Source organism: Pandoraea commovens (assembly GCF_902459615.1).
Taxonomy (GTDB): domain Bacteria; phylum Pseudomonadota; class Gammaproteobacteria; order Burkholderiales; family Burkholderiaceae; genus Pandoraea; species Pandoraea commovens.
Genome location: NZ_CABPSA010000004.1, coordinates 167278 through 224047 on the forward strand (window position 1 = coordinate 167278; position 56770 = coordinate 224047).

Below are 56770 nucleotides of genomic sequence, written 5' to 3' on the forward strand. Positions count from 1 at the left end.
GACCGCTTTCGCTGCTGATGATCGACGTCGACTATTTCAAACGCTACAACGACGCCTACGGTCACCCGGTGGGCGACGAGTGCCTTGAGCATGTCGCGCTTGCGCTGATGCGGGCCACGCATCGGCCAGCCGATCTCGTCGCCCGCTACGGCGGCGAGGAGTTCGTGATCGTGCTGCCCGATACGGACGAGCGTGGCGCGCTGTTCGTGGCGACTCGGGTCACGGAGAGCGTACGTGCGTTGGCGAAGCCTTGCCCGGGACCGCAAGGACGTGTCACCGTCAGTGTCGGGTGCGCAACCAACGTACCGCAGCAGGGGAATGCCCGAGACATGCCTGACCGGCTGATCGCGCTAGCGGACGAAGCACTCTACGCAGCCAAGCGTCTTGGCCGCGATCGTGTTCAGGTTGCGCAGGGATTGCCGTCCGATGGTGAGGACGTTGGCGGCGCGGCTGCTGATGCGCCGCGTGCCAATCTGAGTGCGTGAGCTAGTGCGTGGGTAGGTGTCTGAGCCGATCGGCACAGACACCGAAGCGAGTCGCGTCAGACGCGCTCGTAAGTCACGAACGAATAGTCGAAATCGTTCGGGGCAGGGGAGTGATGCGTTTCGCGTGCCGTCTCACGCCATTGGGCGGCGGGGAGGTCCGGGAAGTGCGCATCGCCCTCGAACGCTTTGGCGATCTCCGTTACGACGACCTTGTCTGCACTGGCAAGCGATTCGGCATACAGCTGCGCACCGCCGATCAGACAAATTTCCTCCACACCGACGCACAGCCGCATGGCATCCACCAGCGAGCCAGCGACTTCGCAGCCGTCGATTTTCAGGTCGGGATTGCGGGAAACCACAATGTTGCGACGTCCGGGCAGCGGACGTCCGATCGAGTCGAACGTCTTGCGTCCCATGACGATGGGCTTGCCCAGCGTGGTGCGCTTGAAGTGTGCAAGGTCTTCCGGCAAACGCCACGGCAACTGATTGTCACGCCCGATCACGCCATTCTCGGCGCGGGCGACCACAAGCGTCAGAATCGTCATACGGCCACCGGCGCCTTGATGTGCGGATGTGCTTCGTATCCGGTGATATGGAAGTCTTCGAACTTGTAATCGAAGATCGAATCGGGCTTGCGCGCGATCTCCAGCTTAGGCAGCGGGAACGGCGCGCGCGCGAGCTGCGTCTGCACCTGTTCGAGGTGATTGTTGTACAGATGGCAGTCGCCACCGGTCCAGATGAAGTCACCCACATCCAGGCCCGTTTGCTGCGCCACCATGTGCGTCAACAATGCGTAGCTGGCGATGTTGAACGGCACCCCGAGGAAGATGTCCGCACTACGCTGATAAAGCTGGCAGGACAACTTGCCATCGGCGACGTAGAACTGGAAGAACGCATGGCACGGAGGCAGCGCCATACGCGGAATCTCGCCGACGTTCCATGCGGACACGATCAGGCGGCGTGAGTCCGGTGTCGAGCGGATCTGGTCCACGATCTGCGTAATCTGGTCGATGTGACCGCCATCGGGTGTCGGCCACGAGCGCCATTGCGCGCCGTAGACGGGGCCGAGTTCACCCTCGGCATCCGCCCATTCGTTCCAGATGGAGACGCCGTTTTCCTGCAAATAGCGCACGTTGGTGCTGCCTTGCAGGAACCACAGCAGTTCATGCACGATCGATTTGATGTGCACTTTTTTCGTGGTGACGAGCGGGAACCCTTCCTGCAGGTCGAAGCGCATCTGATAGCCGAACACCGAGCGCGTGCCCGTGCCCGTGCGGTCGGTTTTGTCTGTGCCATGTTCGAGTACATGGCGCATGAAGTCTAGGTACTGTTTCATAGGCCCATCCGTTTTGCGGGATTTTACCAGCCTCCGAGTGACGTGGTACTTGCCTGCGGTCAGACGGCGGCCTGAGCGGCGGCGAATGCCACCGGATGCTGCACCGTCAGGCGTAGTCCGACGCGGTCGCCGACCTCATGCGTCAGTTCGCCGTCGACGCGCGCGACCACTTCGATGCCGGACGCGAGACGCAGCGTGTACAACTGATCGGCCCCGCGAAATGCACGACGTACGAGTGTGGCTTCGAACGGACTTGCGGGGTCGTGGGCAATGTCGTCTGCGCGAAGCAGGACGTCGACACTTACGGGGTAAGTATCGCGGGCGGCGTTTCGGATCAGCTTGTCGGCGAGCGTGGGCGAGACGGCGATTTCTCCGATTTCAAGCGAGATACCCCCGCCATCGACGTTGCCCCGGAACGTGCCGGGAATGAGCGCGCCGCGCCCGATAAAGTCTGCGACGACCCGATTGGCCGGGGTCCGCCAGAGTTCACGTGCCGGGGACCACTGCGCGATGGCGCCCGCGTGCATGACGCCAATGCGGTCGGCCATCGCGAAGGCTTCATGCTGATCGTGCGTGACGAGAATCGCCGTCGCGCCGCTGGCTCGAATGATCTCCCGAACCTCCACGGCCAGACGCTCGCGCAGGTCGAGGTCGAGGTTCGAGAAGGGCTCGTCGAGGAGGAGCAATGCAGGCGCGGGTGCCAAGGCGCGGGCAAGCGCCACGCGTTGTTGTTGCCCCCCGGACAGTTCATGCGGGTACTTCTTTAATGTTCCCGCCAGACCGACCCGCTCGGCCAGCATCTCGACGCGAGCCTGACGCTCCACTCGCGCCGTGCGGCTAATGCCAAAGCCGATGTTTTGCGCGACGTTCAGGTGTGGAAACAACGCGTAGTCCTGGAACACCACGCCGACGTGACGCCGCTCAGGCGGCTCACTCAACTGCGCGTTGGCGACTTCGTGGCCATCAAGCACGATCCGGCCGCCGGCCAGTGGCTCGAAACCGCACACCGCACGCAGCACCGTCGTCTTACCGCATCCCGATGGGCCCAGCAGGCAGCCGATCTCACCGCGCGCCAGGGACAGCGACAGATCACGAACCGCGATATGCGTCTGACCTGTGGTGTCGTAGCTAACGGAGATGTGGTCGAGCAGGAGATAAGGCAGTGGCATTGGTGTCGTAACGAACGTAGGTCGGGACGGGGTCGCGGGGGAATTCAGGTAAGCGAACGGCGGCTTTGCAAAAAGCGCGGGCACTTTCCGTGAGTGGCCGCGTCAGAGTCGCAGTTGCGAATGCGTATAATTTACAACGCATTTGCAACGCATTAGACCGGAGAATACCTCGCGGTTCCCTCAGGCAATACGTACTTTAAGTAGTCTGAGGCTTGAGGACGATGGCCGACGACGTAGATTTGTTTTCCATTTTCCACGCATTCACCGCTTTTCCTGACCCCAATCCCGACCTTTCCTGATGTCATCGACGCCCCAGTCACGCGCCGCCACCGATTCTGTTTCTCCCGATGTGCCTTCCGACCGGTTCCCCGGCGATTCGCAGGCATTCGCCACGACGGTCGCCAAAGGCGACGTCGAGCACGCACAGGCGGGGTCCGGCAGATCGTCGAACCCCGGCGGGCGTAGACGAGGCTGGCGCTCTGCAGGTGTTTTCGGCTGGCGGCTGGTGGCATGGATTCCCGCGCTGATCGTGCTTGTGCCCATGTTCGGCATCGTGGCGGCGCTGGGGGCGGGCGATGCCGACACCCGCGCCGTGCTTGCCCACATGCTTGGTACGGTGCTGCCGGAGTACGCGCTCAACTCACTACGCATCTCGCTGGCCGTGAGTGGCGGGGTGCTTGTGATGGGCGTCGGTACCGCGTGGCTGGTCGTTCACTACGCATTTCCCGGTCGTCGTGTGCTGGAGTGGGCGCTGATTCTGCCGCTGGCCATGCCCGCTTACGTCACGGCCTACGCGTATACCGATTTCCTTCAATTCGCCGGGCCGGTGCAAAGCGCGCTTCGTCGCGTGCTGGTCGTTGATCGCGTGACGTGGTTTCCCGAGATTCGTTCGTGGTACGGCGCGGCATGGGTCTTCGCGGGAGCGTTCTATCCGTATGTCTATCTGCTGGCGCGTACGGCGTTTGCGGAGCACAGCCAGCGCTTCTTTGAAGCGGCACGCACGCTGGGGTGCACTCCGTTGCAAGCGTTCTTTCGCGTAGCGCTGCCGCTCGCGCGTCCGGCGCTGGTGGCGGGCGTCGCGCTCGTGCTCATGGAGACGTTGGCCGACTACGGCGCAGTGGCCTACTTCGGGGTGCCGACGTTCACAACGGGCATCTACCGCGCGTGGCTGTCGATGGGCGACCGCGTCGCGGCGGCTCAACTGTCGGCATGCCTGCTATTCGCTGTTCTGCTTTTGCTGATGGCAGAAGCGCGTAGCCGTACGCGGTTGCGGTATTACGGGGCACCGGGGCGTGCGCCGACGACGTCACGCCGAACGGCACTGCGTGGGTGGCGTGGCGTACTGGCTGCCGCTGGTTGCGCCCTGCCGTTGATAGTGGGGTTTGCACTGCCCGCGATCATCATGCTGCGCCTGGCTGTCTCGGAACTGGATCAAGTGCCTTGGCCGCGCTATGGCGAGTGGGTCTATAACACCGTGCGGTTGGCGGCGGTGGCGGCGGTGGTCGCGTGCGCGTTTGCCATCGTGCTTGGCTACGCGCAGCGACTTGCGCCCGGACGTATCACACGTATTGCGGTACGCCTCGTGGGGGTGGGCTACGCGATTCCCGGGGCGGTCATCGCGCTGGGCATTCTCACCCCGGTGCTGCATCTCGACACATGGATGGGGAGCGTGCTCGGGGCAAACGGGCTGGTATTGGCCGGTACGGGCGGCGTCCTGATCTACGCATACCTCGTACGCTTCCTGCCTGCGGCGCTGCAAAGCGTCGATGCAGGATTTGCCCGTATTGCGCCCAATCTAGACGCCAGCGCGCGCAGTCTCGGCGTGGGCGGCTGGTCGATGCTGCGTCGCGTGCATTTGCCGTTGTTGCGAGGCAGCGTACTGACGGCAGCTCTGCTGGTGTTCGTCGACGTCATGAAGGAACTGCCGGCCACGCTCGCGTTGCGGCCGTTCAACATGGACACGCTCGCCGTGGTCACCAGCCATCTCGCCGCTGACGAGCGGCTCGCCGAAGCCGCTGTCCCGGCTCTGACGCTGGTGCTGGTGGGGCTGCTGCCGGTGTTGGTGCTGGCCCGGGCCATTGCACGGCGCGCCTGAGGGGCGACCGGTCTGCCGGTTTCTTCACGCAAAATGCCGCTTCGAAGACAGGGGCGGAACGATCATCCGCCCTGCGTTTTATCAAATCTAGAGACGTTTCACAGTTGCCGCCCCGATAGCGCCGCACTATAGTCAAATCATCCCGGCAACTAAGCCGGGATGATTGAGCGTCAACAAAAATGATTGCGATCGTCATTTGCAAATGTTGGCTGTTCATGGCCTTGGCGTTGGCACCACCGCCCGAGGTGGCACCGCTCAATACGGCTGACGGCGGCTGGAGTGCCGTGTTGCTGACCGGAGCGATGCGCTAGGCGGTTGTCCTGGGAGGGACCGACGTGAGGACATTTCACCGGACGCAAGACGTCCGATGGTGGCGTGCAACCTTTTGGTCCTGTGTCGGTTTTGTTGCATTGACGTCACACACCTTTGCATGCCCGATACCCGTTCCCCCAGAGACTTTGCGCACCTTATCGGGCGCTTCGGCCTTCGCCTTGATGGCATCGACGGCCTAAGTTGACGTAGGTAGACGTAGATTGGCGGACGTTGGTCGCCGGATAAGTGTTGTTTTCCGGTGTCGTCAGGGGTGGCCCCGAGTGGCATTTTTGTCACCTGCGCCGCAAAATCGCTGGCAATGCAGTGCCTTCGGGAGACCGGCATGGCGCTATGGCGGATCGATCTTGTCTCGTTGCGGCTGTTTGTCGCTGTCTGTGAAGAGAGCAGCATTGCCCGTGCAGCCGAGCGTGAGTTCATTGCGCCCTCGGCCGTCAGCAAACGGATCAACGATCTCGAATCGCTGGTCGGATCGGCGCTCCTCCAGCGCCACAAGTGGGGTGTGCGAGCGACGCCGGCGGGCGAGGCGCTACTGCATCACGCACGTAACGTACTTCGCAGTCTCGAGAAGATGCAGGGCGACCTGTCCGAGTACACAAGCGGCGTACGCGGTCACATCCGCATCTTCGCCAACGTTTCCTCGATTGTCGAAACATTACCCGATGAACTGGGTGCCTTTCTGCGCCGCCACGAAGGGGTGAAGGTCGACCTCGAAGAACATACGAGCGCGCAAGTGGTGCGCGGTGTGGCGGATGGGGCGACCGACATCGGTATCTGCTGGGACGCAGTCGACACCCGCGACGTCGAAGTTTTCCCTTATCGCCACGATCAGATCGTCACGGTCCTTCACCGGGATCATCCGCTCGCTTGCGTCGAGCAACTCGCGTTCATCGAAACCCTCGACTTCGACCAGATCGGTGTGCATCCGGATAGCGCGATGTACACCGTCTTCCGACGCCTTGCCGCTGAACAGGGCAAGACGGTCAAATTCCGAATCCACGTCTCAACGTTCGAAGCGGTGTGCCGGATGGTGAGGGCGCAGCTTGGCCTGGCGATTGCGCCGCGCGAGGCGGTCGGCATCTATTCGCAAGTGCCGGACGGAGAAGCGTTGCGTATCGTGCCGCTGACAGATCCCTGGGCAGAGCGGCGGCTGGTCGTGTGCGTGCGCAGGTACGATGCGTTGCCCGTTGCGTCGCGCATGCTGGTCGACCACCTGTGCGCACGTAACGTAACGGGAACAGCGGAGGGAACGGAGCTAGTGGACGATTGCGGAAGCGCGGAGGGTGCGGAGCGCACCTGAACCGCAGCGCGACGACGCGCCCGATGGTCGGTGCAAACCCTCATCGGACCATGTCAAAGGGGAGGTTGACGCGGCATACATCGTGAACCGCGATGTCTGGCATGCCGAAACACCTCTTGCCGTCGCCTTTAGGCCGACGGATGCTCTGGGGGCCGATAGCGATTCCGGCCGACGAGCCGGGGCGCGCCGTATCTCGCATTGTGCGGGAGGAGACACGCGATGACACATGCCGAAGCGCGCCGTGTGCGCGAAGCCGTGGGACGTCTGATTCTTGTTCTCACGCTGATGGCGCTGGGCCTCATAGCACTCAGCCTGAGCGGGGGAGCCTCCGCTGCGCCGGCCCAACCCCTCGAAAAGCCGAAGATCACCATCGCCGTAGGCGGAAAGCCCGGCCTCTACTATTTGCCCCTGACGATTGCCGAACAACTGGGCTACTTCAAGGACGAAGGCCTCGACGTCACGATCGACGACTTCGCCGGTGGTTCCAAAGCGCTGCAGGCGGTCGTTGGCGGAAGTGCGGACGTCGGCACGGGGGCGTTCGAACACACGCTGCTCATGCAGACCAAGGGACTGACTTATCAGTCGTTCGTCGTGCTGGGCGCAGCGCCGCAACTGGTCCTCGGCGTCGTCAAGACCAAGGCGGGCGAAGTGAAGTCTGTCAAGGATCTGAAGGGGATGCGTGTCGGCGTCAGCGCGCCCGGTTCAAGCACGCATATGTTGGTGAGCGTGGCTCTGACCAAAGCAGGCCTCAAACCCACCGATGTCTCTATCGTCGGCGTGGGTAGCAATGCGACGGTGATCGCGGCGGCCCGTAACGGACAGATCGATGCCGTTTCCAACGTAGACCCGATGATGACGTTGTTGCAGGAGTCCGGCGACGTGAAGGTACTCATCGACACGCGTACGCAGGCTGGCACCCGCGCAATGTTCGGAGGTCCGATGCCTGCGGCGGTGATGTACGCACCACAGAGCTTCATCCAGAAGAACCCACGTACGGTGCAGGCACTGGCCAACGCGATCGTACGTGCGGACAAATGGCTGCAACACGCAACGGCAGCGCAGTTGCTTAAAACGGTGCCGGAACCTTATCTCCTCGGCGACAAGACGCTTTATCTGAAGGCGTTCGCGAACTGTCGCGAAGCCTTTTCCCCGGACGGCATGATGCCCGCCGATGGTCCGGCGACCGCATTGAAAGCGCTGGCGTCGTTCACGCCGGAGGTCAAGCCGTCACAGATCCGGTTGGGCGATACCTGGACCAACACGTTCGCTACGCAGGCGAATCGCCAATATCCCTGAGCGCTATCCGACGAACGTGTGTTTGGACGAAATGACTTCACTTTTTCCACGCTGCCGCATGCTGCGTCGGCACGTAACTTGCGATCGAAATGGGTGAACCCATGCGGGAACATTCGAGGAGCGATCTCATGCAAGCCACCGTGCGACTGAACGGCCGTGTGCTGTGGTTGAGCGCCAGTGCCGAAGCCATGACCCGTCAATTGAGGGGGGAAACGCTGACGCGTGCCGAAGCCGGAACACTGCGCGACCAGATTTCCACCGACGAAATGACACCGGCGCGCGCTTGTCTGGCGTTCGACGAATCGCTTGGCGACTACGTCTACGTAGGGTTGCGATGCCATGACGATTCGAGCGACGCAACAGGCGTGTTTCCTGTCACACAGAAGGCGGTGCGCGAAGGCGGTTTTGCGTTGTCCGTGGCGGGGCTGCGACGTGGCAAGGGATCGTCGCGTGAAGCCAGCCCGTTCGCAGAACGGTGCGCCGGTATCCGTATCGTGATCGCCGAGAGCTTCGAGCGCATCTATGCGCAGAACTGTCAGAACCTCGGTCTGCTGATGTCGACCGATCTGACGTTGGCTGAGCGTTTGCAGGATGGCGAGACGATCCCCATCGAAGCGTTTCTCGAAGATTGCGATCCACTGGCCGAGGCCATCGTGCGTAGCGGTGGGCTGTTCGGCTATACGCAGCGAAGGTTGTGCGGAGAACTCTTACCGCCGCAGCCTGCGCATGCCCCCGGCGCGATGACTTACGGAGAAAAGATCATTGCGCGAGCGCTGGGCGTTGCCCGCGTACGGGCGGGAGATGCGGTGTTCGTCCCCGCAGACTGGCGCTTCTCGCATGAATACGTGACGCCGATGGCCGTGAGTTTCCTGCGCCACGCCTATGGCGACGAGATACCTGCGCTACGCGACGTCGCGTCGGTGCTGTGCTTTGAAGATCATCTGACGCATCTCGATGCCATCTCCGCCGATGGCACTCGGCCCCCACAGATCGTGGACGCTGCACGACGTCTTGGTACGGTACAGCGCGAGTTTTGCGCCCAGCATGGGCTGCGTCTGCACGGACGTGCCGCAGCCGGTGGTTCGGAGGGCATCTGCCACGCGTTGATGCTCGAGCGCTATGCGTTGCCGGGACAGGTGATTGTCGGCACCGATTCACACACACCGCATTGTGGTGCCATCGGTGCGTTCGCTTTCGGTGTCGGTGCGACCGAAATGGCCAATGCGTGGCTCACCGGGGACGCGAGACTTGCCGTGCCCGGAACGTGCCTTGTACATCTGCGCTCGCGTTTGCCTGCGGGCGTCGGCGCGAAAGATCTGGCGTTGCACCTGCTTCATCTTCCGTACATTCGCGATGGACGCGCCATTGGGCAGATCATCGAGTTCGCAGGCGAAGCCGTTGCGCACTTGTCGACCGACGAGCGCGCGACGCTGACCAACATGGTGGCCGAAATCGGCGGACTCACCGGACTGGTGGTGCCGGACGCGGAAACGGTCCGCTACCTGCGCGAGCGGCGCGGCATCGACTTCACGCTCGACGCATGGATGAAAAGCGATCCGCAAGCATCGTACGCCCATGTCATCGAGATCGATTGCGCGTCGCTGGGGGCGATGGTGGCGAGTCCCGGAGATCCGGGCAACGGCATTGCGCTGGCGGATTTGTCGGCAGAGGTCGCCATCGATATTGCTTACGGCGGGTCGTGCACCGGCAGTAAGCGCGACGATCTGCGGGCCTGCCATGACGTTCTTGCCTGGGGATTGACGCAAGGGCACCGCGTTGCAGACGGCGTGCGCTTCTACCTGCAGTACGGCAGCGAAGACGTGCGCGCATGGTGTGAGGCGCAGGGGTATGCGGATGTTTTCAAGGCGGCAGGCGTGACGATGCTCTCGCCCGGATGTGGTGCGTGCGTCAATGCCGGACCGGGCGTTTCCAAAACGTCCGACGAGGTGGTCATCAGCGCCCAGAATCGCAATTTCCCCGGGCGTTCGGGCCCCGGACAGATGTGGCTTGGCAGCCCGGCCACCGTGGCCGCGAGCGCTTTGGCGGGATATATCGTGGGTTTCGATCAATTACAACGCGATGGATTTACGTCTCATCCGGTCTCTCATCCCGCAGCGCTTGCAGCGCCGGGCCGAGGTTCCAGTGGGGCGTCGCACGCGGGCAGGGGAGGGTAGCAGATGCCGGATGTCACCTCTGCGACACCGATGCCGTTACAAGGCATTCGTGTCGTGGAATTTTCACACATGGTCATGGGGCCGGCGTGCGGCATGGTGCTGGGCGACCTCGGGGCCGATGTCATCAAAGTGGAGCCGATCGGTGGCGACGCCACGCGTCATCTGCTGGGGACCGGTGCGGGCTTTTTCCGTGCCTTCAACCGCAACAAGCGGAGTCTGGTCGTGGATGTCACGCGGCCCGAAGGGCGAGAGCTGATACTGCGGCTCATCAGTACGTCGGACGTGGTGACGGAGAATTTCAAGCCCGGGCGGATGCGGCAAATCGGACTGGACTACGCAACGTTGTCACGGCTGAATCCGGCGCTGGTCTACGTCTCGCTGAAGGGGTTTCTGCCGGGGCCTTACGCTACGCGCACTGCGTTGGATGAGGTCGTGCAGATGATGGCGGGACTTGCGTACATGACGGGACCGCCGGGCCAACCGTTGCGTGCGGGGACATCGGTCAACGACATCATGGGCGGTGTGTTCGGTGCGCTCGCTGCGTTGGCCGCACTCTACGAGCGAAAGACCACGGGACGCGGGCAGGAAGTGCAGGGCGCGCTTTTCGAGAATTGCGTATTGCTCGCGGCGCAGCACATGCAACAGTACGCAGTGACCGGTGTGGCACCCGATCCAATGCCCGCGCGTGTGTCCGCGTGGGGTATTTACGACGTCTTTGCTGCGCGCGACGGCGTGCAGATTTTCCTCGCCGTCGTCAGCGATACGCAGTGGCGCATTTTCTGCGACGTGTTCGGACGTCACGATCTGGCAGACGACCCGCGACTGTCCACGAACAATGACCGCGTGAGGGCACGCGACTGGTTGCTTCCGTTGTTGCGCGAAATGATCCAGGGTTTCGACGCCAGCTACCTCGCGGCGGCGTTCGAGCGTCATGGTTTGCCTTTTGCGCCGATCGTGCAGCCCGCCGCGTTGTTCGATGACCCGCATTTGCTTGCCAGCGGCGGCTTGGGTGACTTGACGACGGAAACGGGTGAGCAAACGAAAGTGCCGTTGCTGCCGATCACGATGGCAGGGCAACGATTGCCCGCGCGTCGCGCGTTGCCGGCGGCGGGTGAGCACACAAGCGAAATTCTGAGAGATCTGGGGTATCCCGATAACCAGATCGAGCGCCTGTTGAACGAGGGGGTGGTGGCGGGACCGGCGGACGGATCGACGCCGGACGATGCATCCGGCGCGGGCGATACCGCCGGTCCCGTTTTTTGGAAGGACAGCGCAAATCAAAGCTGAGCGCGCTGAAATAAGCCTTTTCCGAAGGAAGTCGGCGTGTTGTCTGCTTGCGGGCACCGGGTGGGGCGCGGTACGGTATGAACGTCTACCGCCAACACGCCACCCGGACTGTCATGACTGAACCGCTCGACGCTGCCCACTCACGCGAAACGTCTGCATTGTCTGCTTCGTCTTCCTCATCTCCACTTTCGTCGCAGTCCCAACAGCCTGATAAGCCGTTATCGGGCGTGACGGTACTCGATCTCACGCGTCTTCTGCCGGGTCCGCTTGCCGGGTTGCGTCTTGCGGAAATGGGCGCACACGTCATCAAGATCGAAGACAAGGGCGCAGGCGACTACGCCAGGGAAATGATGCTGGGCGATGACGATTCGCCCCCTAGCGCTTTCTGGCGACTGCTCAATCGCGGCAAGACCGTCGAACGCCTCGATCTTAAGAGCGACGCGGATCGGAAGCGCTTCCTCGACCACGTTGCTCATGCCGATGTGCTGCTTGAAGGGTTTCGCCCTGGCGTGATGGCGCGTCTGGGTTTCGGGTACGAGGCGCTGGCACGTGTGCGGCCATCGCTGGTGATGGCGTCGATTTCCGGTTACGGCCAGCAAGGGTTGATGGCGCAAGCCGCCGGGCACGACATCAACTACATTGGGTACGCGGGCGTACTCGATCAGCTTTGCGATGCGGGGGACGCCCCCATCGTCCCCAACTTTCAGATCGGCGATCTCTACGGCGGCGCTCAGGCTGCGGTTCAGGAGGTGCTGGCGGCGTTGGTCGCCGCGCAACGCACCGGGCGCGGGCGCTGGCTGGACATTTCGATGACGCACGAGGTGTTCCGCTCGAACGTCGTGCCGGCGGTGGCGATGCATCGCCAGGGGCACGTGTCGCGCGCAGGAAAGGATCTCCTTAACGGTGGCGTGCCCTGTTATCAGGTCTATCGCACGAAGGACGGTCGGTACATGGCGGTCGGTGCGCTCGAGCTGAAATTCTGGGAGTCGCTGTGCGATGTGCTTGGCCGCAGCGATTGGAAGACTCGTCACTGGTCGCTTGGACAGGCGGTCGGCGGAGACGATGCGCTCGCATTGCGCGCTGAGCTGATGGCGGTGTTTGCGGGCGCGACGCAAGCCGACTGGGTCGCGCGTTTCGGCGATGTCGATTGCTGTGTGACGCCGGTACTCCGATTGGAGGAGGCGATGACGCATCCGCTGTTTGCGCAATTGCGCGAGACGCTGCTGCCATGACATCGATTGTCGCCAGGCGGGTGACTCGTCGACCGCAGGCACGTTACCGAATGTCACAATTTTTCGACGTCGGGAGACGCGAAGTCCGGAGGCCCATCGCGTAGAGTCGTTGCTGATCGATAACGACATGCCCATGACCCGACGGTTCGACTTTCCCCAACCACCGACTCAGACTCATCCACGCGTGCGACGACGGCTCGCGGCGGCTGCCGTTCTTTGTGCCGTGCCCATGATCGCGATTCTGACCGGATGTGTGTCGTATCAGGATGCCCCTGCGGATCACGGAAAGGTTCGCTCGACATCGATGACGACGGCCGATCTCGCACAAACGGATATCAATCGCATGGCGACGCTGGGCATGCGGGCGAATCTGGAGAGCTTGTATCTTCTGGCCGACAAGCTCTATAAGCGCAATCCCCGCGAATGGCGCAAGGGGGGCGCGGCGACGCAAGCCGAAGCCATGGCGCAGTTGCGTGCCGCGATTGAAGGGCGTCGCACGCTCGCGGATCTGAAGGACTTCCGCGATGTCCGCGCCCTGTCGTTGTCGCTCGATCCGACATTCGCAGGCGACCGTGTAGCGGCCTTCGTCTTCAGTCTCTCGGACACGATTATTACGGCGCATGGTGGCACGACGGTGTTCTATCTGAGTGACGGACTCGATGCACAGCGTATCTACAACGCGGCGCGCAACGTGGAGATCGCGGCGTGGCTGCTGGGGAGTCGCCGGGACATGGCAGGCAAGCCGCTGCTGCTGGCCAACGAAATGTCCGACGTGCGCAACGTGAGCTTTGAACGGGAGTTCGGCAAGGTCATCGGACGGCTGGACCTGTTGGCCGAGATGCTGGACGAGAAGTATCGACGGGCAGGGATCGGCTACGTGCAGAACTTGCTGGGCGCGCAGTTCCTTCAGTTTTTGCCGGTGCGTTGATGCGGACGTGTTACGGATAAAGCGCGAAAAATGCGCAAATGCTGTATATTTGCACAGTGTTTTCGCCCGCCACCATGACCTCCCCTCAGCGCAAGATCATCCACTGCGACGCCGACTGTTTCTACGCCTCCGTCGAGATGCGGGACGACCCGTCGTTGCGCGGGATACCACTGGCTGTCGGCGGGCAGCCGGATCAGCGCGGTGTGGTGGCGACGTGCAATTACGAAGCGCGTGCCTTTGGGGTGCGTTCGGCCATGCCGTCCGCGCAGGCCGTCAAATTGTGTCCCGACTTGCGCATCATCCCGCCGTCGATGCATCGGTATCAGGAAGCGTCGAAGCGGATCATGGCGATCTACCGCGATTACACGGATCTGGTCGAGCCGTTGTCGCTTGACGAGGCGTACCTCGACGTTAGCGACAGTGAACACTGCGGTGGTTCGGCCACGTTGATTGCGCGCGAGATCCGTGCGCGCATCGCGGACGAAGTTGGGTTGACCGTGTCGGCCGGCGTTGCGCCCAACAAGTTCATCGCCAAAATCGCCAGCGACTGGCGTAAGCCTGACGGCATGTTCGTCGTGAAGCCTGCCGAGGTCGATGCTTTTGTTGCCGTACTGCCGGTCGAGCGTTTGTTTGGCGTGGGTAAGGTGACGGCGGAAAAGTTGCGGGCGCTGGGCGTCGATTCCTGCGGTGATCTACGCAGCCATTCGATGGCCGATCTGACCGAGCGTTTCGGCGTATTCGGGCAGCGGTTGTTCGAGCGCTGTCGTGGTATCGACACCCGGGAGGTCAGCCCGGATCGCGAGCGAAAATCGATCAGCGTCGAGACGACGTACACGCGCGACCTGCGCACGTTGGCGGAGTGCGAAACGGCGCTGGAGCCGCTGCTTCGTCAGTTGTCCGAGCGAATCGGACGTGCGCGCCGCAGCGAACCGTTGGCGATTGCGAAGGTTTTCGTGAAGATTCGATTTGCCGATTTCTCACGGACGACGGCCGAGGCAGGCGCATTAGGCGTCGATCCGGCGCAATGCCGTGAACTGCTGGCAGAAGCGGTGGGACGCAAGCGACGTGCGGTGCGATTGATGGGAGTCGGGGTGCGTTTGCTCGAAGCACAGGCAACGCGTCAGTTGCGCCTGTTTGACGACTGGGATGACGGGGCGTCCCTCACATCGCCTGCATCAGGTGATAATGCCCCATCGGAAACTTAGATCGCGTAGACGAGCGAGGTGAGGGATGGCGGAGATCATCGAAGTCTCATTGCGGCTCACAGCGGCATTGATTCTCGGCGGGCTGGTCGGGCTCAATCGCAACTTGCACCACAAGTCGGTCGGTTTGCGAACGCTCGCCATTGTGTCGTTTGGATCCGCGTTGTTCGTGCTTGCCGTCGTACCGTTTCCGGGAACGGCTCTGCCTTATGACGGTTCGTCCGTGAGCCGGGTTGTGCAGGGCATTGTGGCAGGGATCGGGTTCCTTGGGGCCGGGTGCATCATCCGGCCGAGTCGCGGTTCCTCCGTGCACGGCTTCACCACGGCGGCGGCGCTGTGGAGCACCACAGGCATTGGCATCATCTGTGGGTTGGGCCGCTGGCATATCGCCCTTGTCGCGATGGTGTTGCTACTTATCGTGCTGGCACTCGGCGGGCGTATCGAATCGCTCGCGCACCGTTGGCTGGGGCACGACGAACCGGTGAAGGACTCGCAGGACGAGGACGCGTCGGCGCGGCATGGGCACGACGGCAGGTGACATCCACGTGGCTTATGCAGAAGACACACATCGCTGCCTCCTCGCCCTCGACGTCATGGGCAAATTCCTGCGGATACCGAAGAAAAATGCCCGCCGAAGCGGGCAAATGACGTTGTCGCAGTACCCCCAAAAGGACGTAAGAGGGCGATTTCATTTTGGTCACCGGACCATCTTTCGCCAATCGGGGCTTGCCCGATTAGGGAAAGCACGTTCGGGTGACTACGTAATCGACGCCCGCTCTTGCGACTAATTTTCTTCCAAGCGTTTGAAGCGTGAAGCTGCGCGCGTTGCGTCATTGAAGCGCACGCAACTCCGTCGCCCGGGCACGGGCCACCCGCAAACCGTCAGCCTGTAGGGAGAGCGTCGCAGCGTCAGCTTGCTGTGCGGCATCTGAAGGGGAGGTGTACGTCACGATGGCTGCCTGACGTTCGCGATGGAATCGTTGGGTGATCGGGGCGCATTCGGTGGCGGCTTCGTCGGCCAGTCGAATCGGGTCGGGTACCAGATTCACGTAGCGCGCGACGTGGCCATACAGACAGGTGCGGTACTGATCCGCCGCCGCGTCTGCAGCGGCCAGATGACGCTCGCGCAACGTGGCCGGATCGACTGCTGCGGGGCGTTGTGCCGAGGTGTTCGCATTCGCATGAGGGCCCGAGGGAGCGGCACAAGCAGCGAGTATCGCGACGGCAGCAAGGGAAAACAGCACCGGGGCTGCGCGGCGGGGAAAAGCCAAAATCGGAAACTTCCGAGTCATAAGGTAATCGAGGCCGATGGCGTAAAGTCCACGATCTCGCTATGGTACGGGATTTGACGGATCCGGCGCGTCCCTGCGGCGCCAATCAGACATGAGCGAATTTCAAAAAGGGCTGGTATGGCTGCGGCGCGATCTGCGCTGTACCGACAACGCGACGCTGGCACAGGCGCTTGCGACCTGCGGTGAGGTGTCTGTCGTGTTCGTCTTCGATACGACGATTCTCGGCGAATTGCCGCGAGACGACCGACGCGTCGCGTTCATCCACGACAGCGTAAGCGAATTGGTGCAGACGTTGGCGGACATGGGGGGTGGGCTGATCATCCGGCACGGTGACCCGACCGAGCAGATTCCCACGCTGGCGAAGTCGCTCGGCGTGCAGGCTGTCTTTGCCGGGCGAGATTACGAGCCGGACGCCGTCAAGCGGGATCGTTCGGTTGCGCGCTCGCTTGAGGCTCTGGACATTGCTTTCGAGACGGTCAAAGACCAGGTGATTTTCGATACGAGCGAGATTCTGACGGCGCAGGGTGAGCCGTACAGTGTCTTCACACCGTACTCGCGCGCCTGGTTGAAGCAGGTGCGTCCGGTCGACCTTGCGCCGCACGGTCGTAAGGCGGATTGGCACCGGCTTGCGAAGCCGTCGCATGGGGCTGGCGAGGTGCCGTCGATGGCATCGCTGGGCTTTGAAGTACCCGACGCACGTCGTATGGCCATTGCCGCGGGCGAGTCCGGCGCAAAGCAGTTGCTGGACGATTTCCTGCCGCGCATGGCGCACTATCACGAACGACGCGATTACCCTGCAGTGCGCGGTCCGAGCTATCTGTCCGTGCATCTGCGCTTCGGCACGGTGTCGATCCGGACTTTAGCCCGCGAGGCGCACGCCGCGATGCTCAAGGGCGGGGACGCAGGCAATGGCGCGAAAACATGGCTGAGCGAGCTGATCTGGCGCGAGTTCTACTTCATGATCCTGCATCATCACCCGGAGGTTGTCGGCAACGCGTTCAAACCGGCATACGACGCCATTGAGTGGGCCACGGGCGATGCGGCGGATACCGATTTCAAGGCGTGGTGCGAAGGGCGCACGGGCTATCCGCTAGTCGATGCGGCCATGCGTCAGATCAACCAGACCGGCTATATGCACAACCGGCTGCGTATGGTGACGGCCAGTTTTCTGGTCAAGGATCTCGGCATCGACTGGCGTCGTGGCGAGGCATATTTCGCGCGTCAGTTGAACGATTTCGATTTGTCCGCGAACAATGGCGGATGGCAATGGGCCGCTTCGACCGGGTGTGACGCCCAACCGTACTTCCGCATCTTCAATCCGATTACCCAGTCCGAGAAGTTCGACCCGGAGGGACGCTTTATCCGGAAGTACGTGCCTGAACTGGCGTATTTGTCCGACAAGGCCATCCACGCACCGTGGCGCGCCGACGCGCAGACGCTGGCTGACGCCAACGTGACGCTCGGACGCGATTACCCGCAACCGGTGGTGGCCCACGACGTGGCGCGTAAGGAGACGCTGGCGAGATACGCGGTCGTCAAGACGCCGGCGGTTTCATCCCGGCCAGCAGGCAGCGACGAAGAGGATTAATTCCCCGGTTTACCCCGATACGTGTATACCCCGGTCAACTTTTTCCGCTATCGGCCGTTTATACGGTTATGGCACGCAAGAGGCCTGGGCTTCGGTATCGGTTCGCAACGTCGGGGGGCGTTAGTGGGCGTCAGGGAGGAAGCAGTAAAACAATAGCGATGTGCTCAAGATGCTCTGAAATGAGCAAGGGCAGGCCAAAACCACACGGGGAAGCTTGGAGAAAATCCTTCGCCGCACAGACGGCAGCTTCGAACCACGGGGTTCGCGTTGAGCGAGTGCCCGGAACGTCAGCGTTCCGGGTATTTTTTTATGCGTCGCCTGCGCGTCGACCCTGCCGATCCCTGGCCGTCACACCCAGCACGATCCACACGGCCAGATTGAACGGTAGCGTGAAATACGGCCATCCGCGCGGGGTTAGCCAGCCGCCCAGAATCACGCAAATCACGGCCGCGAGCGCGGCTCCGGTGAGTCGCATTGTGAGGCGGCGTCCGAAAACGCCAAGACCCAGCGCGGCGAGGAAAGCGTTGATGCCGACACCGCCCGCCTGAGCTGCCATGGACGGCCAACGCGAAGCCAGTACGACCAGAATCACCCAGACCGTTACCCCGGCTGCGAGCGCCCAAACGGTCGCGCGGGCATTCCAGAGCGCCAGCAAGTACCACATCAGCAAGCCCAGCACCAGCGGTGCAACGAAGACGACCTGTCCCACGGAGCAGAACACGAAGCCCGGTGAGCCTACATCGCAAGCGAGCGAACCCATCCTCGGCGAGAGTTCGAGCCACGGCAACATGGCCCACGAAAGGGCCATGACGGCGACGAACGGTCCCGTCAGCGCGGGAAGTTCTCGTCGGGCGAGGGTAGCCGTTGCCATAACCGTCAGGGCGACACAAACGACCAGCCATGCGGCAAACACCCCATCCGGCTGCCACAGGGCGCCAAAGGCAATCCCCGTCAGCGCGCCGTTGTAGCCGAATAAGCCCGTGTGACGTTGCGCATGCGGCAAGCGCATCGCGATGGCGACCCCGGATGCCGTGATGCTGGCAGCCAGTCCGGTCAAAGCGGCGGCCAGATCCGAGAGGGCCAGTACCGCCAGCAACAAAGCACCGATCCCGGCCGACGGAATGAAATAGATTTGAGCGAAGTTGGCCATCGTTCCGCGCAATTCGCCGATCAACCGATGCTGTTGGGCGGTCGATGAGGGCGTGGTCATCGAAGAAAGCGACGCCGGTACGGACGATGGACGAGGCAGGGACATGAGGGTGGCGATGGATCGGGCGAGGCGGATGACCAGCGCGTAATCGACCACCGTCTGTCGCGTCATCGCGGACATAACAGACATAGCGCGGCGCTGAGCCTAGGGCGCGAGGTTACGCCGAACCCCGATGACCGGGCGCGCCGACTCGTTATAGTCGGTATTGCAAATTTCGATGAACAGCCCGCCAAAATGCAAAAAGCCCGCGCTTGATGGCGCGGGCTTTTGTGGACGACGGGGGCGCGGCTTACTTGCCGCCGCCCTTGGCTGGCTTCACTGCCCAGCTGTCTTTGAGCGAAACGATACGGTTGAACACCGGTTTGCCCGGGGCCGAATCGTGACGATCGGCCACGAAATAGCCGTGGCGCTCGAACTGCACGCGATCGTCCGGCGCAAAGTTCAGCATGCCCGGTTCGACATAGGCTTGCGTCACGCGCTTGGCGTTCGGGTTGAGGGCGTCGAGGAAGTTCTTTTCGCCAGCGTCCGGGTTCGGATCGAGGAACAGACGGTCGTAGATGCGTACTTCCGCCGCCAGCGCGTGCGACGCACTGACCCAGTGGATGTTGCCCTTGACCTTGTAGTTGTCTGCACCCGGCGTGCCCGAACGGCTGTCTTCGAAGTAGTTGCAATGCACGGCCGTGACGTTGCCGTCGGCATCCGTGTCGAAGCCGGTGCATTCCACGACATAACCGTATCGCAGGCGCACCTTGTTACCGGGGAACAGACGGAAGAAGCCCTTGACCGGCTCTGCCTGGAAGTCCTCACGCTCGATCCACAGCTCGCGCGAGATGGGGAACGTGCGCATGCCGCGCTCCGGAAAGTGCGGGTGCACCGGGGCGTGGCAGTCTTCCTGCTGGCCTTCCGGATAGTTATCGATGATGAGCTTGAGCGGGTCGAGTACGGCCGTGGCGCGCGGGGCCTTCGGATCGAGGTCGTCGCGCAGGGCTTGCTCGAGAATGCTCATGTCGATCCACGACGCCGACTTGGCCACGCCAATGCGGTCGCAGAACAATTGCAGGCTCTCGGGCGTGAAGCCACGGCGACGCAGGCCGACCAGCGTCGGCATACGCGGATCGTCCCAACCGTCGACGTATTTTTCGTCGACCAGCTGACGCAGCTTGCGCTTGCTCGTGATGGCGTACGTCAGTTGCAGACGGGCGAATTCGATCTGCTGCGGCGTCGGGCGCGAGAACATGCCCGCGTCAGCCAACTGGCCGAGCACCCAGTCGTAGAACGGACGCTGATCTTCGAACTCCAGCGTACAGAGACTGTGCGTGATGTTTTCGATGGCGTCTTCGAGCGGGTGGGCGTAGGTGTACATCGGGTAGATGCACCATGCGTCGCCCGTGCGGTGGTGATGTGCGTGGCGGATACGGTAGATGGCCGGATCGCGCAGGTTGATGTTCGGCGATGCCATGTCGATCTTCGCGCGCAGCACGTGCGTGCCGTCGGCAAATTCGCCCGCGCGCATGCGGCGGAACAGGTCCAGGTTTTCCTCGACCGTACGATTGCGGAACGGCGAATCCTTACCCGGCTCCACGAGCGTGCCGCGGTTGGCGCGCATGTCGTCGGCGCTTTGGCTGTCGACGTAGGCGCTGCCACGCTGGATCAGGATCTCGGCAGCCTGATAAAGCTGCTCGAAGTAGTCGCTGGCGAAATAGAGGTGCTCCTTCTGCGGCGTCTGGTAGCTGAAACCCAGCCACTTGACCATATCGATGATCGAGTCGACGTATTCGGTCTCTTCCTTCTCGGGGTTGGTGTCGTCAAAGCGCAGGTGGCACACACCACCGTAATCACGCGCCATGCCGAAGTTCACGCAGATCGCCTTGGCGTGACCGATGTGCAGATAGCCGTTGGGCTCCGGCGGGAAGCGCGTTTCCACGCGCTGGCCCCATTTGCCCGAGCGGTTGTCTTCGTCAATGATGTTGCGGATGAAATTGGATGCCGCGTTCAGCTCTGTGCTCATGCCTGTCCAGTGTTCGGAGTTTGGCGAATATTCTACCGTACCGCATTGCACCACGGGCGAGCGTCTGATCGGGCGTCGACGCGGCATCACACCGTGATGCCGGTCGTTGTGGTTCACATCCGATGGATCCGGGACCGCGCGGGCCCCGATCAGGTCGTCTGCACCGTGCTGCGCTGGATCGGCCAGTTGGCATACGACAGAAGCCAAAGAGAGACGACGTTCACGACCGGAATGAACGCCAGCACCGTGAACCAGGGGGAGAAGCCGAGCCGGGTGAGAATCCGCCAAACGGGGAAGCCGATGAGCACGATGCTGACGAGCAGAGCAAGCAAGCCTGACGAGTTAGCCATGAGATGTCTCCCGAAGCGCCCCACCCATTGCAGGGCGTACCGGCAAGTATAGGCAGACGGACAGGGGGGCTTTGCCCGGCTTCCCAACGGTTCCCGGATTGTGTCCTATCCTGAAAACACTGCCGGGTGCGCCGGTGGGGCCAATTGCGGCAGTTGTGCCAATCGCGCTTCGGTCCCCCTCATGGGAGGAAGTCATGGAACTGCATCTCAGCTCGCATCGCTACACGCATCGCTCGCCAGACTGGGCGGCTGCGGCCGTTGCCGGTTTTGTCGCCTGCGCGTTCTTTTCTGCTGTCGAAATGCTCATGGTGCTGCTCGTCTCGGGGCAGAGTCCGTGGGTGCCGCCCCGCATGGTGGCCGCCATCGTGCTTGGCCCCGGCATCCTGTCGCAGCCCGCAACATTCGACGTGTCGATCGTGGCCATGGCGCTGATGGTGCATGCGGCCATCGGTGTCGTGCTCGGCGTGGTGCTCGGGGCCATCATTGCGCCGTTCCGGCTGGATTCGGATGTCGTCACGGTATCGGTTGCCGGTGGCGTCTTCGGGCTGGTCGTGTACGTCGTCAATTTCTACGTCATGACGCAGATGTTCCCGTGGTTCACCGAGTCGCGCGGCTGGACGATGCTGGCGGGGCACATCATCTTCGGTGCCTTCGCGGGATATATGTACTGGGTGCTGCGCCAGATGGAGGAGCGGGCAGCGGCCGCCTGAAGACCTCATGAATGCCCCGCAACCCCTTGAGGGACGGGGCAGTGACCCGCCCGGCGGCAGTGCGCGCGTTGTGCCGTCGGCCGGTCAATATGTCGGGTGAACGCACTTTGGTGCAATTAACAGATTTTTCTGTTATGATGCCTCAACTGCAATCGTGCGTCCGTCACCTTCGGATCCGCTGAAGGCAGTCTTCCGTGGCATGAAGCGCCCGGCAGGTGTTCCACCCGCCCGGCACCGTCAGCCAACGTGTGGCACGAAAATCACTACAGATGTGTCGCACGATGTGCCGACGCATGTCACCTTGAACGCTTAGACGTTCACGCCGCCGTTTCGACAAAACGGCTGGCCATCGATCCCCGAAACAGGAAGTCGTACAGAACACCCGAATTGCGCCTTGCGAGCGCATGACGGATCGCACCCGGTCTTTTGCCGTGCGCGACGTTCAGCAGCGTCGTCTGTCGTATGTCAGTCATGCTTTTGTCGCATTACCGTCATATTGGGCAGATAGGCTGCGTGCACTTCACGGAAACATTTGTGCGAAATTGCACTCTCATCACCGTAAGCCGATTCGAGAGGGATAGTTATTAGTCAAATTTTTTGCAGTAAAGAAGGATACAAAATGAAAACATCGCAATACCAAGAATTCCAGTACAGCGTCCGTGCAGTCGAGCGAGACAACGCTCGTTGGGACGCGTTCTACGAGATTCACCGCCCGACACAGTGCGGCATGGAAAAAGTGGGTGCCTATCAGGTTCAGAGCGCCTACGGTTTTGCCACGCAAGGTAACGCCCTTGATGACGCGGAGCGCAACGCTCGCGCGGATATCGAGCAGGGCATCGTCTACTACCAATAAGGTCGACGGCCGCTTGCGCATTACCTCGTTCCGATTTTTCCCGCATTTTCCCGTTTCTTCCCCCATATCTGATGTGCGCGATGCTGGCATCGTCGCTTTGCGACGGTGCTATAGTCCGGCCTTTCGCACTGAAATGGCTGGAGAGTCGGTAATGGAATGGATGTGCAAGTCGTTCGATGAACTGGGCAGCGCGCTGCTTTACCGAATCCTCGCCGCACGCAACGCGGTATTCGTGGTCGAGCAGCAGTGCCCGTATCAGGACATCGACGGTCGCGATCCGTACAGCCTGCATCTGGTCGCGCAAGTGCGCGACAGCGCGAACCCGGCAAGCGACCTGCGAATCGCAGCGTATTTGCGACTTCTGCCGCCCGGGCTCGCCTATGACGAAGCGTCGATCGGACGCGTGATCACCGCCGCTGCGCATCGCGGCACCGGTCTCGGTCGCGAGCTGTTGGCGCGGGCGGTGGCGATTACCGAAGCGCAATGGCCCACCGCTGCGGTGCGCATCGGCGCGCAGGCGCATCTCGAAGCGTTTTATGGCGGGTTCGGTTTCGTCAAGGCGAGTGAGCCATATGACGAAGACGGCATCATGCATATCGAAATGGTGCGCCCCGCAGTGCAGCCGCAGTAGTGGCAGACAGCGCGTTTGCGGATTGCGCAATCGCACGCTGAGCGAAGCAGAAAAATGCAATATCGGCCGGGCCATCGCGCCCGGCACTACAATATCTCCCATCGTAGTTCACGCGTTTCCCGACACATGGCCTTGTATTCCATCACCGGCGCCCAATTGGCGTTCGGTCACCTGGCATTGCTCGACAATGCCGATTTCTCGCTCGAAGCCGGTGAGCGCGTCGGACTTATCGGACGCAATGGCGCCGGTAAGTCCTCGCTGCTCAAGATCGTGGCGGGCCTCACCGCGCCGGACGATGGCCTCGTGGCCCGTCAGGCCGGTTTGCACACCGTCTACGTGCAGCAGGAGCCCGAGTTCGATCCCGAGCAGTCCGTATTCGATGCCGTGGCGCTTGGCCTCGGCGATTCGCACGTGTTGCTCTCCGAGTACGACCGCACTGCAGAAGCGCTGTCGGTGGCACCGGAAGGCGCAGAACACGACGCGTTGCTCGCCCGCCTGAACAGCCTGCAATCGTCGCTGGATGCGGCCGATGCGTGGCAGTTGAAGACCCGCGTGGAGACGACGATCGCGCAACTCGGACTCGAGGGCCACGCACGTGTGGGGGCGCTGTCCGGCGGGATGCAAAAGCGCGTTTCGCTCGCGCAGGCATGGGTGGCCAAACCCGATGTGCTGCTGCTCGACGAACCGACCAACCACCTCGATTTCGACGCCATCCGCTGGCTTGAAGAATTGCTCGTCGGCTATCGCGGTGCGCTGCTCTTCATCACCCACGATCGGAGCTTCCTCGACCGCGTGGCCACACGCATCGTCGAACTCGATCGCGGACGTCTGCTCTCCTATCCCGGCAACTTCACGCAGTACCAGGAACGCAAAGCCGAACAGCTTGAAATCGAGCGCGTAGAGAATGCGAAGTTCGACAAGTTGCTCGCGCAGGAAGAAGTGTGGATCCGCAAGGGCGTCGAGGCTCGCCGCACGCGCAGCGTGTCACGTATCGAGCGTCTGAAGACGATGCGCAACGAGCGCGCGGAACGTCGTGAGCAGCAGGGCAACGTGCGCATGGACGTGGCGCAGGCCGAGAAGTCCGGCAAGATCGTGGCCGAACTCACTAACGTGACGAAAGCGTACGGCGGACGCACCATCGTGCGTGACTTCTCGGCGACGCTCATGCGCGGCGACAAGGTCGGCCTGGTCGGCCCGAACGGCGTGGGCAAGACGACGATGCTCAAGCTGATCCTCGGCGAAATCACGCCGGACAGCGGGCAAATTCGCGTCGGCACGAACCTTCAGGTCGCGTACTTCGATCAGATGCGCGCGCAGCTCGATCCCGAACGCAGTCTGCTCGATACCATCAGCCCAGGCAGCGACTGGATCGAAATCAATGGCGCGCGCAAGCACGTCATGAGCTATCTCGGCGACTTCCTTTTCTCACCCGAGCGCGCACGTTCCCCGGTGAAGTCGCTGTCGGGCGGTGAGCGAAATCGTCTGTTGCTGGCCCGTCTGTTTGCGCGTCCGGCCAACGTGCTGGTGCTTGACGAACCGACCAACGACCTCGACATCCCGACGCTCGAACTGCTCGAAGAACTGCTGGAGGAGTACTCCGGCACCGTGTTCCTCGTGAGCCACGACCGGACGTTCCTCGACAACGTGGTGACCTCGGTGATCGCGGCCGAAGGCGACGGCAACTGGCGTGAATACGTGGGCGGTTTCACTGACTGGCAAGTGCAGAGCGAACGCTCGGCGGCACTCGCTGCGCAGCGTGCACCGGTGGACGAAGCACCTAAGGAATCGGTGGCAGCGTCCAAGCGCGGCACCAACCGCACCGTCAAGCTCAGCTACAAGGAGCAGCGTGAACTGGACGGATTGCCGGAGCGCATTGCCTCGCTGGAAAACGAGCAGAAGGACGCCGCAGCGCAGATCGAAGACGGTTCGATCTTTGTGAAAGATCCGGCTGCGGGTGCGGCGCTGTCCGAACGTTTCGAAGCGATTGAACTGGAATTGCTCGAAGCGCTCGAACGCTGGGAAGTGCTTGAAGCCAAGCAGCGCGGCGAAAACACGTGAGTACGCTTGCGCAGTAACAACGTCGTAGGCGGCCGGTTTTCCGGCCGCGTTTCATTGGGCTATTGGTCCATGTCATTCGGGTGCAGTCCGAGTGACAGTACAATAGGCCGCGATTCATCGGGCGCGATGCGCCTGCCGTGCGTCGGCAGGCATCGCGCGCACCCGAAGTGCCCATTTGAAGTGCCCATTATGTGGGCGCCGCAACACAAGTCGTTGATCCGGCGTCACTTTTGTCATGTGTTAATGGGTTTTCCCCGTGGTTGTCCACAGGAAATGTGGATAAGCGCCGGGCGTCGTACCCCAATTCAGTCACGCTATGTCGAAAAAAAATACGCCTGCCCAGTACAGCGAAGCGTCCATCAAGGTCCTGAAGGGCCTTGAGCCGGTCAAGCAGCGCCCGGGCATGTACACCCGCACCGAGAATCCGCTGCACATCATTCAGGAAGTCATCGACAACGCTTCGGACGAAGCGCTGGGCGGTTACGGCAAGCAGATTCTCGTCACCCTGAACAAAGACGGTTCGGTCAGCGTCGAGGACGACGGCCGTGGCATTCCTGTCGGCATTCACCCGGAAGAGGGTGTGCCGGTGGTGGAAATCGTGTTCACGCGCCTGCACGCAGGCGGCAAGTTCGATAAGGCCGCTGGCGGCGCTTATACCTTCTCCGGTGGCTTGCACGGCGTTGGTGTGTCGGTGACGAACGCCCTGGCGACCCGGCTGGCCGTGACCGTCTGGCGCGACGGTCAGGTCTCGGAACTCGAATTCGCAGACGGTGGCAACGTCAACGTGGCGCTTCACTCGCGTGCATCGCAACGCGGCGAGAAGAAGAGCGGCACGCGCGTGACCGTCTGGCCGGATGCCAAATACTTCGACAGCCCGACATTGCCGCTGGGCGAACTGCAGCGTCTGTTGCGCTCGAAGGCGGTGCTGCTGCCGGGCGTGCGCGTCACGCTGCGTCAGGAAAAGAACGGTGAAGAGCAGACGTGGTTCTACGAGCACGGCCTGCGGGGTTATCTCGTCGAATCGCTCGGCGGTGCAGAGCCGCTGATTCCGCTCTTCGAAGGCGAGCGCTTTGCCGAGGGTGACGAAGACAGCTTTGCCGAAGGCGAAGGCGCTGCGTGGGTCGTGGCCTGGACGGAAGATGGCGCGCAGGTCCGCGAGTCCTACGTCAACCTGATTCCCACGCCCGCTGGCGGCACCCACGAATCGGGGCTGCGTGAAGGTTTGTTCCAGGCGGTGCGAGGCTTTATCGAATTGCACAACCTTCAGCCCAAGGGCGTGAAGTTGCTGCCCGAAGATGTGTTCTCTCGCGTGTCGTTCGTGCTCTCCGCGAAGGTGCTCGATCCGCAGTTCCAGGGGCAGATCAAGGAGCGTCTGAACAGTCGCGACGCCGTGCGGCTCGTGTCGTCGTTCACGCGCCCTGCGCTGGAACTGTGGCTCAACCATCACGTCGAGCATGGCAAGAAGCTCGCCGAACTCGTGATTCGTCAGGCACAGGCTCGTACGCGCGCTGGCCAGAAGATCGAGAAGAAGAAGAGTTCGGGCGTGGCCGTTTTGCCGGGCAAGCTGACCGATTGCGAGACCGAAGACATCACCCGCAATGAACTGTTCCTGGTCGAGGGCGACTCGGCCGGCGGCTCGGCGAAGATGGGCCGCGACAAGGAATTTCAGGCGATTCTGCCGCTGCGCGGCAAGGTCCTCAATACGTGGGAGACCGAGCGCGATCGCCTGTTCGCCAACAATGAAGTGCACGACATCGCGGTGGCGATCGGTGTCGACCCGCACGGCGCGAACGACACGCCCGATCTGTCCAATCTGCGTTACGGCAAGATCTGTATCCTCTCCGATGCAGACGTCGACGGTTCGCACATTCAGGTGCTGCTGCTGACGTTGTTCTTCCGTCACTTCCCGCAACTCATCGCCACGGGGCACGTGTACGTGGCGCGTCCGCCGCTGTATCGCGTCGATGCGCCTGCGCGCGGTAAGAAGCCCGCACAGAAGCTCTACGCACTGGACGAAGGCGAACTCGAAGCCATTCTCGACAAGCTGCGCAAGGACGGTGTGCGCGAAACCGCATGGTCCATCAGCCGCTTCAAGGGCCTGGGCGAAATGAGTGCCGAACAGCTTTGGGAAACGACGATGAATCCCGACACGCGCCGTCTGAGCCCGGTGGCGCTCGGCCATCTGGATTTCGACGCGACCGTGGCGCGCATGAACATGCTCATGGGCAAGGGCGAGGCGGCACAACGCCGCAGCTGGCTTGAAGCCAAGGGCAATGAAGTAGAAGCCGACATCTGAGCCTGACAATACGGGAAGGACTGCAGGCGCGGCGTCGGTACTGTAGGTACAGCACTTGAAGCGTAGCGAAGTCGCACTCACGCAGGGCAAACCAGCGTGAGTGCTCACATAGTGGGATAATCCACCCTTCACCCTTCCGGGAGTCGCGTTATGTTGCGTTCTATGCGTTGCATTTTCGTGCCGATGTTGCTTGCGGGCGCAAGCGCCACCGTCTTGGCACAGTCGGCCCAGCCGCGCGTCTTCTTCGTTGCCCCTGCGGACGGCGCAACGGTATCCAATCCCGTAAAGGTTCAGTTCGGCGTCGAAGGCATGGCGATCAAACCGGCGGGCGAGGTGTTGCCCAATACCGGTCATCACCATCTCATCATCGACGGCGATTCGATTCCGGCAGGTCAGGTCGTTCCTACCGACGACACACACCTGCATTTCGGCAAAGGTCAGACCGAAACGAGCGTCAATCTGACGCCGGGCGATCACACGTTGACGATGCAATTCGCCGACGGTGCCCATCGCTCGTACGGTCCGGCCATGAGCCAGACGATCAAGGTGCATGTCAAAGGTCAGCAATAATCAGGTTTCGACGGCGCAGCGCCTCCAGGCGCTGCGCCGAAAGCTCTCTCTGCGGCAACTCGCAGGGCCCGCGCTGGCAGCCGCGCTGCTTGTCGCGACGCCTCTCGCGCACGCCGAACTCTACGGTTACGTCGACGAGAACGGTGTCGCACATCTCGCGGCACGCAAGCTCGATGCGCGCTATCGGCTCGTGGTGAGTAGCGGTGGCAATGGTGGTAGCGTCGATCTGCGCGCACAGCAGCAGGGCGGTGCCGTCACCGGTGCAGACCGCTCGCGTCTGTACGATGCGCTGGCCCGACATCCCAATCTGAAAAAGCTCGCACCCGTCATTGCGCAGGCGGCGCAGAAGTTTCATGTCGACGCGGCCTTGCTCAAAGCGGTCATCGCGGCCGAGTCGGGTTTCGATAGCGATGCGGTATCGCCCAAAGGCGCCGTCGGTCTGATGCAGGTGCTGCCGACGACCGGGGAGCGTTATGGCTTGCGGGCCGATGCGCGCCGCACCGTTGCCGACAAACTCACCGATCCGCGTACCAATGTGCTGACAGGTGCCCGTTATCTGCGTGATCTGCAGGCGCGTTATCCCGATCGTCTCGAGCTCGTGCTCGCCTCGTACAACGCGGGTGAGGGGGCCGTGGCACGCCACGCCGATCAGATCCCGCCGTATGCAGAGACGCGCGATTATGTCGCGGCCGTGCTTGAACTCTACCGACGCTTCAACCCGGAGGGGGGCGACGCTGCGCCGGGCAATGGCGTGATCCGCGCGAGCGGGGGCGGCGGGAAGATTGGCAACGCGCGGGTCAACGGATCGCGCGACGGCCGCATTCACGTCATTCTGGGCGCGCCGCAGGGCCTGCCCGTCGTGCCTGCTACCATGCCGAACGCGTCGATACGCGATTCGGCTGCATCGACACTGTCTGCACCGCCGACCACGGACTGAGGTATCGGTTGACGCCGCTTGGCGGCGTCTTCGGAATCGCCCTCGAGGTCCCGCGTGTCGTTCGGTGGTCGGCTCAGAATTCTCCGAAATCCGCGTGGAATGTCGGCAATTTCGATGGCCGTCGCTCCGAAATCACGTCTTGCTTTGTCATTCGGACGCGTTTTTGCCAAATTGTGCCGGTGAGCTTGGTATGATCTCGCGGTCAACGTCCACCCGAACTCTCATCAAACGTTCGCAGCAAACCCACAGGTTTTATGGAACAAGTAGAAGATCTCTTTACGCAACCGTCGGATGACGACACGCTAACGCTCGGCGCGTATGCCGAGCGCGCTTATTTGGACTACGCGATCAGCGTGGTCAAGGGCCGGGCACTGCCGGACGTCTGCGACGGCCAGAAGCCGGTCCAGCGCCGCATTCTGTTCGCGATGAACGAAATGGGCCTCGCGTCAGATGCTAAGCCGGTCAAGTCGGCGCGCGTCGTCGGCGACGTGCTCGGCAAGTTCCACCCGCACGGCGACCAGTCTGCTTATGACGCGCTGGTGCGTCTCGCGCAGGACTTCTCGATGCGTTATCCGCTCATCGACGGTCAGGGCAATTTCGGCTCACGCGACGGCGACGGCGCGGCAGCCATGCGTTACACGGAAGCCCGCCTGACGCCGATCGCCAAGCTGTTGCTCGACGAAATCGATGCAGGCACGGTCGACTTCGTGCCGAACTACGATGGTTCGACCGAAGAGCCGCGCCTGCTGCCTGCGCGCTTGCCGTTCGTGCTGCTCAACGGCGCGTCGGGCATTGCCGTGGGTCTCGCGACGGAAATTCCGTCGCACAACTTGCGCGAAGTGGCTTCGGCGGCTGTGGGGTTGATCCGCAATCCGAAGATGGACGACGCTGAGTTGATGACTCACGTGCAGGGACCGGACTTCCCCGGCGGCGGGCAACTGATTTCGAGCGCAGCCGAGATTCGCGCCGCTTATGAAAGCGGACGCGGCAGCCTCAAGATGCGCGCGCGCTGGAAGATCGAAGAAATGGCGCGCGGCCAGTGGCAGGCAGTGGTGTATGAACTGCCGCCGAATACGTCGGGCCAGAAGGTACTCGAAGAGATCGAGGAACTGACCAACCCGAAGGTCAAGCTCGGCAAGAAGTCGCTTACGCCGGAGCAACAGAACCTCAAGCAGTCGATGCTGGCCATGCTCGACGCCGTGCGCGACGAGTCCGGTAAAGACGCCCCCGTGCGTCTGGTGTTCGAGCCGAAGTCGAGCCGCATCGATCAGCAAGAATTCATCACGATGCTGCTCGCGCATACGAGTCTCGAGTCGAGCGCATCGGTGAACCTCGTGATGGTGGGCGCCGACGGACGTCCGGGCCAGAAGTCGTTGCGCGACATCATTACCGAGTGGATCGGCTTCCGCTTCGAGACGGTCACGCGTCGCACGCGTCACCGTCTGGGCAAGGTCGACGACCGTATTCATATTCTCGAAGGCCGGATGATCGTCTTCCTGAATATCGACGAAGTCATTCGCATCATTCGTGAGTCCGACGAGCCGAAGGCCGCGCTGATGAGCGCGTTCAGGCTGAGCGAGCGGCAGGCGGAAGACATTCTGGAAATTCGTCTGCGTCAGTTGGCGCGTCTGGAAGCGATCAAGATCGAGCAGGAACTGGCGTCGTTGCGCGACGAGAAGGCGAAGCTCGAAGATCTGCTCGCCAACGAAAGCACGATGAAGCGTCTGATCATCAAGGAAATCGAAACCGACGCGAAGCAGTTCGGAGACGATCGTCGCACGCTGATTCAGGAAGAGAAGCGTGCAGTCGCGGAAGCCCGCGTGGTCGACGAGCCGGTGACGGTCGTGGTGTCGGCCAAGGGCTGGGTGCGTGCGCTCAAGGGGCACGGACTCGACGCACAAGGATTCTCGTTCAAACAGGGCGATGCCTTGTATGGCGCGTTCGAATGCCGCACCGTCGACCCGCTGATCGCGTGGGGCAGCAACGGGCGCGTTTATTCGGTGGCCGTAGCCCAGTTGCCGGGCGGCCGTGGCGATGGCGTGCCGCTGACGTCGCTGATCGAACTGGAATCGGGTTCGCGTTTGCTGCATTACTACGCAGCCTCCGGCGATCAGCCGCTGCTGCTCGCGACGTCGTCCGGCTTCGGTTTCACGACCAAGCTCGGCGATATGGTGAGCCGCGTGAAGGCAGGCAAGTCGTTCATGACCATCGACGACGGGGCTGAGCCGCTCGCACCGACGCCGATCTGGCAGGGCGCCAGTGCAGTCGCGTGTCTGTCGAGCGACGGGCGTCTGCTTGTGTTCGGCATGGACGAAATGAAGGCGCTCACAGGCGGTGGACGCGGCGTGACGTTGATCGGTCTTGAAGCCAAGCAGACGCTGGTGTCGGTCGTGCCGATCAGCGAGGCGGGCGTGACGGTGTATGGCGAAGTGCGTGGTGGCAAGATTCAGTCCGAGACGCTGTCGGGCGCATCGCTCGCACCGAACATCGGCAAGCGTGCGCGCAAGGGCCGTTCGCCGAATGTGAAGTTTGCGACGTTCAAACCGCGTTCGCTCGAGCCGGTGTTGCCGGCCGCGCCGAAGGCATCCTGACGGAGTCCCGCATGAGCGTTTACGCCTTCAGTCTGTTCCTGCATCTGGTCAGCGTGGCCGTTTGGATCGGTGGGATGTTCTTTGCGCTGGCCTGTCTGCGGCCAGCGTCATCGGAGTTGTCGCCGCAGCAGCGTCTGCCATTGTGGGAGGCGGCGCTCACACGGTTCTTCACGTGGGTGGGCGTTGCCATCGTGCTGATCCTGCTGTCCGGCGGGCACATGATGATGGGCATGGGCGGTTTGCATGCCCGCTGGCCTGTGCATGCCATGGCGGGGATCGGCGTGCTGATGATGCTTGTCTTCGGTCACATTCGCTTCGCACTTTTCCCGCGGTTGCAACGGGCCGTGCAGGCGCAGTCGTGGCCGGACGGCGCGGCAGCCGTCAACGGTATTCGTCGTCTCGTGATTCTGAATCTCGTGCTGGGTATCGTTGTGATCGGACTGGCGGCGTCGCTTCGCGGCTGATCTCGGCGATCGCGGTGATTCAGACTGGCCGGGTTCCGTCGTCGACGGTCCCGGCCACCTCATGACACAGGGCGACGAACGCTTGCACGAGCGGGCTGTTGTCGTCGCGGCGCTTGCCGAGTAGCAGCGCCGAGTGCGCATCCGGTTCGCTGAAGTCCATGAAGTGCGCGCCTTCGATCTGAATGCAACGCACGGCGGCCGGTAGCACGGCAACGCCCAATCCACTTGCCGCGAGGGCGACGATGGTCGTCGACTCGCGCGCCTCCTGAACGACACGCGGTGTAAAACCCGCGCGCTCGCACATCCTCCGAATCTGCCCGTCGACTGCCGTCCCCACGCCGTTGGGATGCATGATGAACGCTTCGTTGGCCAGATCGGCAATCGACACGCTGGCGTGCTTTGCCAACGCATGGCCCTGATGCAGGACGACAACCAGCGCCTCGTCGATCAACGTCTCGAAACTGAGCCCTGCCACCGGTGGTGCGTTCTCTGCCTGGCGAAGCAGGCCGATGTCCAGCGTCCGTTCGATCAGGGCTTCGCGTTGGTGCTCCGACGGTGCCTCGCTGAGCGTCAGCGTCACACGCGGATAACGCTGACGGTAGGTCGTCAGTACGCGCTTCATCACGTTCGTCATGGGCGCCGACGTCGTGAACGCGATACGCAACTCGCCCGCATCGAGCCCGGCGATTTGCTGCACTTCGAGACGAGCTGCTTCGGCATCGGCAAGAATCTGGCGCGCACGCACAAGAAACGCACGTCCGGCCGGTGTCAGGAAGACGCGTCGTTGCGAGCGCTCGAAGAGCGGCACGCCCAACTCATCCTCAAGCGCCCGGATCTGCATCGATAGCGGCGGCTGCCCGATGTTAAGGCGCTGCGCGGCCCGGCTGAAATGCAGTTCCTCGGCGACGGTCACGAAGTAGCGTAGGTGACGCAGTTCCATACCTCAGGCCTCGATTGATCTGTTTTATATATAGAAATAAGGCTTAAATATATATTGGACGCGAGGTAACGGCAAACCTATCATTCGTCGTATACATTTCACCCTTGGTTCGCGCGAGGCGAGCCAGCGTCATGGCATCAACCAACTCCCTACCTTTGTCTTCCGGCGGTGCGTCCGCCGGTAGTGCGTCTTCCCTCAAACTACCGGCGGGCGTTGCGCGCGGTACGCGCGAATACGCCGTCATCAGCCGCGCCCTGTTCTTCGGTGGTTTTTCGACGTTCGCGCAGCTTTACTGCATGCAATCGTTGCTGCCCTTGCTGACGACCACGTTCGGCATTAGCCCGGCGCAGGCCAGCTGGTCCGTTTCTGCGGCCACGATGATGATGGCGCTCGGTTTGCTCGTGACGTGTGTCGCGGCCGATCGCGTGAGCCGCAAGCGAATGATGACGATTGCACTGCTCAGCTCGTCCGTCCTCACGCTGGCCAGCGCATTCTCGACGAACTTCGAGACCATCGTGATTCTGGCGGCGCTCAAGGGACTGGCCTTGTCCGGATTACCGGCCATCGCCATGGCGTATCTGAGCGAGGAAATCGATCAGCGCTCGCTCGGCATGTCGATGGGACTCTATATCGGCGGCAACATCCTTGGCGGGATGGCCGGACGAGTGATGGCGGCATTTGTCGCCGACATGTTCTCGTGGCGCGTGTCGGTGGGGCTGATCGGCCTCGTGTGTCTTGCCATGGGCCTTGAGTTTGCCCGGAGCCTGCCGCATTCGCGTCGCTTCACTCCGCGTCATATGACGGTGCGCGAAGCACTCGGACATGCGCGCCGTCATCTGGGCGACCCCGCGTTGCTCGGTCTATACCTGTTCGCGGGTCTGATGATGGGCAGCTTCGTCAGCGTCTACAACTATCTCGGGTTCTATCTGTCGGCACCGCCGTTTCATCTGCCGCATGCGGCCATCGGCGCGATTTTCACGATGTACCTGATCGGCGTCGTCGGGTCGTTCATCGCAGGGCCGCTGTCAGATCGCGTGGGACGCCCCCGTCTGTTGTGGGCGCTTGTTGCACTGGCGATGGTGGGGCTTTTCACGATGCTCGCGTCGCAGGTGTCCGGCGTGGTGATCGGTCTGGCGATCTTCACGTTCGGCTTCTTCGGTGCGCACACCGTGGCGAGCAGTTGGGTCGGCCGACGCGCCACGGAAGGGCGAGCGATTGCGTCCGCGCTGTATCTGTTCTTCTACTATCTGGGGTCCAGCCTGCTGGGCAGCTTCTCGGGCGTCATGCTCAAGTCGCACGGCTGGCATGGCGTGGTCGCGTTGCTGTCGGTGGCGGTGGTGCTGTCGCTGGGTGTTGCGATCGCCATGCGTCGTGCGTATGGGACGGGAAAACCGGCTGCCATCGCGTAACCGCTACCGGCACACGCATCCACATAAAACAACAGCCACCCTCGGGTGGCTGTTGTCGTATGCCGCGATGCCGTCAGGCAAGTTCGGCAATCAGTTCGATCTCGACACACGCACCCAGCGGAATCTGCGCCACGCCGAAGGCCGAGCGGGCGTGCTTGCCAGCCTCGCCGAACACTTCGCCGAACAGTTCCGATGCGCCGTTCGTTACCAAATGCTGCTCGGTGAATTCCTGCGTCGAGTTCACGAGGCTCATCAGCTTCACAATGCGTTTGACCTTGTTCAGGTCGCCCGTGTGGGCGTGCAACGTGGCGATCAGTTCGATGGCGGTAGCGCGAGCGGCCGCTTTGCCGTCTTCGACGCTGACATCCTTGCCGAGCTTGCCGGTCCAGATCTTGCCGTCCTTCTTGGGCAGGTGGCCCGAGAGGAACACGGTGTTGCCGGTCTGTGCGGCCATCACGTAAGCGGCGGCGGGGGCGGCGGACGACGGCAGTTCGATACCCAGTTGCTTCAGTTTGTCGTAGACGGACATGTACGGCTTCCTTGCAAATTCGTTAATTGAACAAAATCGGGGATCATCGATTCCGATGGCGGGTCAGGCGGCGCGGCGCGTGAGCGCATCGGCGATCAGCGTGCCAAGACGCGCGACACCGATTTCGATTTTCTCGGGCGGCACCGTGACGAACGACAGTCGAAGCGTATTAGATTGCGGCGTCCCCACATAGAAGGGCGCGCCGGGCACGAACGCGACATTCTGTGCGATCGCTTTTTCCAGCAACTGCATGGTGTCGATGCCTGCGGGCAATGTCAACCAGATGAACATGCCGCCCGCGGGTGTGGTCCACGTGGCGTCGGTCGGCATGTGATTCTTCAGCGAAGCCAGCATGGCCTGCGCCTGTGCGGCGTAGAGCGTGCGAATCGACGGGATGTGCGTGTCGAGAAAGCCGTCCTTGACCACTTCGTACGCGATGCGTTGCGTCAGGCTGGGTGTATGCAGATCGGCAGCCTGCTTGGCCTGCACGAGCTTGGCGATCACCGCCTTCGGGCCGATGATGAAACCGAGTCGCAACCCGGGTGCGAGCACCTTGGAGAACGATCCCATGTACAGAACGTGCTCCGGTGCGAGCGACATGAGGCTCGGCAAACGCTGGCCTTCGTAATCGAGTTCGCCATAAGGATCGTCTTCGATGATGGCCAGTCCGTCGCGTTTGGCGATGGCGGCCAGCGCTTCGCGGCGTGCCATCGGCAGGCGTCGTCCCGTCGGATTCTGGAAGTTCGGCATCGCGTACAGGAAGCGTGCGCCCGCCACCAGTTCCGGCGTCAGTGCCTCGGGCAGGAGGCCGTGATCGTCGGTCGGCACCGGCACGTACTTCGGTGCGAACAGCGAAAACGATTGCAGTGCGCCGAGATAGCTCGGTGCCTCGACAAGGACGCGGCTGCCTTCGTCGATGAATATCTTGCCGATCAGATCGAGGCCTTGTTGCGAGCCGGTGGTGATTAGTACGTTCTCAGGCGCAACCGTCAGACCGTCGCGTGAGTATCGCTTGGCGACCCATTCGCGCAAGGGTGCGAAGCCTTCCGTCGCACTGTATTGCAGTGCCGCTTGCGGCGATTCGGTCAGGACGCGATCAGCGGCGGCACGCATTTGTGCGACGGGAAACGTGGCGGGCGAGGGCAGGCCGCCAGCAAATGAAATGACGTCCGGGCGCTCGGTTACCTTGAGAATTTCGCGAATGGCCGAGCTGGTCAGATTGCGGGCGCGTTCGGAATATTGCCAATCGTGCATGATGGTCTCGCTTTGAGAGTGCGGCCTTTTCTGAGCGGCCGCGAGTAACGAGCGTTGCGGGTGCCGGGCGCGTGAAGGCAGGCGCAACGTCAGGGGGCTGACACGTCGCGGCGCAGGGATCGCATGCGCCGCGACGTGTCGTCAGACCGGTTTGCCCGTGAGTCGCGAGGCGCCGATCTTCATGTTTTTGCCGAGTGCGATGGTCAGCACGACACCGGCGGCAAACAGCCAGGTGACCGCATCGACTTGTTCGCCGAAAAAGAGGGCGGACAACGCAATCGTGAAGAAAATCTGAAGCAATTGTACTTGGCCCACGCGCGCGATTCCGCCCATGGCGAGACCGGCATACCAGGCGAAGAAGCCGATGAATTGCGAGAAGAGGGTGACGTAGGCGAACGCGCCCCAGGCCTTGCCGCTTACAGGCCACGGCTGCTGCCATGCAAGCCAGCCGACCGGCACCAGCAACACCGGCGCGGAGACTACGAGTGCCCAGCAGATCACTTGCCAGCCGCCCATGTCGCGCGCGAGCTTGCCGCCCTCTGCATAACCCAGCGCGCCGATGACGACGGCCAGCAGCATCAGTCCGTCCGCCGCATGCAGGCTACCGCCACCGGCGCGAAGCGCGAAGGCAACGACGAGGGCGCTGCCGAGCAGAGCAAACACCCAGAAGCCACGCGAGGGGCGTTCGCCGCCCAGCCAATATGCGTAGATCGCGACGAAGAACGGTTGCAGGCCGTTGACCACGGCCCCGTGAGACGCGGGGATGGTTTTCATGGCCCACGCCGAGAAAACGGGGAAGGCGATGATCACGCCGAGCGAGGTGATGGCCAGGCTCTTGACTTGCGACCACGTCGGCCACGGTTCCTTGCGCCACCAGAGCAGCGCGCCCGCGAAGACGGCCGCCACCAGCGCGCGTCCCAGTCCGTTAAGCAGCGGATTGACCTCCGCCACGACGATGCGCGTCATGGGCAACGTCAGACTGAAGATGAGCACGCCGATCAATCCGATCAGCATGCCCCGGGATTCGCGCGAATTCATGGTGTCGCCTCGTGGTTCTCTGTTGCTATGTTGTCCGCCCGCCATGCACTGTGTCGGGCGTTGGGGTCGGTTGTGGCCTAACGCAAGGTGCGTGGGCCGTTGGGAGTTTCGATTTCTGCGGCGAGCGACGGCTCGACCAGCGTCGCTTCGACGTTGACGAGGGCATCGGCACCCAGCCACTGCAATTGTTCTGCGATCACCGTTGCCTGCGGATGGAATCCACGCAGCGTGGTGACGGCGCAATCCGCGCACGGCAGCGCATCTGCCGGGTGTTGCGGCGAATCCCACTGGATCAGCGTAGGCAGAAGACCCTGCCCCACACCTTGCCACGACGGCAGGCTACCGTCGTCGGGCACGCCGATCTGCCAGGTCAGTGCGCCGCGCTGCATCGCCACGACCGGCGCCAGACGTTGCGGATACTGTGCCTGCCAGCGCGGCAGCGAACGCGGACGATCGACGCGCGCCACCCAGTGCGCAAGGTACGGGCCGCGCGCGAGGCGCTCCCGAACGGTCTCGTCGTCGAGTCCGAACCAGCGCGCACGACTCGGCGCGGGGGCTTCCGGATCGATGGCGATGATCTCGAGATAGGCACCGCCCCACAGACCTAGCAAACTGTTGTGCGTGCCCATGCGCGCGTGCTTACCGCCGCGTTGCGGCACGACGTCCGTGAGGCCAAGTTGCTCGATGACGTGCGCTTCGCCCGCTTCCAGCGTTTCTGCGGCGACGACAAGATGGTCCAGTTTCAGGGCGTGAGGTGCGGTCATGTTCGCTTCGGGCAGCAAAGACGGGCGACAAAAAACGATAGCTTACTCTGCCTGCGCGTCGATGCCGCGTCTTCCGAGGCCCGCGTCGGCAAGTCCGGCGGAGCGGTCCGCAGCACGATCTGCGCGTCCAGCGTTGCCGGAGTTACCCGCGCAAGAGTCGCGCTACCGTCCCGTCGGCCCGCTTCGTACGATTAGCCAGGCGCACCGCAACGTTGCGCCACACCAGCCGCAATCCGGTACCCAGTGCGCGTCCGCTGCCAGACGCGGAAAGCGTCTTTGCAGGCTGACTCACACGCATGCGCGCGCCTTCCTGCCAAGTACCCAGCCACACGCGCTGCCCGCCGCGAATCTCGAAGCTCTCGCCTGCACGCAGCCAATGGTCGTGCGGCTCGCCTTCCACGGTGAGCCAGAGCAGGCCCTGCAACACTTGCAGCGACTGCGGCGGTTCGGCAGCCGGGCTCTGCCAGACGACAGTCTGTTCCCGGTCCAGTTCGAAGAGTCGGATTTCACGCATGGCGGTCTCCAGTAGAGAGGACACTTTATCGGTTAACTCCGGTACAGTACCGATACAGATCGTGAGGTAATTCTCGGTACAGTTATGAGTTGACAGGGAAACTGGCTGGCGTAGAGTGGCGTTCCATGACCGGTAGGGGCAGACACTTCTATGCAGATGTGGCTGTCAACCGGGTGGGGTGCGCCGATCGCTGCCCCCGAAACAAACTGCACGCGCGGGCACGACCTGCGCGTGATGCGCATCTCGCGTGGCTTGCCGGAGCGCGACACAGGTGAATGACGATGACGACAACGAACCGCATTTCTCCGCTGATTCTTGCGGACAACGCCGCGCTGGACACCGCGCGAATGACGCTTGTCGATCAGTTGGTGCACTGGGCAAGGTTGCGTATTGAGGAGCGGGTTTTCCTGCCGGGCATGCGTATGCCGTCGATCCGTTCGCTGGCGGAAGACAAACGTGTTTCGCGTTTCTCCGTTGTCGAAGCGTATGAGCGACTGGTGGCACAGGGGTATCTCGAAGCCCGACGCGGCTCCGGTTTCTACGTACGCGAGCGACCGGTTATGCCGCCGCAAAATGCGGCTGCACCGATGGTTACGCAAGGGCCGCTCGACGTCGCCTGGCTCGTGCGCAGCATGCTGCATCAGGTGGCGCCCGAGCGCGGCCCGGGCATGGGGTATCTGCCTGCGACGTGGCTCGACGCGGACATGATGACGTCTGCCATGCGTTCGATGAGCCGCCAGTCGAGCGCGCATCTGCTCCAGGCAGGCAATCCGCTCGGCTTTCTGCCGCTACGTGTCCAACTCCAGACGCAACTCGCGGAGCTTGAAATCGGCGCGCGGCCCGACCAGATCGTGTTGACGTCAGGGATTACGCAGGCCGTGGACTTCTTGTTGCGGCTGTACGTACGTGCTGGCGATACGGTACTCGTCGGCGATCCGGCGTGGTTCGTCGTGTTCGGCCGTATCGCGTCACAGGGTGCCAATACGATAGGCGTGCCCTACACGCCGGACGGCCTCGACATGCAGGCGCTGGAGCGGCTCGTGCAGCAGCACCGTCCCAAGCTGCTCATTCTGAATTCGATTCTGCAGAACCCGACGGGCACCTCGCTGACGCCCGCCCGCGCATTCCAGATTCTCCGTCTCGCCGAGCAGTACGACTTCATGGTGCTGGAAGACGATATCTACTGTGATTTGTGTCCGCCACATCAGCAGGTGGCACGTCTGGCAAGTCTCGATCAGCTCAAGCGCGTGATCTACCTGGGGAGCTTTTCGAAGACCCTCGCGGCGAATTTGCGTGTGGCGTTCGTCGCCTGCTCTCCGGAGTTGGCGAAGACGTTCGTCGACCACAAGATGCTGTCGGGGTCGACCACGCCGGAAATCAACGAGCGTATCGTCTACAAAGCGCTGACCGAAGGGCATTACCGACGTCACGTGGAGCGGTTGCGTACCCGTCTGGACGAGGTTCGCGACGGCGCCCGACGCAATCTGGAGCGTATGGGGTTGCGTATGTTCGGCGAACCCACCTCAGGCATGTTCTTCTGGGCCGATACCGGCATCGACACCAACGCCATTGCGGCCGCCGGGCACGAGGCCGGTTTCCTGTTTGCGCCGGGGGCGTTGTTCTCGCCGCGTCAGGCCCCCAGCACGTGGATGCGCATGAATATCGCCTGCTGCAGCGATCCGTCCATGTTGTCATTCCTGTCGCGGCAATTGGAGTTGGCGGCATAAAGCGGCATAAGGCTGCATGAGCCGCTGGCGACGGTGACCTGTACGCCCGTATTCGTGCGCATGCTTTGGGCTTTTGCCGGGTCTTGCCGCTTTTCCCGCCAACTTCGCCCGATCGTCAGCAAAATAGCGCTGAAATAACCTTGCTGGCGGCCTTGAAATGCGCGTCGCCCGTCCCTATGTTCCGACCTGTACCGCCGTTGCGGCAGCGCGCGCAAGGCGCCCGGCGGCGGTCCAGGCTGACACGCCGGACATTCCATCCATCTCACCGATTCATGAGGGTTCCCGACCATGGCGCAAGAAACCATGAGCTTTCAGGCAGAAGTCAAACAGCTTCTGCAACTGATGATTCATTCGCTGTACAGCAACAAGGAAATCTTCCTGCGCGAGCTGATCTCCAATGCCTCGGATGCCGCCGACAAGCTGCGCTTCGAAGCGATCAACAACGCAGCGCTGTACGAGCAGGATCCGGAACTCAAGATTCGCGTGTCGTTCGACAAGGACGCCCGCACCGTCACCATCGAGGACAACGGCATCGGCATGAGCCGCGATGAAGCCGTCGAGCACCTCGGCACCATTGCCAAGTCCGGCACCAAGGAATTCTTCTCGAACCTGTCCGGCGATCAGCAGAAGGACGCGGCCCTCATCGGTCAGTTCGGTGTGGGTTTCTACTCGGGCTTCATCGTCGCTGACCGCATGACGGTCGAATCGCGTCGCGCCGGGCTGCCCGCCGCGGAGGGCGTGCGCTGGTCGTCGGCAGGCGAGGGCGACTTCTCGGTCGAGACCATCGAGCGCGCGCCGCGCGGCACCGCCATCACGCTGCATCTGCGTGAGGGCGAAGACGAGTTGCTGTCGTCGTGGCAATTGCAATCGATCATCCGCAAGTATTCGGACCACATTTCGTTGCCGATCGTGATGCGCGGCGAGTCGTGGGACGAAGAAAAGCAGGCGATGGTCACCGCCGAGACGGACGAGACCGTCAATCAGGCGAGCGCGTTGTGGACCCGCAGCAAGAGCGAGATCACCGACGAGCAATACACGCAGTTCTACCAGCACATCGCGCACGACATGCAAGCGCCGCTGGCATGGACGCACAATCGCGTAGAGGGTCGCAGCGAATATACGCAACTGCTGTACGTGCCCGGCCACGCGCCGTACGACCTGTGGGATCGCAACTCGCAAGGTGGCCTGAAGCTGTACGTGAAGCGCGTCTTCATCATGGACGATGCGGAGCAACTCCTCCCGAACTACCTCCGCTTCGTGCGCGGGGTCGTAGATTCGGCAGATCTGCCGTTGAACGTCTCGCGAGAAATCCTTCAGGAAAGCCGCGACGTGAAGGCCATCCGCGAAGGGTGCGCGAAGCGCGTGCTCGGTCTGCTGGAAGATCTGGCAGAGAACCAGCAGGATAAGTACACGCAGTTCTGGGGCGCATTCGGTCAGGTCCTCAAGGAAGGCACGGGCGAAGACCAGGCCAACCGCGAACGCATCGCCAAGCTGCTGCGTTTTGCGAGCACGCATAACGATACGGCCGAGCAGACGGTCTCGCTGGCCGATTACGTCAGCCGCATGAAGGAAGGTCAGGACAAGATCTACTACGTGACGGCGGAGAACTGGGTGGCCGCAAGTCACAGCCCGCATCTTGAGGTGTTCCGCAAGAAGGGTGTGGAAGTGCTGCTGCTGACCGACCGTGTGGACGAATGGATGCTCTCGTACGTCCATGAGTTCGACGGCAAGGCGCTCGTGAGCGTGGCGCGCGGTGATCTGGACCTGGGTTCGCTGGAAGATGCCAGCGAGAAGGAAGCGCAGGAGAAGACCAGCGACGACCTCAAGCCGCTCGTCGAAAAGATGAAGGAAGTGCTCGCCGACAAGGCCAAGGATGTGCGGGTGACGTTCCGTCTGACCGATTCGCCGTCGTGTCTGGTGTCCGACGAGAACGACATGAGCGGCACGCTTCAACGCCTGATGAAGGCGGCCGGTCAGAAGATGCCGGAGTTCCGTCCGATTCTCGAGATCAACCCGGAGCATGCGCTGATCAAGCGACTCACGGCCGAGAGCGCCGACCTCTCCGACTGGACACAACTCCTGTTCGAGCAGGCGTTGCTGGCCGAAGGTGGCAATCTGGAAGATCCGGCGACGTTCGTGAAGCGTACCAACGCGTTGCTGCTGTCTGCACGTTGATTGCATAGCGCAGACGACGGAGCCGTTTTGACGTAACGCCGTCTGCGTAGTGTTATCCGCGTAGCGATGAAAGCCCCCGTGACGTAATGTCGCGGGGGCTTTTTCTTGTCTGATGGAATCCGGCAATGGTCGGCAGGGCCTTTGTTTGCGGGGGGCGGAGTGCGCGGCAGACGGTGGCCGCGTGAGCGGCGCACCGACGCGTTGCACCTTTATAATGCCGAGCCATGACTTTCCGATTTGATGTAAGCGGGCGGCGCTGGCAGGCTGTCCCGGCACCGGCGCTGTCGCGTCGTCACAAGGACTGGTTGACCCGGGGCGGTGCGCTCACGCGTCATTTGTCCACGCTCGGCCGCGTGAGCGTGCGGGTGGTGGCCGAACGGGTAATGCCCGCCGACGCAGATCAATGCCGTGCGATTGGCGTGCCGTTGCGTACGCCGATGTGGGCACGCGACGTCATCCTGCTGGTCGACGACGAGCCGGTCGTAGTGGCGCACAGCGTCACGCCGCTCACGCATAGCCGTTCGATCTGGCAGGCGATGCGTCGCCTGCGTACCCGTCCGCTCGCCGATCTGCTCTATCACGATCCGACTGTCACGCGTTCCGTGCTGGTGTCCAGTCCGCTCGGCCCACGCCATCTGTTGCACGGTCGTGCGCGACGCGATGCACGGGACCCGCTCATGGGTACCAATCCGCGCGCACGGTTGTGGGCGCGTCGTTCGGTGTTCTTGCGTCACGGTGCGCCGCTGCTCGTCACTGAGGCGTTTCTGCCGCGCTTCTGGCGTCGTTTGCAAGCCTCGCATGGCGAGACGGTGAGCGATTGAGCGCCATGCCGACGCCGTCCGCGCTCCAACTCAAACGCAACTTTCCGCCGGTGGTGGACGCCAACACGCGTGTCCTGATCCTCGGCAGTTTGCCCGGCGAGGTCTCGCTCGCGCACCAGCAGTACTACGCGCATCCACAGAATCGTTTCTGGCATCTGGTGGGCGAGGTTCTGGGCGAATCCCTGCCGACGCTGCCTTACGATGCACGCCTCGATGTGCTGCGCGCACACGGCGTGGGGCTTTGGGATGTGGTGGCAGAGGCGCGTCGCGAGGGCAGTCTCGATAGCAACATCCGCTTGCATGCGGGCAGCGACCTCGCGGGCCTGATCGGCACCTTGCCGTCGCTGCGAGCGGTCGCTTTCAATGGTGGCACCGCGGCGCGCATCGGCCAGCGTGCACTCGCCCAGGGCAACGTGCCGTTGCCGGTTGTGCTGCTACCGTCGAGCAGCCCCGCCTATACGATCCCGTTCGCGACCAAACGCGACGCCTGGCTAGTGCTGCGGGACTGGCTGGGAACGCCGGACGTCTCATCTGCTCACTGAAGGCGACGTGAAACGTCGCGCTTGCGTAGGGGAGAACCGTGTCGCCGACAGGCGAAGCGCGTGAACCCGGTACAATGCGAACCCATCGGAATATCCCGAGCAATACTGAAGGACACATGACCCTCATCAAACGCAAATCCATCGAAGCCGAAGCGTTCGTCGCCGACGACCGTGCCGCCCGTTCACCGCGTCCCACGTACAAGCCGCGTTTCGCGCCGGTGACGTTCTCTGAAATCGGTGGCGTGCGTTACCTGCATTTCGGCACGGAATGGGTGCAAGGGGCGATGCGTCTGTCGAAGCCGGATCGTATCGAGCTGGAATACGCGCAGCAGATGATGGCGTGGTTGCTGTTCATGCGTGCACCGAAGCACGTGGTGCAACTGGGCCTTGGCACCGGCTCGATCACGAAGTTCTCGGCCAAGCAATTCCCGCGCACGCAAGTGACGGCGGTTGAGCTGAACCCGGCGGTGGTCGTCGCTGCCCGCACGATGTTCGATCTGCCGAGCGATTCGCGTCGATTGAAGGTGCTGGAAGCGGACGCGTGGGACTACGTCACCGATACAGCAAATCACGGTGCTGTCGATGTTCTGCAAATCGACCTGTACGACGCCACCGCGCGCGGCCCGGTCCATGACACCCCGGCGTTCTACAAGGCGTGCCGTGCCACGTTGCGCGAGCCGGGCATGCTGACGATGAACCTCTTTGGCGATCACGACAGCTATCCGAAGAACATCCGTCGTCTGCGTCAGGCGTTCGACAATCGCGTGATCGAATTCCCGGAAGTGCATGACGGCAACGTCATCGTGCTGGCGTTCAACGGTCCGCTGTTGTCGGTGGAATGGAAGGACGTGGAAGCGCGCGCCAAGGTGGTGGAAGCCGCGACCGGCCTGCCTGCAAAGCGTTGGGTCAAGCAACTTCGCGAGAAGAATGGCGACGGCGGTCCGGTACTGACGGTCTGACGTTGTCCGCGTAGCTACGCATCGCCGTATCGCAGAAGCCGCAATTTGCGGCAGACGTAAAAAAGCCAGCCGAGAGGCTGGCTTTTTCTTTTGCGCGACGTGCGGTCCCTAAGCGTCGGGACCGTGCAACCGCCTGCATCAGGCGGTGACTTCTTCAGGCGGCGACTTCGTCGATCGTCAGCGCCTCGCCACCGGCGACGATCGCCAGCAGGCGGTCGACGTTCGGGTGAGCGCCGGGGCGGTTACGCGCGTCTGCGGTATGCTCACCGAAGACTGCCAGGGCATGCTCGGCAGCCTTGGCGTCGAGCGTGCCGAAGGCTTGCTTGAGATAGTGGTAGACGGCGAGCGAGCCTTGCTTGCCCGGTGCATTTTCGATGGTGCCCACAACGGCGCCACTGGCATTGCGCAGGTCGATGCGCGCGATGCCTTCGATGCTGCCGATGGAGGCCATCTGGGCGAGGTTTTCCTTGAACACCGGGGTCGGTTCGATGACTGCCATGGTTGTACTGCTCCTGCGGTTACGTCAGATGAATTGAAATCGTTGCGGGCCGAATGTTATCACTCCGGCCCAGGCGGGATCAGGTGCGTCGCCATTGCAGAATCGCCAGCGTTACCACCCCGGCGATCAGTCCCCAGAAGGCGGACCCGATGGAGAGCAGCGTCAATCCGGAGGCGGTCACCATGAACGTGATAAGCGCGGCTTCGCGTTGCTTCATGTCGTGCATGGCATTCGCCAGTCCGTTCATGATCGAGCCGAACAGGGCCAGTGCTGCAATGGAGACGACCAGTGCCTTCGGAAACGCCGCAAACAGTGCAGCAATGGTCGCGCCGAATGTCCCGGCGATCAGGTAAAAGACGCCCGACCACACTGCTGCCGTATAGCGCTTCGCGGGGTCTTCATGCGCTTCGCGCCCTGTACAGATGGCCGCCGTGATGGCCGCAAGATGGATACCATGGGAGCCGAACGGCGCGAGCAGTACCGACGCAATGCCGGTTGTCGAAATCAACGGCGATGCGGGGACGTTGTAACCATCCGCACGCAGGACGGCGAGTCCGGGAACGTTCTGCGACGCCATCGCCACCACGAACAGCGGGATCGCGATGCTGATCGTCGCCGACAACGAGAACGACGGGGTGGTCCATACCGGCTTTGCCAGCGACACATTGAAGTGACTGAAATCGAGCAGGCCCAGTCCGCCGGCAACGGCTGTGCCCACGATCAGCGCCAACAAAATGGCGTAGCGCGAGGCGAGTCGTTTGACGATGAGGTACGTGAAGAACATGGAGAGTACGAGTGCCGTCTGGTGCTGCGCGGCGACGAAAATCTCCAGTCCGATGCGAAACAGAATGCCCGCCAGCAGCGCGGACGCCAACGCAGGCGGCACGCGCCGCATGATCGTCTCGAAGCCCCCCGTCAGTCCGCAGATTGCGATGAGCGCGTTGCAGACGATGAACGCGCCGATGGCCTCACCGTACGGCACACCCGGTAGCGACGTAATCAGCAGGGCAGCACCCGGCGTCGACCACGCGATAACAACGGGCGTGCGGTAGCGAAGCGATAGCCCGATGGTCGTCAATCCCATGCCGATGGACAGCGCCCAGATCCACGACGAGATTTGCGCCGGCGTAAGATGGGCGGCCTGTCCGGCCTGAAACATGAGGATGAGCGAGCTGGTGTAGCCGGTCATCATCGCCACGAAGCCGGCCACGATGGCCGATGGCGACGTGTCCGCCAGCGGGCGCAGCGGGGGCAGGGAAGTGGTGCTCGACGTCATGGTGGCGTGCTGTCTCTTTGGTTGCGTTGTTGTTGTGATGTACTGCGGTTCTGCCGCATTGTGCGGCGTGCCGTTGTGTGCGGACGGCGCGCGCTATGCCGTGCATCTGCCGTGTATCTGCGGAGTATCTGCCGTGACGCGGGGATTTCCGGGCTACTTGCTTAGGACCCGCATGGCCGATTCCAGCCCCGCCAGCGTAATCGGATACATACGATTCGCAAAGAGCTGGCGGATCACCGAAATCGACTGACGATATTGCCAAATGGCTTCCGGCTCAGGGTTGAGCCACGCGTGATGCGGATACCGGTCGATGAAGCGACGCAGCCAGACCGCGCCCGCTTCCTTGTTGTTGTACTCGACGGAGCCACCCGGTTGCAGAACTTCGTACGGACTCATCGTCGCATCGCCCACGAAGATCAGCTTGTAGTCGGCCGGATATTTGCGCAGCACGTCCCACGTCTCGAATCGCTCGTTGTGACGTCGGCGGTTCTGCCGCCAGAGATAGTCGTAGACGCAGTTGTGGAAATAGTAGAACTCGAGATGCTTGAATTCCGACTTCGCGGCCGAGAAGAGTTCTTCCGTGCGCGCGATGTGATCGTCCATCGACCCGCCCACGTCGAGCAGCATCAGCACCTTCACGTTGTTGTGACGCTCGGGCACCAGCTTTAGATCGAGCCAGCCAGCATTGGCCGCAGTGGAGCGAATCGTGTCGTCTAGATCGAGTTCTTCGGCCGCCCCTTCGCGCGCGAACTTACGCAGACGGCGTAGTGCAACCTTGATGTTGCGCGTGCCCAGCTCTACGGTGTCGTCGTAGTCGCGGTACGTACGTTGATCCCATACTTTGACTGCGGTGCGATTGCCGTTGCTCTCGCCGCCGATGCGGATGCCTTCGGGATTGAAGCCGCCATTGCCGAACGGCGATGTGCCGCCCGTGCCGATCCACTTGCTGCCGCCTTCGTGCCGCCCCTTCTGCTCGTCGAACAGTTGCTTCAGGCGTTCCATGAGCTTATCGAGTCCGCCCAGCGCCTGAATACGCGCCTTGTCTTCGGGGGACAACTCGCGTTGCATCCGCTTCTTGAGCCAGTCGAGCGGCACTTCACCGGAGGCGTCGACGATTTGCTGTACGCCTTTGAAGTACGCACCGAACGCCTGATCGAACTTGTCGTAGTGCTTCTCGTCCTTGATGAGCGAGAGGCGCGCCAGATAGTAGAACTCGTCGAGCGAGGGCGCGATCACCTGACGCTGAAGTGCTTCGAGCAGCGTCAGGTATTCCTTGACCGAGACCGGCAGTTTTGCCGCGCGCAAGGTGTAGAAGAAGTCGATCAGCATGACGTGGGCGCGCTTATCGGTTAGCGCGATTCATGAAGACGAGCCGCTCGAACAGGTGCATGTCCTGCTCGTTCTTGAGCAAAGCGCCCGCAAGCGGCGGAATGGCCAGTTTGTTGTCGGCGCTGCGAAGCGCTTCCGGGCCGATTTCCTCGGCCATCAGCAACTTGAGCCAATCGATCAGTTCCGATGTCGACGGCTTTTTCTTCAGGCCCGGGATCTCGCGCACTTCGAAGAACGTCGCCATGGCGGCGTTGACCAGTTCGCGACGGATGTTCGGGAAGTGGACGTCAATGATCGACTGCATCGTCGCCGGTTCCGGGAATTTGATGTAGTGGAAGAAGCAGCGGCGCAGGAAGGCGTCGGGCAGCTCCTTCTCGTTGTTCGACGTGATGATGACGAGCGGACGGTGGCGGGCCTTCACCAGTTCTCGCGTCTCGTAGACGTAGAACTCCATGCGATCGAGCTCACGCAGCAAATCGTTGGGGAATTCGATGTCGGCCTTGTCGATCTCGTCGATCAGCAACACGACCGGCTGGTCGGCCTCGAACGCTTGCCAGAGCACGCCCTTGACGATGTAGTTGGCGATGTCGCGAACGCGCTCGTCGCCCAGTTGCGAATCGCGCAGCCGTGAGACCGCGTCGTATTCGTAGAGCCCTTGCTGCGCCTTGGTGGTGGACTTCACGTGCCATTGCAGCAGCGGCATATCGAGGGCTGCGGCCACTTCCTCGGCGAGCATGGTCTTGCCGGTGCCGGGTTCGCCCTTGATGAGCAGCGGTCGTTGCAGCGTGGCCGCCGCGTTCACGGCGAGCTTGAGGTCGTCGGTGGCGACGTATTGGGAAGAGCCTTCAAAGCGCATTGTCAGAGCCGTCCGCAAACAGCCGGCCAACCGGCCGGGCAGGGAAAAAGTTCAGTATAAGACATTGCGCATATGGCTCGCTCGCACGTTGAAAATGTGCATTGACATCAATGGCTTGCGAAAAAACTTCGGAGAACTGTGCGGGTCAGCACCGAGTTTGCGCCTCGGAGGGTGTGGGTTACAATCGATTGCTTTTTTCACAGGTCGACCGCCTTGGAGCCGGGATGTCGATCTGCGTGTTGCGGGCCGGTATTCCAACCAAAAACGTTCCCAAGAAGACCATGAAAAAGTTCCTCACGATGATGGCGCTGGCGCTTGGCAGCACGTCGTTCATGTCGGTCAGCGCCCTTCATGCGGCCGAACTCAAGCCTGATATGGAGGCGGCAAAGAGCAAGGTGGCCATGTGCATTGGCTGCCATGGCATTGCCGACTATCGCACCGCGTTCCCCGAGGTGTATCACGTCCCCAAGATCGGCGGACAGAACGCGAAGTACATCGAAAACGCCCTGAAGGAATACGCGAAGGGCGATCGCAAGTTCCAGACGATGCATGGCATCGCAGCCACGTTGACCGAACAGGACATCGTCGACATCGCCGCGTACTACGCGGCGCAGACGGCGTCGACGCCGGTCAATCCCCAGAAGTAAAACGTGCGTGGCTGAGGAGAACACGATGAAGCATTCGATGCATTCGATGGCAAAGGCCGCTGCGGCGGTGTCCCTGACGCTGGGCGCGATGCTCGCCGCAACGAGCGGCAACGCAGTCGCCGCGGGCAATATCGCCAACGGTAAGGCGCTCGTCGACAAAGGCATGTGCGCCAGTTGCCACGGCGCCAACCTGAACGCGCCGATCACCCCGGAATACCCGAAGCTGGCTGGTCAGTACGCGGATTACGTCTATAACGCGTTGCGTGCGTACCAGAACGAACACAGTCTGGTGTATGGCCGCAGCAACGCCATTATGAAGACGCAGGTCATGTCGAATCCGGCGACGCTCGACAAGGACGGCAAGCCGCGTCCGTTCACGTCGCAGGAGCTGAAGGACATCTCCGCTTACATCGAGTCGCTGCCCGGCGATCTCGTGACGAAAAAGTAAGCGTTTCGACGTCTGCACGAAAAAACGACGGTTGCTGTCAAGGCAACCGTCGTTTGCTTTCGTGCTCTTGTCGGGGCAGCGTACGGTTAGTGCTGGCGGCACCACGCCGTTTGCGTGCTGCCGCAACCACCGGAGGGCGCTTAGCGCGATGCCTGCTGCTCGATACGCTGGAGGTAGGCGTCCGAGTCGGGCGGCTGACCGCTGCGCTGGGCTTCCCACAGGGTCTGCCCCAGACACTCCATGATGCGGTGCTGCGCCTCGTGCGGCGAGTCAAGGCGATTCGTCAGCTTTTCGTACGCGGCGCGGATACCGGGTGGCTGATCGATGGAGACCTGCTCGCTGATCGCCAGGTGCATGGACAAATGCAGGAACGGGTTGGTCTGGCCCGCTTCCGGCGAGTAATCGCGGGCGCTGGCGTCTTCGGTATCGGCAAGCGCGTCGTGGTACTCGGGGTGTTCGTTGATCCAGTCGGCGGCAATCGTTTCGAGCGGCGTCAGGATATTGCCATCACGCTGCTTTTGCCACGTGGTGCAGAAGAATTGCCGGACTTCGTCACGGCTCGGATTGAACATGGGGACTCCGTGGGGTTCTTTTGAGGCGTCTTGCGGCGCGCCTTGCCGTGGCTACAATGGCGAATCCGTTCGCACGATACGGAAAGACGCCAGGCGTGCCTGTGATGGACCGAACGCGCCAGCAACGCATGTAAAACACGCCGTATTGTCCCCCAAATCGCGTAATCATGTCGCAAAGCCCCCGTACCCCCACCGCAAGCACTGCACCGGATGGCGTTCCCGCCGCGCCTCACACGCCACCGTCTGCGTGGGGCGGCATCGCGTTGATCGCCATCTCGGCCTCGGCGTTCGGGGCGATGGCGATTTTCGCGCGTGCGGCCACGGCTTCCGGCGCCGACATGTTCGCCATGTTGCTGTTCCGATTCTTCGTCGCTGCCATGCTGCTGCTTCTCTGGTGCCGCATGCAGCGGGTCCGCTTTCCGTCGCGCCGCCAGTCGCTACATATCGCGCTGATGGGCGGCATCGGCTACGTCGGCCAATCGCTGTGTTTCTTTGGCGCGTTGCAGTATGCACAGGCGTCGCTCGTTGCATTGCTGCTTTACCTTTACCCGGTATTCGTCACGCTTCTGGCGGCCGTTTTTCTGCATGAGCGCCTGACATCGGTAAAGCTCGGCGCGCTGGTCCTGTGCTCGCTGGGGACGGCGCTGACCGTCGGCGGCGGTCAGGGGCAACCTCTGGGTATGGCGCTGGCAGTCGCCGCCGCGTTGATCTATTCGGGATACATCATCGTGGGCGCACAACTGACGCGGGGTGTCGACGCGCGAGCGACGGCAACGCTCGTTTGTCTTGCTGCAACGGTCTCCTTCGGCGTTCTGGCTGCGGTACGCAGCTCACAGGGACTGCCGTTGCGTTGGCCCGCAGAGATCGGTGGATGGGCGGCGCTCACCGCGATTGCCGTTTGTTCTACGGTCATCGCGATTCTGACCTTCTTCGCCGGTTTGCAACGTCTTGGCGCGGGACGCGCCTCCATGCTCTCGACGCTGGAGCCCGTCGTGACGGTGCTGCTCGCGGCCATGCTGCTCGGTGAAACGCTCACAGCGGGACAGTGGGCGGGCGGGGCACTCATTCTGGCGGGCGTGCTCTGGCTATCTGCGCGTGGGGCGTCGGCAAACGCTTGATTCCGTGGGTATTTTTGGCGCGCCTGCGTCCGCCGTGCGGCAACGGTACAATCGCCCTTCGTTCGCTATTCAACACCCGAGGTCATTCGTCATGAGCATCATTGCCAAAGAAGCCATCGCCCAGTTGTTCACCGATGCCCGCACGCACAACGTGTGGCTCGACAAGTCGGTCAGCGACGAGACGCTGCGCGAACTCTACGATCTGGTGAAGTGGGGCCCGACGTCGGCCAACACGACGCCCGCCCGGATTGTCTTCGTGAAGAGCCCGGAGGCGAAGGCGAAACTGATCGAATGCATGGCACCGGGTAACGTGGACAAGACACGTACGGCCCCCGTGACGGCCATCATTGCGTATGACCTGAAGTTTTACGAGCACCTGCCCAAGCTGTTCCCGAACGGCGCGGAGAAGATGGTGCCGATGTTCTCGGGTGATGCCGCCAAGGCAGCAGGCGCCGCCCATATGAACAGCTCGCTGCAAGGCGGATACTTTATTCTGGCCGCGCGCGCGTTGGGTCTGGATTGCGGTCCGATGGCCGGTTTCGACGCTCAGAAAGTCAACGATACGTTCTTTGCTGGCACCGAATGGCGTGTGAACTTCATCTGCAATCTGGGCTACGGCGATCAGGACAAGCTGTTCCCACGCAACCCGCGTTTGTCGTTCGACGAAGCGGCGCGCATCATCTGATGCAAGGTCGGTGACGCTTCGCGGCATCATTCGATGTGTGAAGCGTACAAACAAAACGGGCGGTCCCGATATCGGGCCGCCCGTTTTGTTTGTACTGCCGCCGTGGCTGACGTCGGCGAGCGCTAATGGCGTGTCACGCCTTCGGCGCAGGTGTTTTCGGCCGGAAGTCGCAGAGCGGTTCGATCGCGCAATGCCAGCACTCTGGCTTGCGTGCCTTGCATACGTAGCGGCCGTGCAAGATGAGCCAGTGATGCGCGTCGTGTTTGAATTCGCGAGGTGTTACGCGTTCCAGGGCCAGTTCGACGGCCAGCGGGTCCTTGCCGGGTGCCAGTCCCGTGCGGTTGGCGACACGGAAAATGTGCGTGTCGACGGCAATCGTGTCCTCGCCGAATGCGGTATTCAGTACCACGTTAGCGGTTTTGCGGCCAACGCCAGGCAACGCTTCGAGCGCTTCACGCGATCGCGGCACTTCCCCGGCGTGCTTGTCGAGAAGCAATTGGCAGGTGGCGATGACGTTCTTGGCCTTCGTGCGATACAGCCCGATCGTCTTGATGAAATCGGACACGCCTGCTTCGCCCAGCGCAATCATTTTTGCGGGGGTGTTCGCGACGGCGTAAAGCTTGCGGGTCGCCTTGTTCACGGAGACATCGGTCGCCTGTGCGGAGAGTAGTACCGCAATCAACAACTCAAAAGGCGACGTGTATTCCAACTCCGTCGTCGGTGTGGGATTGAGTTGTTGCAGCGTTTCGAACAGGGCACGGCGTTTGGCGTCGTTCATGGCGGGGGCGCGTGTGGCGTGGCGTTTGTCTTGTTATCGAGGACGACCCATCAATGGCCGGTTAGCCGTCCGTTCGAAGCGTCAGGGCTTCGCAGTTCTTACAAATGGGCGCTACATCAATCGTTGTCTTTGGCATTGTCGGTGCTGGGAGCGTCACCGTTTGCCTCAAACCCAAGTCGCTTACGGCGGGCTTCTGCTTCGTCGATCTGCGCCTGGACGGCCGCAGACACGTTCTCGGTGTTCTTGGGACCTAGGCCTTCGGCGGCCAGCGCAGCCTTCTTCTGGCGAGCACGTTCGAGCGCGGCCTGAATGATGGCTTGCTTGCGTGCTGCTGCCGTTGCCGCTTCGTCGGCGACGGGCGCCGCCCCTGCGGTTCCATCATTCGAAACCGACGATGTCTCCGCGCGAGGTGCCGCGACCTGCGGCTGGACGTTATCGGCGGCGGGCGTACTTTGCGGTCCCGGCGCAACGCGCGCAGCACGTGCCGCGAGACGGGCTTCACGTTGCGCCTTGTCCTTTTCCAGACGGGCCTGATGGGCCTCAAAGTGGGTGCGAGCCTCGTCGGCTTGCTTTTGCGACCAGGCGTCCCATCCTGTGCGCTCCCCGGTCACCGGCACCATGTCGATGCAGTCGACGGGGCAGGGCGGTACGCAGAGATCGCAGCCGGTGCAGCGGTCTTCGATGACCGTATGCATCAATTTGGCCGCGCCGACAATGGCGTCGACCGGGCAAGCCTGAATGCACAAGGTGCAGCCGATGCAGAGCGATTCGTCGATCACAGCCCGGGGGCGCGGGCGTTCGACCCCGTTCTCCGGATTGATTGCAATGACGGGACGGCCGAGCAACTTCGCAAGGCGCTCGACACCTTCGGCCCCGCCTGGCGGGCATTGGTTATAGCTGGCTTGTCCGCTCGCGATAGCGTCGGCGTACGGACGGCAACCTGCGTAACCGCATTTGGTGCATTGCGTCTGGGGCAATAGGGCATCGATGCGCTGAGCGAGCGCGCTGACTTCGGACACGTCTTTTGTGGGGGATTCGGCGGAAACTAGAATTATCCTGCATTTTGCAGAAACACTGAAACCGTTGTGCCATAATTCCGCCCGATGAGAACGACCGGCCGATCATGACAACATCAGAAACCAAGATCAAACGTGACCCGGAACGCACCCGACAGCGCATTCTTGCCGCTGCGATCGAGGAATTTGCGGAACGTGGTTCCAGTGGTGCTCGCGTGGACAGCATCGCACGCCGAGCCGACATCAATGAGCGAATGCTCTACTACTACTTCGGCAACAAGGACCAGCTTTATCTGGCCGTGCTCGAAGAGGTCTATGGCGAATTCAATCGTGCGGAACACGCGCTCAAGCTAGATCTGCTTGCGCCGCTCGAAGCCGTAGCCGAACTCGCCCACTTCGTGTGGGATTACTACGCCGATCACCCGGAGCTGATTCAGCTCATCAATAACGAAAATCTGCACGAGGCAAAGTCGATGCGTCAGTCGACGGAAATTCGCCAGCAGGTCTCGCCGATCGTGGAACTGCTCGCGCAGACCCTCAAGCGCGGTCAGGCCAGTGGCGAAATTCGTCAGAGCGTCGATCCGGTCGATCTGTACGTGACGATCTCGGCGATGGGTTATTACGTGATGTCGAATCGACATACGCTTTCCATTGTGATGGGACGCGATGTCATGAGCGACGAGTCGAGAAAGACGTACTCATCCTTCAATACGCAGATGCTGCTGGATTCGCTGCGCACGCGTTAAGCGGACGGCCGCGATCTGCGGCGTCCAATCGAACCGAAGGCCGCAAAAAGAAACCGCCGCGAGAGCCAATGCCCTCGCGGCGGTTTTCGTATGTCCGTCGGGATTACCGAATGACGGTCAGGCGTTCTTCACGATGAAGTCGCGAATCTGCGGATAGATCACATTACGCCAGCGGCTGCCGGAGAAAATCCCGTAGTGCCCGCACTTCGGCGCGGTGAAATGCGCGCGGCGTTTGGCCGGGATACCGGTGCAAAGCTCGTGCGCAGCTTGCGTTTGCCCGCTACCGGAGATGTCGTCCAGCTCGCCTTCGATGGTGAAGAGCGCCGTGGTCTTGATGTCCTGCGGACGTACGCGCTGACCGGCCACATCCCACGTACCGCTCGCGAGGCTGAAGTCCTGGAACACGGTCTTGATGGTGTCGAGATAGTACTCGGCTGCCATGTCGAGCACCGCGTTGTACTCGTCGTAAAAGCGGCGGTGCGAGTCGGCATCGTCGCTGTCGCCGCGCATCAGATCCAGATAGAAGTCCCAGTGCGACTTCAGATGGCGGTCCGGATTCATGGCGACGAAGCCCGCGTGCTGCAGGAAGCCCGGATACACAAGGCGTCCGGCGCCGGGGTAGTTCGAAGGCACTGCATGAATCACGTGGTTCTCGAACCATTCGTACGACTTGTTCGTCGCGAGCGAGTTGACCGATGTCGGGCTCTTGCGAGCGTCGATCGGGCCACCCATCATCGTCATGGTCTTGGGCGTCTTCTCGCCGTTCGACGCCATCAGCGAGATCGCGCCGAGCACAGGCACTGTCGGCTGGCAGACCGAAATGACATGCAGGTTTTCAGCGCCGATGTGGCGGATGAATTCCTGAATGTACGCAACGTAGTCGTCAAGATGGAACGACCCCGCATCGAGCGGCACCATACGCGCATCGACCCAGTCGGTGATGTACACCTTGTGATCCTTAAGCAACGTAGAGACGGTGTCGCGCAGCAACGTGGCATGGTGACCCGAGAGCGGGGCCACGACCAGCACGACCGGGTCGTCCTTGAGTTGCCCCACGGCGCTCGCGTCGTCAGCGTATCGCTTAAAGCGCAGCAGGCGGCAGAACGGCTTCTCCATCGCGGTCATTTCCACGACCGGGATGTTGTGACCGTCCACTTCGACTGCCTTGATGTTGAATTCGGGCTTTTCGTAGTCCTTGCCAAGCCGGTAGAGCAATTCGTATCCGGCGGCGATGCGGGGCGCGCCCGGCATCATGGCAAGCAGGCTGCCCGGGTTGACGAAAGTCGTCGCCGCCGCCTTTGCCCACGTGGTGAGAGGATTCAGCCACGCACGGTTGTACTCATGAATCTGATACAGCATGTTGTGTGCCCTGAGGCGGATGATGGGGGAATTATGCAACCGTTTATCGCGGGTGTGCAACGCAGCATAACCCTGATATATGGCATTTCTGCATCAGGTCGATAGTCTTAGCTTATTCAGACCATTGTTATTAACTATCGTTGTTGCGGCGCAACAATTTGAGGTGCAAAAAAAGCCCGCTGGTGGGCGGGCTTTTTGTCGCACCGGCAGCCGCGATCATTGACCGCGCGGCAAACCGTCAATCGATCAGCGCAGCACTTGCGCGATGGCGGACGCCACCGTGTCGATGTTTTTGTCGTTGAGCGCGGCCACGCAGATGCGACCGGTGCTCACGGCGTAGATACCGAACTCTTCGCGCAGACGCTCGACCTGATCGG

Annotated in this window: 54 protein-coding genes (2 of these 54 running past the window's edge); 31 read left to right on the forward strand and 23 right to left on the reverse strand. The window is 62.1% G+C overall.

Annotation, left to right across the window (positions count from 1 at the left end; all coding sequences use genetic code 11):
- A protein-coding gene (locus PCO31010_RS13625) for a sensor domain-containing diguanylate cyclase (RefSeq protein ID WP_150664751.1) crosses the window boundary here: on the forward strand, positions 1-485 show its end. The gene continues 955 nt to the left of window position 1, outside the view; 485 of the gene's 1440 nt are visible here — the last part of the coding sequence; its start codon lies off the left edge, out of view; its stop codon occupies positions 483-485.
- Positions 486-541: 56 nt separating this feature from the next.
- On the opposite strand, the gene PCO31010_RS13630 is transcribed toward PCO31010_RS13625, so the two are convergent.
- From PCO31010_RS13630 to PCO31010_RS13640, 3 genes are read right to left on the reverse strand one after another with little or no spacing between them, the layout of a single operon-like run.
- On the reverse strand, positions 542-1030 hold the full coding sequence (locus PCO31010_RS13630; protein ID WP_039399412.1) for a dihydrofolate reductase: 489 nt from the start codon (positions 1028-1030) through the stop codon (positions 542-544).
- On the reverse strand, positions 1027-1821 hold the full coding sequence (locus tag PCO31010_RS13635; RefSeq protein ID WP_150664752.1) for a thymidylate synthase: 795 nt from the start codon (positions 1819-1821) through the stop codon (positions 1027-1029). The genes PCO31010_RS13630 and PCO31010_RS13635 overlap by 4 nt, the downstream gene beginning before the upstream one ends.
- A gap of 59 nt (positions 1822-1880) precedes the next feature.
- Complete coding sequence (locus PCO31010_RS13640; protein WP_150664753.1) at positions 1881-2990, reverse strand: ABC transporter ATP-binding protein; 1110 nt, start codon at positions 2988-2990, stop codon at positions 1881-1883.
- A 298-nt stretch (positions 2991-3288) separates the two neighbouring features.
- On the opposite strand from PCO31010_RS13640, the gene PCO31010_RS13645 reads away from it, so the two are divergent.
- From PCO31010_RS13645 to PCO31010_RS13685, 9 genes are all read left to right on the forward strand, one after another.
- A complete protein-coding gene (locus PCO31010_RS13645) occupies positions 3289-5085 on the forward strand; it encodes an ABC transporter permease (RefSeq protein WP_217426164.1) in 1797 nt (598 codons plus the stop codon).
- Between the two features lie 655 nt (positions 5086-5740).
- Positions 5741-6715 (forward strand): LysR substrate-binding domain-containing protein, encoded by a 975-nt coding sequence (locus tag PCO31010_RS13650; RefSeq protein WP_246184604.1) that lies wholly within the window; start codon positions 5741-5743, stop codon positions 6713-6715.
- Between the two features lie 219 nt (positions 6716-6934).
- Positions 6935-8011, forward strand: a complete 1077-nt coding sequence (locus PCO31010_RS13655) for an ABC transporter substrate-binding protein (RefSeq protein ID WP_150664754.1) — start codon at positions 6935-6937, stop codon at positions 8009-8011.
- A 128-nt stretch (positions 8012-8139) separates the two neighbouring features.
- Positions 8140-10185 carry an aconitase family protein gene (locus PCO31010_RS13660; protein WP_150664755.1) on the forward strand — a complete coding sequence of 682 codons (2046 nt, stop codon included), beginning with the start codon at positions 8140-8142 and terminating at the stop codon, positions 10183-10185.
- 3 nt (positions 10186-10188) lie between these two features.
- Complete coding sequence (locus PCO31010_RS13665; RefSeq protein ID WP_150664756.1) at positions 10189-11472, forward strand: CaiB/BaiF CoA transferase family protein; 1284 nt, start codon at positions 10189-10191, stop codon at positions 11470-11472.
- A 113-nt stretch (positions 11473-11585) separates the two neighbouring features.
- The gene (locus PCO31010_RS13670) at positions 11586-12704 is read left to right on the forward strand and encodes a CaiB/BaiF CoA transferase family protein (RefSeq protein ID WP_150664757.1); all 1119 of its coding nucleotides are present in this window, start codon (positions 11586-11588) and stop codon (positions 12702-12704) included.
- Positions 12705-12933: 229 nt separating this feature from the next.
- Positions 12934-13632: a hypothetical protein gene (locus PCO31010_RS13675; RefSeq protein ID WP_150664758.1), complete on the forward strand. Its 699-nt coding sequence runs from the start codon at positions 12934-12936 to the stop codon at positions 13630-13632.
- A 74-nt stretch (positions 13633-13706) separates the two neighbouring features.
- Positions 13707-14837, forward strand: a complete 1131-nt coding sequence (gene dinB, locus PCO31010_RS13680) for a DNA polymerase IV (protein WP_150664759.1) — start codon at positions 13707-13709, stop codon at positions 14835-14837.
- A 25-nt stretch (positions 14838-14862) separates the two neighbouring features.
- Positions 14863-15372, forward strand: a complete 510-nt coding sequence (locus PCO31010_RS13685; protein WP_150664760.1) for an MgtC/SapB family protein — start codon at positions 14863-14865, stop codon at positions 15370-15372.
- A 292-nt stretch (positions 15373-15664) separates the two neighbouring features.
- On the opposite strand, the gene PCO31010_RS13690 is transcribed toward PCO31010_RS13685, so the two are convergent.
- Positions 15665-16078 (reverse strand): hypothetical protein, encoded by a 414-nt coding sequence (locus tag PCO31010_RS13690; protein WP_150664761.1) that lies wholly within the window; start codon positions 16076-16078, stop codon positions 15665-15667.
- Between the two features lie 139 nt (positions 16079-16217).
- Here PCO31010_RS13690 and PCO31010_RS13695 point away from each other — a divergent pair, with 139 nt between their 5' ends.
- Positions 16218-17714 carry a cryptochrome/photolyase family protein gene (locus tag PCO31010_RS13695; protein WP_150664762.1) on the forward strand — a complete coding sequence of 499 codons (1497 nt, stop codon included), beginning with the start codon at positions 16218-16220 and terminating at the stop codon, positions 17712-17714.
- 307 nt (positions 17715-18021) lie between these two features.
- On the opposite strand, the gene PCO31010_RS13700 is transcribed toward PCO31010_RS13695, so the two are convergent.
- The 3 genes from PCO31010_RS13700 to PCO31010_RS13710 all read right to left on the reverse strand — a co-directional run bounded on the left by PCO31010_RS13700 (position 18022) and on the right by PCO31010_RS13710 (position 21282).
- Positions 18022-19053 (reverse strand): urea transporter, encoded by a 1032-nt coding sequence (locus tag PCO31010_RS13700; protein WP_150664763.1) that lies wholly within the window; start codon positions 19051-19053, stop codon positions 18022-18024.
- A gap of 160 nt (positions 19054-19213) precedes the next feature.
- The gene (locus tag PCO31010_RS13705) at positions 19214-20932 is read right to left on the reverse strand and encodes a glutamine--tRNA ligase/YqeY domain fusion protein (protein ID WP_150664764.1); all 1719 of its coding nucleotides are present in this window, start codon (positions 20930-20932) and stop codon (positions 19214-19216) included.
- 149 nt (positions 20933-21081) lie between these two features.
- Positions 21082-21282 carry a hypothetical protein gene (locus PCO31010_RS13710; protein WP_150664765.1) on the reverse strand — a complete coding sequence of 67 codons (201 nt, stop codon included), beginning with the start codon at positions 21280-21282 and terminating at the stop codon, positions 21082-21084.
- 194 nt (positions 21283-21476) lie between these two features.
- On the opposite strand from PCO31010_RS13710, the gene PCO31010_RS13715 reads away from it, so the two are divergent.
- Positions 21477-21992, forward strand: a complete 516-nt coding sequence (locus PCO31010_RS13715; RefSeq protein WP_150664766.1) for a hypothetical protein — start codon at positions 21477-21479, stop codon at positions 21990-21992.
- A gap of 317 nt (positions 21993-22309) precedes the next feature.
- Here the strand turns inward: PCO31010_RS13715 and PCO31010_RS26645 are convergent, their stop codons facing one another.
- Positions 22310-22465, reverse strand: a complete 156-nt coding sequence (locus PCO31010_RS26645) for a hypothetical protein (protein ID WP_174984725.1) — start codon at positions 22463-22465, stop codon at positions 22310-22312.
- Between the two features lie 146 nt (positions 22466-22611).
- Here PCO31010_RS26645 and PCO31010_RS13720 point away from each other — a divergent pair, with 146 nt between their 5' ends.
- From PCO31010_RS13720 to PCO31010_RS13755, 8 genes are all read left to right on the forward strand, one after another.
- A complete protein-coding gene (locus PCO31010_RS13720) occupies positions 22612-22845 on the forward strand; it encodes a hypothetical protein (protein WP_150664767.1) in 234 nt (77 codons plus the stop codon).
- A gap of 151 nt (positions 22846-22996) precedes the next feature.
- Positions 22997-23476 carry a GNAT family N-acetyltransferase gene (locus PCO31010_RS13725; RefSeq protein WP_150664768.1) on the forward strand — a complete coding sequence of 160 codons (480 nt, stop codon included), beginning with the start codon at positions 22997-22999 and terminating at the stop codon, positions 23474-23476.
- A gap of 126 nt (positions 23477-23602) precedes the next feature.
- The gene (locus PCO31010_RS13730) at positions 23603-25534 is read left to right on the forward strand and encodes an ATP-binding cassette domain-containing protein (RefSeq protein ID WP_150664769.1); all 1932 of its coding nucleotides are present in this window, start codon (positions 23603-23605) and stop codon (positions 25532-25534) included.
- Positions 25535-25850: 316 nt separating this feature from the next.
- The gene (locus PCO31010_RS13735) at positions 25851-27830 is read left to right on the forward strand and encodes a DNA topoisomerase IV subunit B (protein ID WP_150664770.1); all 1980 of its coding nucleotides are present in this window, start codon (positions 25851-25853) and stop codon (positions 27828-27830) included.
- A gap of 162 nt (positions 27831-27992) precedes the next feature.
- On the forward strand, positions 27993-28400 hold the full coding sequence (locus PCO31010_RS13740) for a DUF4399 domain-containing protein (protein ID WP_150664992.1): 408 nt from the start codon (positions 27993-27995) through the stop codon (positions 28398-28400).
- A complete protein-coding gene (locus PCO31010_RS13745) occupies positions 28381-29337 on the forward strand; it encodes a lytic transglycosylase domain-containing protein (RefSeq protein ID WP_150664771.1) in 957 nt (318 codons plus the stop codon). The genes PCO31010_RS13740 and PCO31010_RS13745 overlap by 20 nt, the downstream gene beginning before the upstream one ends.
- Positions 29338-29591: 254 nt before the next feature.
- The gene (parC, locus tag PCO31010_RS13750; RefSeq protein WP_150664772.1) at positions 29592-31928 is read left to right on the forward strand and encodes a DNA topoisomerase IV subunit A; all 2337 of its coding nucleotides are present in this window, start codon (positions 29592-29594) and stop codon (positions 31926-31928) included.
- A gap of 11 nt (positions 31929-31939) precedes the next feature.
- Entirely contained in the window at positions 31940-32392 is a 453-nt protein-coding gene (locus tag PCO31010_RS13755) for a CopD family protein (protein WP_150664773.1), read from the forward strand.
- A 19-nt stretch (positions 32393-32411) separates the two neighbouring features.
- Here PCO31010_RS13755 and PCO31010_RS13760 read toward each other — a convergent pair whose 3' ends face one another.
- Positions 32412-33332: a LysR substrate-binding domain-containing protein gene (locus tag PCO31010_RS13760; RefSeq protein ID WP_150664774.1), complete on the reverse strand. Its 921-nt coding sequence runs from the start codon at positions 33330-33332 to the stop codon at positions 32412-32414.
- A 131-nt stretch (positions 33333-33463) separates the two neighbouring features.
- On the opposite strand from PCO31010_RS13760, the gene PCO31010_RS13765 reads away from it, so the two are divergent.
- Complete coding sequence (locus PCO31010_RS13765) at positions 33464-34741, forward strand: MFS transporter (RefSeq protein WP_150664775.1); 1278 nt, start codon at positions 33464-33466, stop codon at positions 34739-34741.
- Between the two features lie 73 nt (positions 34742-34814).
- Here the strand turns inward: PCO31010_RS13765 and PCO31010_RS13770 are convergent, their stop codons facing one another.
- The 5 genes from PCO31010_RS13770 to PCO31010_RS13790 all read right to left on the reverse strand — a co-directional run bounded on the left by PCO31010_RS13770 (position 34815) and on the right by PCO31010_RS13790 (position 38840).
- Complete coding sequence (locus PCO31010_RS13770) at positions 34815-35270, reverse strand: RidA family protein (RefSeq protein ID WP_150664776.1); 456 nt, start codon at positions 35268-35270, stop codon at positions 34815-34817.
- Between the two features lie 63 nt (positions 35271-35333).
- Positions 35334-36524, reverse strand: coding sequence for an aminotransferase-like domain-containing protein (locus PCO31010_RS13775; protein ID WP_150664777.1), 1191 nt, complete (start codon positions 36522-36524; stop codon positions 35334-35336).
- 141 nt (positions 36525-36665) lie between these two features.
- Positions 36666-37562, reverse strand: a complete 897-nt coding sequence (locus PCO31010_RS13780) for a DMT family transporter (RefSeq protein WP_150664778.1) — start codon at positions 37560-37562, stop codon at positions 36666-36668.
- Between the two features lie 77 nt (positions 37563-37639).
- Positions 37640-38326 (reverse strand): VOC family protein, encoded by a 687-nt coding sequence (locus PCO31010_RS13785; RefSeq protein ID WP_150664779.1) that lies wholly within the window; start codon positions 38324-38326, stop codon positions 37640-37642.
- A gap of 142 nt (positions 38327-38468) precedes the next feature.
- Positions 38469-38840, reverse strand: coding sequence for a DUF2917 domain-containing protein (locus PCO31010_RS13790; protein WP_150664780.1), 372 nt, complete (start codon positions 38838-38840; stop codon positions 38469-38471).
- A 281-nt stretch (positions 38841-39121) separates the two neighbouring features.
- Between PCO31010_RS13790 and PCO31010_RS13795 the strand changes: the two genes are divergently transcribed.
- The 5 genes from PCO31010_RS13795 to PCO31010_RS13815 all read left to right on the forward strand — a co-directional run bounded on the left by PCO31010_RS13795 (position 39122) and on the right by PCO31010_RS13815 (position 45064).
- Positions 39122-40567: an aminotransferase-like domain-containing protein gene (locus PCO31010_RS13795; protein ID WP_150576700.1), complete on the forward strand. Its 1446-nt coding sequence runs from the start codon at positions 39122-39124 to the stop codon at positions 40565-40567.
- Positions 40568-40855: 288 nt separating this feature from the next.
- Entirely contained in the window at positions 40856-42742 is a 1887-nt protein-coding gene (htpG, locus tag PCO31010_RS13800; RefSeq protein ID WP_150664781.1) for a molecular chaperone HtpG, read from the forward strand.
- 224 nt (positions 42743-42966) lie between these two features.
- Positions 42967-43563, forward strand: coding sequence for a chorismate--pyruvate lyase family protein (locus PCO31010_RS13805; RefSeq protein ID WP_150664782.1), 597 nt, complete (start codon positions 42967-42969; stop codon positions 43561-43563).
- A 5-nt stretch (positions 43564-43568) separates the two neighbouring features.
- Positions 43569-44105 carry a DNA-deoxyinosine glycosylase gene (locus tag PCO31010_RS13810; protein WP_150664783.1) on the forward strand — a complete coding sequence of 179 codons (537 nt, stop codon included), beginning with the start codon at positions 43569-43571 and terminating at the stop codon, positions 44103-44105.
- Positions 44106-44221: 116 nt separating this feature from the next.
- On the forward strand, positions 44222-45064 hold the full coding sequence (locus PCO31010_RS13815; RefSeq protein ID WP_039399362.1) for a class I SAM-dependent methyltransferase: 843 nt from the start codon (positions 44222-44224) through the stop codon (positions 45062-45064).
- Positions 45065-45218: 154 nt separating this feature from the next.
- Here PCO31010_RS13815 and PCO31010_RS13820 read toward each other — a convergent pair whose 3' ends face one another.
- From PCO31010_RS13820 to PCO31010_RS13835, 4 genes are all read right to left on the reverse strand, one after another.
- Positions 45219-45563: a DUF2322 family protein gene (locus tag PCO31010_RS13820; protein ID WP_150664784.1), complete on the reverse strand. Its 345-nt coding sequence runs from the start codon at positions 45561-45563 to the stop codon at positions 45219-45221.
- A gap of 79 nt (positions 45564-45642) precedes the next feature.
- Positions 45643-46839: a benzoate/H(+) symporter BenE family transporter gene (locus PCO31010_RS13825; protein ID WP_150664785.1), complete on the reverse strand. Its 1197-nt coding sequence runs from the start codon at positions 46837-46839 to the stop codon at positions 45643-45645.
- A 153-nt stretch (positions 46840-46992) separates the two neighbouring features.
- Positions 46993-48168, reverse strand: coding sequence for a vWA domain-containing protein (locus PCO31010_RS13830; protein ID WP_150660489.1), 1176 nt, complete (start codon positions 48166-48168; stop codon positions 46993-46995).
- A gap of 13 nt (positions 48169-48181) precedes the next feature.
- The gene (locus PCO31010_RS13835) at positions 48182-49024 is read right to left on the reverse strand and encodes an AAA family ATPase (RefSeq protein WP_046291474.1); all 843 of its coding nucleotides are present in this window, start codon (positions 49022-49024) and stop codon (positions 48182-48184) included.
- A gap of 332 nt (positions 49025-49356) precedes the next feature.
- Between PCO31010_RS13835 and PCO31010_RS13840 the strand changes: the two genes are divergently transcribed.
- Both PCO31010_RS13840 and PCO31010_RS13845 read left to right on the forward strand, forming a co-directional pair.
- The gene (locus tag PCO31010_RS13840; RefSeq protein ID WP_370855785.1) at positions 49357-49671 is read left to right on the forward strand and encodes a c-type cytochrome; all 315 of its coding nucleotides are present in this window, start codon (positions 49357-49359) and stop codon (positions 49669-49671) included.
- Positions 49672-49717: 46 nt separating this feature from the next.
- Positions 49718-50119, forward strand: a complete 402-nt coding sequence (locus PCO31010_RS13845; RefSeq protein WP_039403682.1) for a c-type cytochrome — start codon at positions 49718-49720, stop codon at positions 50117-50119.
- 140 nt (positions 50120-50259) lie between these two features.
- On the opposite strand, the gene PCO31010_RS13850 is transcribed toward PCO31010_RS13845, so the two are convergent.
- Entirely contained in the window at positions 50260-50691 is a 432-nt protein-coding gene (locus PCO31010_RS13850; protein ID WP_039399351.1) for a DUF1841 family protein, read from the reverse strand.
- Positions 50692-50858: 167 nt separating this feature from the next.
- On the opposite strand from PCO31010_RS13850, the gene PCO31010_RS13855 reads away from it, so the two are divergent.
- Complete coding sequence (locus PCO31010_RS13855; RefSeq protein ID WP_150664786.1) at positions 50859-51809, forward strand: DMT family transporter; 951 nt, start codon at positions 50859-50861, stop codon at positions 51807-51809.
- Positions 51810-51900: 91 nt separating this feature from the next.
- Entirely contained in the window at positions 51901-52494 is a 594-nt protein-coding gene (locus PCO31010_RS13860; protein ID WP_150664787.1) for a malonic semialdehyde reductase, read from the forward strand.
- A gap of 133 nt (positions 52495-52627) precedes the next feature.
- Here PCO31010_RS13860 and nth read toward each other — a convergent pair whose 3' ends face one another.
- Both nth and rsxB read right to left on the reverse strand, forming a co-directional pair.
- On the reverse strand, positions 52628-53272 hold the full coding sequence (gene nth, locus PCO31010_RS13865) for an endonuclease III (protein WP_150664788.1): 645 nt from the start codon (positions 53270-53272) through the stop codon (positions 52628-52630).
- A 116-nt stretch (positions 53273-53388) separates the two neighbouring features.
- Positions 53389-54291 carry an electron transport complex subunit RsxB gene (rsxB, locus tag PCO31010_RS13870; RefSeq protein ID WP_150664789.1) on the reverse strand — a complete coding sequence of 301 codons (903 nt, stop codon included), beginning with the start codon at positions 54289-54291 and terminating at the stop codon, positions 53389-53391.
- Positions 54292-54395: 104 nt separating this feature from the next.
- Between rsxB and PCO31010_RS13875 the strand changes: the two genes are divergently transcribed.
- A complete protein-coding gene (locus PCO31010_RS13875; protein WP_150664790.1) occupies positions 54396-55034 on the forward strand; it encodes a TetR/AcrR family transcriptional regulator in 639 nt (212 codons plus the stop codon).
- Positions 55035-55151: 117 nt separating this feature from the next.
- On the opposite strand, the gene PCO31010_RS13880 is transcribed toward PCO31010_RS13875, so the two are convergent.
- Together PCO31010_RS13880 and PCO31010_RS13885 are read right to left on the reverse strand one after the other, a co-directional pair.
- On the reverse strand, positions 55152-56393 hold the full coding sequence (locus PCO31010_RS13880; protein WP_150576713.1) for a polyhydroxyalkanoate depolymerase: 1242 nt from the start codon (positions 56391-56393) through the stop codon (positions 55152-55154).
- A gap of 246 nt (positions 56394-56639) precedes the next feature.
- Positions 56640-56770, reverse strand: the 3' end of a protein-coding gene (locus PCO31010_RS13885; RefSeq protein ID WP_150664791.1) for an amino acid aminotransferase. The gene runs 1069 nt beyond the window's last position; 131 of the gene's 1200 nt are visible here — the last part of the coding sequence; the start codon falls outside the window, past its right edge — the gene reads right to left on this strand; its stop codon occupies positions 56640-56642.

Coding starts and splice junctions, on each gene's coding strand:
- PCO31010_RS13665 (WP_150664756.1), top strand. CDS start 10,189: ATGCCGGATGTCACCTCTGCGACACCGATGCCGTTACAAGGCATTCGT.
- PCO31010_RS13785 (WP_150664779.1), bottom strand. CDS start 38,326: ATGACCGCACCTCACGCCCTGAAACTGGACCATCTTGTCGTCGCCGCA.
- PCO31010_RS13830 (WP_150660489.1), bottom strand. CDS start 48,168: ATGCTGATCGACTTCTTCTACACCTTGCGCGCGGCAAAACTGCCGGTC.
- PCO31010_RS13770 (WP_150664776.1), bottom strand. CDS start 35,270: ATGTCCGTCTACGACAAACTGAAGCAACTGGGTATCGAACTGCCGTCG.
- PCO31010_RS13765 (WP_150664775.1), top strand. CDS start 33,464: ATGGCATCAACCAACTCCCTACCTTTGTCTTCCGGCGGTGCGTCCGCC.
- PCO31010_RS13875 (WP_150664790.1), top strand. CDS start 54,396: ATGACAACATCAGAAACCAAGATCAAACGTGACCCGGAACGCACCCGA.
- PCO31010_RS13745 (WP_150664771.1), top strand. CDS start 28,381: ATGTCAAAGGTCAGCAATAATCAGGTTTCGACGGCGCAGCGCCTCCAG.
- PCO31010_RS13860 (WP_150664787.1), top strand. CDS start 51,901: ATGAGCATCATTGCCAAAGAAGCCATCGCCCAGTTGTTCACCGATGCC.
- PCO31010_RS13640 (WP_150664753.1), bottom strand. CDS start 2,990: ATGCCACTGCCTTATCTCCTGCTCGACCACATCTCCGTTAGCTACGAC.
- PCO31010_RS13855 (WP_150664786.1), top strand. CDS start 50,859: ATGTCGCAAAGCCCCCGTACCCCCACCGCAAGCACTGCACCGGATGGC.
- PCO31010_RS13710 (WP_150664765.1), bottom strand. CDS start 21,282: ATGGCTAACTCGTCAGGCTTGCTTGCTCTGCTCGTCAGCATCGTGCTC.
- PCO31010_RS13790 (WP_150664780.1), bottom strand. CDS start 38,840: ATGCGTGAAATCCGACTCTTCGAACTGGACCGGGAACAGACTGTCGTC.
- PCO31010_RS13825 (WP_150664785.1), bottom strand. CDS start 46,839: ATGACGTCGAGCACCACTTCCCTGCCCCCGCTGCGCCCGCTGGCGGAC.
- PCO31010_RS13660 (WP_150664755.1), top strand. CDS start 8,140: ATGCAAGCCACCGTGCGACTGAACGGCCGTGTGCTGTGGTTGAGCGCC.
- PCO31010_RS13810 (WP_150664783.1), top strand. CDS start 43,569: ATGCCGACGCCGTCCGCGCTCCAACTCAAACGCAACTTTCCGCCGGTG.
- PCO31010_RS26645 (WP_174984725.1), bottom strand. CDS start 22,465: ATGACTGACATACGACAGACGACGCTGCTGAACGTCGCGCACGGCAAA.
- PCO31010_RS13635 (WP_150664752.1), bottom strand. CDS start 1,821: ATGAAACAGTACCTAGACTTCATGCGCCATGTACTCGAACATGGCACA.
- PCO31010_RS13650 (WP_246184604.1), top strand. CDS start 5,741: ATGGCGCTATGGCGGATCGATCTTGTCTCGTTGCGGCTGTTTGTCGCT.
- PCO31010_RS13820 (WP_150664784.1), bottom strand. CDS start 45,563: ATGGCAGTCATCGAACCGACCCCGGTGTTCAAGGAAAACCTCGCCCAG.
- PCO31010_RS13720 (WP_150664767.1), top strand. CDS start 22,612: ATGAAAACATCGCAATACCAAGAATTCCAGTACAGCGTCCGTGCAGTC.
- PCO31010_RS13670 (WP_150664757.1), top strand. CDS start 11,586: ATGACTGAACCGCTCGACGCTGCCCACTCACGCGAAACGTCTGCATTG.
- PCO31010_RS13775 (WP_150664777.1), bottom strand. CDS start 36,524: ATGCACGATTGGCAATATTCCGAACGCGCCCGCAATCTGACCAGCTCG.
- PCO31010_RS13815 (WP_039399362.1), top strand. CDS start 44,222: ATGACCCTCATCAAACGCAAATCCATCGAAGCCGAAGCGTTCGTCGCC.
- PCO31010_RS13705 (WP_150664764.1), bottom strand. CDS start 20,932: ATGAGCACAGAGCTGAACGCGGCATCCAATTTCATCCGCAACATCATT.
- PCO31010_RS13715 (WP_150664766.1), top strand. CDS start 21,477: ATGGAACTGCATCTCAGCTCGCATCGCTACACGCATCGCTCGCCAGAC.
- PCO31010_RS13805 (WP_150664782.1), top strand. CDS start 42,967: ATGACTTTCCGATTTGATGTAAGCGGGCGGCGCTGGCAGGCTGTCCCG.
- PCO31010_RS13675 (WP_150664758.1), top strand. CDS start 12,934: ATGATCGCGATTCTGACCGGATGTGTGTCGTATCAGGATGCCCCTGCG.
- PCO31010_RS13725 (WP_150664768.1), top strand. CDS start 22,997: ATGGAATGGATGTGCAAGTCGTTCGATGAACTGGGCAGCGCGCTGCTT.
- PCO31010_RS13630 (WP_039399412.1), bottom strand. CDS start 1,030: ATGACGATTCTGACGCTTGTGGTCGCCCGCGCCGAGAATGGCGTGATC.
- PCO31010_RS13740 (WP_150664992.1), top strand. CDS start 27,993: ATGCGTTGCATTTTCGTGCCGATGTTGCTTGCGGGCGCAAGCGCCACC.
- PCO31010_RS13880 (WP_150576713.1), bottom strand. CDS start 56,393: ATGCTGTATCAGATTCATGAGTACAACCGTGCGTGGCTGAATCCTCTC.
- parC (WP_150664772.1), top strand. CDS start 29,592: ATGGAACAAGTAGAAGATCTCTTTACGCAACCGTCGGATGACGACACG.
- PCO31010_RS13795 (WP_150576700.1), top strand. CDS start 39,122: ATGACGACAACGAACCGCATTTCTCCGCTGATTCTTGCGGACAACGCC.
- PCO31010_RS13730 (WP_150664769.1), top strand. CDS start 23,603: ATGGCCTTGTATTCCATCACCGGCGCCCAATTGGCGTTCGGTCACCTG.
- PCO31010_RS13655 (WP_150664754.1), top strand. CDS start 6,935: ATGACACATGCCGAAGCGCGCCGTGTGCGCGAAGCCGTGGGACGTCTG.
- PCO31010_RS13700 (WP_150664763.1), bottom strand. CDS start 19,053: ATGTCTGTTATGTCCGCGATGACGCGACAGACGGTGGTCGATTACGCG.
- PCO31010_RS13850 (WP_039399351.1), bottom strand. CDS start 50,691: ATGTTCAATCCGAGCCGTGACGAAGTCCGGCAATTCTTCTGCACCACG.
- PCO31010_RS13685 (WP_150664760.1), top strand. CDS start 14,863: ATGGCGGAGATCATCGAAGTCTCATTGCGGCTCACAGCGGCATTGATT.
- PCO31010_RS13780 (WP_150664778.1), bottom strand. CDS start 37,562: ATGAATTCGCGCGAATCCCGGGGCATGCTGATCGGATTGATCGGCGTG.
- PCO31010_RS13755 (WP_150664773.1), top strand. CDS start 31,940: ATGAGCGTTTACGCCTTCAGTCTGTTCCTGCATCTGGTCAGCGTGGCC.
- PCO31010_RS13735 (WP_150664770.1), top strand. CDS start 25,851: ATGTCGAAAAAAAATACGCCTGCCCAGTACAGCGAAGCGTCCATCAAG.
- nth (WP_150664788.1), bottom strand. CDS start 53,272: ATGAACGACGCCAAACGCCGTGCCCTGTTCGAAACGCTGCAACAACTC.
- PCO31010_RS13695 (WP_150664762.1), top strand. CDS start 16,218: ATGAGCGAATTTCAAAAAGGGCTGGTATGGCTGCGGCGCGATCTGCGC.
- PCO31010_RS13645 (WP_217426164.1), top strand. CDS start 3,289: ATGTCATCGACGCCCCAGTCACGCGCCGCCACCGATTCTGTTTCTCCC.
- PCO31010_RS13760 (WP_150664774.1), bottom strand. CDS start 33,332: ATGGAACTGCGTCACCTACGCTACTTCGTGACCGTCGCCGAGGAACTG.
- htpG (WP_150664781.1), top strand. CDS start 40,856: ATGGCGCAAGAAACCATGAGCTTTCAGGCAGAAGTCAAACAGCTTCTG.
- PCO31010_RS13835 (WP_046291474.1), bottom strand. CDS start 49,024: ATGCGCTTTGAAGGCTCTTCCCAATACGTCGCCACCGACGACCTCAAG.
- PCO31010_RS13845 (WP_039403682.1), top strand. CDS start 49,718: ATGGCAAAGGCCGCTGCGGCGGTGTCCCTGACGCTGGGCGCGATGCTC.
- dinB (WP_150664759.1), top strand. CDS start 13,707: ATGACCTCCCCTCAGCGCAAGATCATCCACTGCGACGCCGACTGTTTC.
- PCO31010_RS13840 (WP_370855785.1), top strand. CDS start 49,357: ATGTCGGTCAGCGCCCTTCATGCGGCCGAACTCAAGCCTGATATGGAG.